The sequence below is a fragment of the Virgibacillus tibetensis genome (assembly GCF_036026595.1).
GTDB classification, from domain to species: domain Bacteria; phylum Bacillota; class Bacilli; order Bacillales; family Amphibacillaceae; genus Virgibacillus_P; species Virgibacillus_P tibetensis.
This window is the reverse complement of the sequence record NZ_JARZFX010000004.1, coordinates 230,685-288,355: the sequence shown is the minus strand read 5'-3', so window position 1 is coordinate 288,355 and position 57,671 is coordinate 230,685. Positions and strand designations below refer to the sequence as shown.

General features: G+C 39.9%; 51 protein-coding genes and 1 riboswitch (2 of these 52 cut by a window edge). Of the genes, 11 read left to right on the top strand and 40 right to left on the bottom strand.

Translation table 11 applies throughout. The annotated features are described in order from the left end of the window. Positions 1 to 297 carry the 5' end (the start) of a ribonucleoside-diphosphate reductase subunit alpha gene (locus QGM71_RS11335; protein ID WP_327607659.1) on the bottom strand. It extends 1,938 nt beyond the left edge of the window, so the window shows 297 of its 2,235 coding nt (coding positions 1-297); the start codon lies at positions 295 to 297; its stop codon lies beyond the left edge, outside the window. A gap of 142 nt (positions 298 to 439) precedes the next feature. After that, positions 440 to 635: riboswitch (cobalamin riboswitch) on the bottom strand. A gap of 103 nt (positions 636 to 738) precedes the next feature. After that, positions 739 to 1,644 (bottom strand): LysR family transcriptional regulator, encoded by a 906-nt coding sequence (locus QGM71_RS11330; protein ID WP_327607658.1) that lies wholly within the window; start codon positions 1,642 to 1,644, stop codon positions 739 to 741. 159 nt (positions 1,645 to 1,803) lie between these two features. Between QGM71_RS11330 and gdhA the strand changes: the two genes are divergently transcribed. After that, positions 1,804 to 3,189, top strand: a complete 1,386-nt coding sequence (gdhA, locus tag QGM71_RS11325; protein ID WP_327607657.1) for an NADP-specific glutamate dehydrogenase — start codon at positions 1,804 to 1,806, stop codon at positions 3,187 to 3,189. Between the two features lie 312 nt (positions 3,190 to 3,501). On the opposite strand, the gene QGM71_RS11320 is transcribed toward gdhA, so the two are convergent. The 18 genes from QGM71_RS11320 to paaA all read right to left on the bottom strand — a co-directional run bounded on the left by QGM71_RS11320 (position 3,502) and on the right by paaA (position 20,851). Further along, positions 3,502 to 4,296: an ABC transporter ATP-binding protein gene (locus tag QGM71_RS11320; protein WP_327607656.1), complete on the bottom strand. Its 795-nt coding sequence runs from the start codon at positions 4,294 to 4,296 to the stop codon at positions 3,502 to 3,504. A 1-nt stretch (position 4,297) separates the two neighbouring features. Beyond that, positions 4,298 to 5,284 (bottom strand): ABC transporter permease, encoded by a 987-nt coding sequence (locus QGM71_RS11315; protein ID WP_327607655.1) that lies wholly within the window; start codon positions 5,282 to 5,284, stop codon positions 4,298 to 4,300. Between the two features lie 310 nt (positions 5,285 to 5,594). Further along, on the bottom strand, positions 5,595 to 6,581 hold the full coding sequence (locus QGM71_RS11310; RefSeq protein ID WP_327607654.1) for an ABC transporter substrate-binding protein: 987 nt from the start codon (positions 6,579 to 6,581) through the stop codon (positions 5,595 to 5,597). Positions 6,582 to 6,780: 199 nt separating this feature from the next. Then, positions 6,781 to 8,202, bottom strand: a complete 1,422-nt coding sequence (gene lpdA / locus QGM71_RS11305; RefSeq protein ID WP_327607653.1) for a dihydrolipoyl dehydrogenase — start codon at positions 8,200 to 8,202, stop codon at positions 6,781 to 6,783. Continuing rightward, positions 8,203 to 9,459, bottom strand: a complete 1,257-nt coding sequence (locus tag QGM71_RS11300) for a dihydrolipoamide acetyltransferase family protein (RefSeq protein WP_327607652.1) — start codon at positions 9,457 to 9,459, stop codon at positions 8,203 to 8,205. Positions 9,460 to 9,483: 24 nt separating this feature from the next. Further along, complete coding sequence (locus QGM71_RS11295) at positions 9,484 to 10,503, bottom strand: alpha-ketoacid dehydrogenase subunit beta (protein WP_327607651.1); 1,020 nt, start codon at positions 10,501 to 10,503, stop codon at positions 9,484 to 9,486. Positions 10,504 to 10,508: 5 nt separating this feature from the next. Then, positions 10,509 to 11,561: a pyruvate dehydrogenase (acetyl-transferring) E1 component subunit alpha gene (pdhA, locus tag QGM71_RS11290; RefSeq protein WP_327607650.1), complete on the bottom strand. Its 1,053-nt coding sequence runs from the start codon at positions 11,559 to 11,561 to the stop codon at positions 10,509 to 10,511. 18 nt (positions 11,562 to 11,579) lie between these two features. Further along, complete coding sequence (locus tag QGM71_RS11285) at positions 11,580 to 12,722, bottom strand: Leu/Phe/Val dehydrogenase (protein WP_407703019.1); 1,143 nt, start codon at positions 12,720 to 12,722, stop codon at positions 11,580 to 11,582. Between the two features lie 87 nt (positions 12,723 to 12,809). Continuing rightward, positions 12,810 to 13,199, bottom strand: a complete 390-nt coding sequence (locus QGM71_RS11280; protein ID WP_327607648.1) for a thioesterase family protein — start codon at positions 13,197 to 13,199, stop codon at positions 12,810 to 12,812. Positions 13,200 to 13,433: 234 nt separating this feature from the next. Beyond that, on the bottom strand, positions 13,434 to 14,396 hold the full coding sequence (locus QGM71_RS11275) for an NAD(P)H-dependent flavin oxidoreductase (RefSeq protein ID WP_327607647.1): 963 nt from the start codon (positions 14,394 to 14,396) through the stop codon (positions 13,434 to 13,436). Positions 14,397 to 14,730: 334 nt separating this feature from the next. Beyond that, positions 14,731 to 16,254 (bottom strand): aldehyde dehydrogenase family protein, encoded by a 1,524-nt coding sequence (locus QGM71_RS11270; protein ID WP_327607646.1) that lies wholly within the window; start codon positions 16,252 to 16,254, stop codon positions 14,731 to 14,733. A gap of 16 nt (positions 16,255 to 16,270) precedes the next feature. Next, a complete protein-coding gene (locus QGM71_RS11265; protein WP_327607645.1) occupies positions 16,271 to 17,053 on the bottom strand; it encodes an enoyl-CoA hydratase/isomerase family protein in 783 nt (260 codons plus the stop codon). A gap of 3 nt (positions 17,054 to 17,056) precedes the next feature. Then, positions 17,057 to 17,830, bottom strand: coding sequence for an enoyl-CoA hydratase-related protein (locus QGM71_RS11260; RefSeq protein WP_327607644.1), 774 nt, complete (start codon positions 17,828 to 17,830; stop codon positions 17,057 to 17,059). Next, entirely contained in the window at positions 17,820 to 18,128 is a 309-nt protein-coding gene (locus QGM71_RS11255) for an EthD family reductase (protein WP_327607643.1), read from the bottom strand. The genes QGM71_RS11260 and QGM71_RS11255 overlap by 11 nt, the downstream gene beginning before the upstream one ends. A gap of 65 nt (positions 18,129 to 18,193) precedes the next feature. Further along, positions 18,194 to 18,727, bottom strand: coding sequence for a 1,2-phenylacetyl-CoA epoxidase subunit PaaD (gene paaD, locus QGM71_RS11250; protein ID WP_327607642.1), 534 nt, complete (start codon positions 18,725 to 18,727; stop codon positions 18,194 to 18,196). A 26-nt stretch (positions 18,728 to 18,753) separates the two neighbouring features. Continuing rightward, a complete protein-coding gene (paaC, locus tag QGM71_RS11245; protein ID WP_327607641.1) occupies positions 18,754 to 19,563 on the bottom strand; it encodes a 1,2-phenylacetyl-CoA epoxidase subunit PaaC in 810 nt (269 codons plus the stop codon). Further along, positions 19,560 to 19,919, bottom strand: coding sequence for a 1,2-phenylacetyl-CoA epoxidase subunit PaaB (gene paaB, locus QGM71_RS11240; protein ID WP_327607640.1), 360 nt, complete (start codon positions 19,917 to 19,919; stop codon positions 19,560 to 19,562). The genes paaC and paaB overlap by 4 nt, the downstream gene beginning before the upstream one ends. A 20-nt stretch (positions 19,920 to 19,939) precedes the next feature. Further along, the gene (gene paaA / locus QGM71_RS11235) at positions 19,940 to 20,851 is read right to left on the bottom strand and encodes a 1,2-phenylacetyl-CoA epoxidase subunit PaaA (RefSeq protein ID WP_327607693.1); all 912 of its coding nucleotides are present in this window, start codon (positions 20,849 to 20,851) and stop codon (positions 19,940 to 19,942) included. A 292-nt stretch (positions 20,852 to 21,143) separates the two neighbouring features. Here paaA and paaX point away from each other — a divergent pair, with 292 nt between their 5' ends. After that, complete coding sequence (gene paaX, locus QGM71_RS11230; protein WP_327607639.1) at positions 21,144 to 21,965, top strand: phenylacetic acid degradation operon negative regulatory protein PaaX; 822 nt, start codon at positions 21,144 to 21,146, stop codon at positions 21,963 to 21,965. A gap of 353 nt (positions 21,966 to 22,318) precedes the next feature. On the opposite strand, the gene QGM71_RS11225 is transcribed toward paaX, so the two are convergent. Then, complete coding sequence (locus QGM71_RS11225; RefSeq protein WP_327607638.1) at positions 22,319 to 22,849, bottom strand: gamma carbonic anhydrase family protein; 531 nt, start codon at positions 22,847 to 22,849, stop codon at positions 22,319 to 22,321. 219 nt (positions 22,850 to 23,068) lie between these two features. Between QGM71_RS11225 and QGM71_RS11220 the strand changes: the two genes are divergently transcribed. Together QGM71_RS11220 and QGM71_RS11215 are read left to right on the top strand one after the other, a co-directional pair. Next, the gene (locus QGM71_RS11220; protein WP_327607637.1) at positions 23,069 to 24,067 is read left to right on the top strand and encodes an NAD(P)/FAD-dependent oxidoreductase; all 999 of its coding nucleotides are present in this window, start codon (positions 23,069 to 23,071) and stop codon (positions 24,065 to 24,067) included. Positions 24,068 to 24,224: 157 nt separating this feature from the next. Beyond that, positions 24,225 to 25,826 carry a BCCT family transporter gene (locus QGM71_RS11215; RefSeq protein WP_327607636.1) on the top strand — a complete coding sequence of 534 codons (1,602 nt, stop codon included), beginning with the start codon at positions 24,225 to 24,227 and terminating at the stop codon, positions 25,824 to 25,826. 184 nt (positions 25,827 to 26,010) lie between these two features. On the opposite strand, the gene asnB is transcribed toward QGM71_RS11215, so the two are convergent. Genes asnB through QGM71_RS11200 form a run of 3 tightly spaced genes read right to left on the bottom strand, consistent with a single transcriptional unit; the run spans position 26,011 to position 29,228 of the window. After that, positions 26,011 to 27,909 (bottom strand): asparagine synthase (glutamine-hydrolyzing), encoded by a 1,899-nt coding sequence (asnB, locus tag QGM71_RS11210; protein ID WP_327607635.1) that lies wholly within the window; start codon positions 27,907 to 27,909, stop codon positions 26,011 to 26,013. Between the two features lie 16 nt (positions 27,910 to 27,925). Next, positions 27,926 to 28,702 carry a hypothetical protein gene (locus QGM71_RS11205; RefSeq protein WP_327607634.1) on the bottom strand — a complete coding sequence of 259 codons (777 nt, stop codon included), beginning with the start codon at positions 28,700 to 28,702 and terminating at the stop codon, positions 27,926 to 27,928. Continuing rightward, positions 28,689 to 29,228, bottom strand: a complete 540-nt coding sequence (locus QGM71_RS11200) for an RNA polymerase sigma factor (protein ID WP_327607633.1) — start codon at positions 29,226 to 29,228, stop codon at positions 28,689 to 28,691. Before QGM71_RS11200 ends, QGM71_RS11205 begins: the two co-directional genes overlap by 14 nt. 335 nt (positions 29,229 to 29,563) lie before the next feature. Between QGM71_RS11200 and QGM71_RS11195 the strand changes: the two genes are divergently transcribed. The 3 genes from QGM71_RS11195 to fdhD all read left to right on the top strand — a co-directional run bounded on the left by QGM71_RS11195 (position 29,564) and on the right by fdhD (position 34,083). After that, positions 29,564 to 30,844, top strand: coding sequence for an L-lactate MFS transporter (locus QGM71_RS11195; protein ID WP_327607632.1), 1,281 nt, complete (start codon positions 29,564 to 29,566; stop codon positions 30,842 to 30,844). 77 nt (positions 30,845 to 30,921) lie between these two features. Continuing rightward, positions 30,922 to 33,273, top strand: a complete 2,352-nt coding sequence (locus tag QGM71_RS11190; RefSeq protein WP_327607631.1) for an FdhF/YdeP family oxidoreductase — start codon at positions 30,922 to 30,924, stop codon at positions 33,271 to 33,273. 12 nt (positions 33,274 to 33,285) lie between these two features. Beyond that, on the top strand, positions 33,286 to 34,083 hold the full coding sequence (gene fdhD, locus QGM71_RS11185; RefSeq protein ID WP_327607630.1) for a formate dehydrogenase accessory sulfurtransferase FdhD: 798 nt from the start codon (positions 33,286 to 33,288) through the stop codon (positions 34,081 to 34,083). 120 nt (positions 34,084 to 34,203) lie between these two features. On the opposite strand, the gene QGM71_RS11180 is transcribed toward fdhD, so the two are convergent. Beyond that, on the bottom strand, positions 34,204 to 34,734 hold the full coding sequence (locus QGM71_RS11180) for a hypothetical protein (protein ID WP_327607629.1): 531 nt from the start codon (positions 34,732 to 34,734) through the stop codon (positions 34,204 to 34,206). A gap of 9 nt (positions 34,735 to 34,743) precedes the next feature. After that, positions 34,744 to 35,919 (bottom strand): ParM/StbA family protein, encoded by a 1,176-nt coding sequence (locus tag QGM71_RS11175; RefSeq protein ID WP_327607628.1) that lies wholly within the window; start codon positions 35,917 to 35,919, stop codon positions 34,744 to 34,746. Between the two features lie 335 nt (positions 35,920 to 36,254). Here QGM71_RS11175 and QGM71_RS11170 point away from each other — a divergent pair, with 335 nt between their 5' ends. The 4 genes from QGM71_RS11170 to QGM71_RS11155 all read left to right on the top strand — a co-directional run bounded on the left by QGM71_RS11170 (position 36,255) and on the right by QGM71_RS11155 (position 40,790). Further along, complete coding sequence (locus QGM71_RS11170) at positions 36,255 to 37,661, top strand: alanine/glycine:cation symporter family protein (protein WP_327607627.1); 1,407 nt, start codon at positions 36,255 to 36,257, stop codon at positions 37,659 to 37,661. Between the two features lie 487 nt (positions 37,662 to 38,148). Then, the gene (locus tag QGM71_RS11165) at positions 38,149 to 39,408 is read left to right on the top strand and encodes a GGDEF domain-containing protein (RefSeq protein WP_327607626.1); all 1,260 of its coding nucleotides are present in this window, start codon (positions 38,149 to 38,151) and stop codon (positions 39,406 to 39,408) included. A 17-nt stretch (positions 39,409 to 39,425) separates the two neighbouring features. After that, entirely contained in the window at positions 39,426 to 39,800 is a 375-nt protein-coding gene (locus QGM71_RS11160; RefSeq protein WP_327607625.1) for a VOC family protein, read from the top strand. Positions 39,801 to 39,872: 72 nt separating this feature from the next. Then, positions 39,873 to 40,790: an EamA family transporter gene (locus QGM71_RS11155; RefSeq protein ID WP_327607624.1), complete on the top strand. Its 918-nt coding sequence runs from the start codon at positions 39,873 to 39,875 to the stop codon at positions 40,788 to 40,790. A gap of 19 nt (positions 40,791 to 40,809) precedes the next feature. Here QGM71_RS11155 and rlmN read toward each other — a convergent pair whose 3' ends face one another. From rlmN to QGM71_RS11085, 14 genes are all read right to left on the bottom strand, one after another. Continuing rightward, the gene (gene rlmN / locus QGM71_RS11150) at positions 40,810 to 41,880 is read right to left on the bottom strand and encodes a 23S rRNA (adenine(2503)-C(2))-methyltransferase RlmN (RefSeq protein ID WP_327607623.1); all 1,071 of its coding nucleotides are present in this window, start codon (positions 41,878 to 41,880) and stop codon (positions 40,810 to 40,812) included. A gap of 198 nt (positions 41,881 to 42,078) precedes the next feature. Further along, positions 42,079 to 42,456 (bottom strand): PilZ domain-containing protein, encoded by a 378-nt coding sequence (locus QGM71_RS11145; RefSeq protein ID WP_327607622.1) that lies wholly within the window; start codon positions 42,454 to 42,456, stop codon positions 42,079 to 42,081. 112 nt (positions 42,457 to 42,568) lie between these two features. After that, the gene (locus QGM71_RS11140; RefSeq protein ID WP_327607621.1) at positions 42,569 to 44,056 is read right to left on the bottom strand and encodes a glutamate synthase subunit beta; all 1,488 of its coding nucleotides are present in this window, start codon (positions 44,054 to 44,056) and stop codon (positions 42,569 to 42,571) included. A gap of 24 nt (positions 44,057 to 44,080) precedes the next feature. Beyond that, positions 44,081 to 48,682 carry a glutamate synthase large subunit gene (gene gltB / locus QGM71_RS11135; RefSeq protein ID WP_327607620.1) on the bottom strand — a complete coding sequence of 1,534 codons (4,602 nt, stop codon included), beginning with the start codon at positions 48,680 to 48,682 and terminating at the stop codon, positions 44,081 to 44,083. A 334-nt stretch (positions 48,683 to 49,016) separates the two neighbouring features. Beyond that, a complete protein-coding gene (locus QGM71_RS11130; RefSeq protein ID WP_327607619.1) occupies positions 49,017 to 50,000 on the bottom strand; it encodes a metallophosphoesterase in 984 nt (327 codons plus the stop codon). Between the two features lie 20 nt (positions 50,001 to 50,020). Beyond that, a complete protein-coding gene (locus QGM71_RS11125) occupies positions 50,021 to 51,817 on the bottom strand; it encodes an ABC transporter ATP-binding protein (protein ID WP_327607618.1) in 1,797 nt (598 codons plus the stop codon). A 12-nt stretch (positions 51,818 to 51,829) separates the two neighbouring features. Then, entirely contained in the window at positions 51,830 to 53,005 is a 1,176-nt protein-coding gene (locus QGM71_RS11120) for a nucleotidyltransferase domain-containing protein (RefSeq protein WP_327607617.1), read from the bottom strand. Then, entirely contained in the window at positions 52,998 to 53,462 is a 465-nt protein-coding gene (locus tag QGM71_RS11115; RefSeq protein WP_327607616.1) for a lasso peptide biosynthesis B2 protein, read from the bottom strand. Before QGM71_RS11115 ends, QGM71_RS11120 begins: the two co-directional genes overlap by 8 nt. 39 nt (positions 53,463 to 53,501) lie before the next feature. Next, a complete protein-coding gene (locus QGM71_RS11110) occupies positions 53,502 to 53,792 on the bottom strand; it encodes a lasso peptide biosynthesis PqqD family chaperone (RefSeq protein ID WP_327607615.1) in 291 nt (96 codons plus the stop codon). Then, positions 53,789 to 54,718: an aldolase gene (locus QGM71_RS11105; RefSeq protein WP_327607614.1), complete on the bottom strand. Its 930-nt coding sequence runs from the start codon at positions 54,716 to 54,718 to the stop codon at positions 53,789 to 53,791. The genes QGM71_RS11110 and QGM71_RS11105 overlap by 4 nt, the downstream gene beginning before the upstream one ends. 83 nt (positions 54,719 to 54,801) lie before the next feature. Then, positions 54,802 to 54,963: a paeninodin family lasso peptide gene (locus QGM71_RS11100; protein WP_327607613.1), complete on the bottom strand. Its 162-nt coding sequence runs from the start codon at positions 54,961 to 54,963 to the stop codon at positions 54,802 to 54,804. A gap of 19 nt (positions 54,964 to 54,982) precedes the next feature. Further along, a complete protein-coding gene (locus QGM71_RS11095) occupies positions 54,983 to 56,920 on the bottom strand; it encodes an asparagine synthase-related protein (protein WP_327607612.1) in 1,938 nt (645 codons plus the stop codon). A 255-nt stretch (positions 56,921 to 57,175) separates the two neighbouring features. Beyond that, a complete protein-coding gene (locus tag QGM71_RS11090; RefSeq protein ID WP_327607611.1) occupies positions 57,176 to 57,316 on the bottom strand; it encodes a paeninodin family lasso peptide in 141 nt (46 codons plus the stop codon). Positions 57,317 to 57,322: 6 nt separating this feature from the next. Further along, a protein-coding gene (locus QGM71_RS11085; RefSeq protein WP_327607610.1) for a lasso peptide isopeptide bond-forming cyclase crosses the window boundary here: on the bottom strand, positions 57,323 to 57,671 show its end. Its footprint extends 1,583 nt past the window's final position; only the last 349 of its 1,932 coding nucleotides appear in the window; its start codon lies beyond the right edge, outside the window; the stop codon is at positions 57,323 to 57,325.

Sequence of the window (57,671 nt, the reverse complement as noted above, 5' to 3'; positions counted from 1 at the left end):
GTCATAAAAATTGCCATAACGTGCCGCAGGATCATAGTCACGGTTTTCTGCTGCTTTTCGATATAGATCCTGTAAATATATTCTGCTTGCCAGAAAAGTCCATTCGGTATTTGCCTCATCAATATTTTCCAATGCATTTTTCACCAATACATCCGTAATTCGCTCCAGCGATGCGTCCGGTTGAATTGTTTTTAAAGCTTTTTCCTTATATTTTTCTGTATCGATGACTAAATCAACTGCTGCATTGTCAATAATTTGAATAAGATCCTCTTTATTCGTTGTAATCGTTGTAAGCATGATAGAACCTCCTTTAATATAAACCACGGTAAAATGGGGGTTAAACGTAAAAAAACCGCTCTTCCCCCTGGGTGAACGGTCATAAAACGACAGAATTCATCTATCTGGAACTCTATCGCTTCATCTTCTCTCACCCCGGAGAAATGAAACTACAAGTTTTGGCAGGTCTCCTGACTCGTGCTTCCAACCTACTAAAGCCCTTCCCGTAACGATGCCGCTAAGCACTCGATACAGTGGAATACTCGTTCGTCCACACTTACAGTTGCGGGGGCAGTTCCAGCATTTCACTGGATTCCCTTTTAAGACAGATAATTGTCACCTAACTTGTAACACTATATATAGTACTTGATTAGTATTAATTACCAATATATTGTATGTAAAGCCTATCATATTAAATAATAGAATGCAATCAAGAAACAATATTTTTATACATTTACACCATTAATTTTGAAAACTTTCCAACCGTTTGAAGAACTCTTGTAGAAATTCATAGAAAAGTTTCTCTGTTGGTAAAAGTTTACGATCTGCCGGTACGATAACTCCAACCGTTCGAGTAATACTCGGATCAGTAATAGGTATACTAACTGTTGCACGGGGCAAACTATCCACTAATGTAATTTCCGGGATTAGCGATACACCCAGCCCTGCGGAAACGAGCCCCTTAATTGCATCAATATCCTGGCCTTCAAACACGATTTCCGGCTCGAAGCCTTGTTGTTTACAGGTATCTGTAATCAGATCACGTAAAACATATCCTGAAGGAAACATAACAAATGGCTGCTTCCGCAATTGATTAAGCTTAACCGTCTTCTGGTCAGCAAGGGGATGGCTTACTGGTATAAGCCCTACAATATTTTCTGTAAATAGAATTGTTGCTCTCAATTTCTTTTTATTATCGGGAATAGGGCCTAGTATCGCCATATTAATATCCCCTTTTATAACGCCTTTTTCCAACTCATAATAAGAATCCTGCTTTAATTTAAATTTCACATGTGGATACCGATCTCTGAAAACCGAAATGGCTGTAGGTAAAATGTAAGTGGCTAGGCTTCCTGGAAAACCAATGTGGATGGTTCCTTTTTCTGGGTCCGTATATTCTTCTACAACTTGTCTGGCATCGTCAATTACATTGATTGCCTGCTCCATATGATCTAAAAAAACACGTCCTATTGGTGTTAGCCTTACATTACGTCCTTCTCGTACAAATAGGTCCACACCAAGCTCTGCCTCTAGATTAAAAACTTGGCGACTTACTGCAGACTGTGCTACATGTAAAGAATCAGCAGCTTCTGTAACATGCTCTCGCTTAGCAACTTCAATAAAATACTTAATTTGTCTTAATTCCAAGAACATCACCTCTATCTCTATTATCTCATATCAGCATTGATTATATCTACAATTCATATTGTTTAGATTGATTCCTTGCTGTAGAATTGTAACGGAATATTCTATAATTTACGTTTTATAGTGATACCTAATATATAAGAGGAGGTCCAAGTTGCCATTATGAATTTATTAAAAAATAAACAAGACGCAAATGACCTAACAGACGCACAAACGTATATGAATCAAGTTTATGAGTCGGTTGAAATACGTAATCCTAACGAAAAGGAATTTCTGCAAGCTGTCCGTTCCATCTTCAAATCCCTACTCCCTGTCTTCACTAAAAACCCTACATATATGGAAAAAGGTATATTAGAGCAACTCGTTGAACCAGAACGTGTAATAACCTTTCGTGTTCCATGGGTAGATGACAATGGTATGGTAAAAGTAAACCGTGGTTTTCGAGTGCAATACAATAGTGCACTTGGTCCCTATAAGGGTGGATTACGCTTTCATCCGTCCGTTAATTTAAGTATTGTAAAATTCCTGGGGCTACAGCAGACGCTTAAAAACTCGCTTACAGGGCAACCTATCGGCGGCGGAAAAGGTGGAGCTGACTTTGACCCAAAAGGGAAATCTGATAATGAGATCATGCGCTTTTGTCAAAGCTTCATGACTGAACTTGCAAAGTACATCGGTCCAGATACTGATATTCCAGCAGGTGACATTGGTGTTGGTGCTAAAGAGGTTGGATATATGTTTGGTCAGTATAAAAAGATCCGTGGCAGCTTTGAGGCAGGGGTTTTAACAGGAAAAGGCCTCGGTTATGGTGGCAGTCTCGCACGAAAAGAAGCAACCGGTTATGGTGCAATATACTTTGTTGAAGAGATGCTAAAGCAAAAAGGGTTGTCCCTCAATGGGAGCACGCTAGTTGTTTCTGGATCAGGAAATGTATCGATCTACGCTATGGAGAAGGCAATACAACTAGGTGCAAAGGTAGTTGCCTGCAGTGATTCTGATGGGTATATATTCGATGAGAATGGTATTGATATAAATACAATTAAACAAATTAAAGAAGAGGATAGCAACAGAATCAATGAATATTTATATACTCATCCTCAAGCCCAGTATTTCGATGGCTGTTCAGGCATCTGGTCCATTGCCTGTGATGTTGCGTTACCTTGTGCTACACAAAATGAAATTGATGAAAATGCTGCCACTCAGCTAGTGGCAAACGGCGTTAAAGCAATTGCTGAGGGAGCTAATATGCCTAATACGTCAGAAGCGATTGACGTGTTTCTGGATAACGGCATTTTAGTGGGACCATCTAAAGCTGTAAATGCTGGTGGTGTAGCGGTTTCCTCTCTGGAAATGGCACAAAACAGCATGCGAATGTCCTGGAGCTTTGAAGAAGTAGATGCACAGTTGCAGGGGATTATGAAAACCATTTATCAAAACTGCATCATTGCTGCAAAAGAATTTGATCAAGAGGGTAATCTTATAGCAGGTGCTAACATTGCAGGATTTCAAAAAGTAGCTGATGCAATGATGGAACAAGGTGTTGTTTAATTAAAAAATACGGTTGAGTGTATAAGTTCGCTCCGGCAGAATACTCCATCTTCCATGACACATGCTGTTTTGACGTACATTTCGTTCTAGTGTCGGCGTTGGTCATAGGTCTCGCAGACAGCCCGCTAGAATGCGAAGGGTATTTTCGTATCGGAGTCGCCAGTTTCGAATTACGTCGCAGTTTATATCAACAAATACTTTAGAAAACAGGATTAGCATGCGGTTATTTTATTTCGCATGTTTTTTCTGCTGTCTAAAAGTAAAAAACACAGGAACAAATATATGCTCCTGCACTCATATAACCTATAAGCCTTAACCTAATACTGCACGATCACTCTCAAACTGTTTTCCTCTTATTCGCTTAAATTCCTGAAGCAAGTCTTCAATAGTTAGATTGCGCTTTTCTTCCCCTTGCACGTCAAAAATGATTTGTCCTTTATCCATCATAATTAATCGGCTGCCTAAATCCAGTGCCTGTTGCATATTATGTGTCACCATTAGTGTGGTTAAGCCGAATTTACTTACGACATCTCTTGTAAGTTTTGTAATTAACTCTGCCCTGGATGGATCCAATGCAGCAGTGTGCTCATCCAGCAGCAAAATGTTTGGTTCAGTGAAAGTAGCCATTAATAGTGAAAGCGCCTGTCGTTCCCCACCAGAAAGAAAACCAACCTTGGCTGATAAGCGATCTTCCAACCCTAAATTCAATGTGGTCAAGTATTCTCTAAACAAATCTTTACGCTTTTTGGTCACTCCTGGTTTTAGCTTTCTTTTTTTATTTCGAGCATAAGCCATTGCTAAATTTTCTTCAATTGTCATTGACGGCGCTGTCCCTGCCATTGGGTCTTGAAATACGCGGCCTATAAAGGCAGAGCGCTTATATTCAGGCAGGTATACAACTTGCTTGTCATTAATAAATACATCACCAACGTCGGGTGCCTGGTTTCCGGATACCACGTTCATCAACGTTGACTTCCCGGCTCCATTACTTCCGATAACTGTAACGAATTCGCCTTTTTTCAATTCCAGATTAATGTCCTGTAATGCTTTCTTTTCATCTGGTGTACCTTCATTAAAAGTGGTTGAAATGTCCTTAATTTTAAGCATGCTATACCCCCTCTGCTTTTTGACGAGTTAGCATGGCACGTTTTTCCATTCGTCGCTTTTTTTCTTTCCGTGCCTGAAGTACTTTTGGTGCAACCAATGCTCCAATAACGAGTAAAGCCGTGATCAGCTTCATATCCCCTGTATCCAGGAAATCCACACGAAGTGCCAGGGTTACTACAACTCGGTAAATAATAGCCCCACCGATGACTGCTATTGTAGCTATTGCAATTGTTTTCGTACCAAACAGTGCCTCACCTATAATAACAGAGGCAAGACCGATAATGATCATTCCGATACCCATACCCACGTCAGCAAATCCCCCATGTTGTGCAATTAAAGCTCCTGACAATGCGACTAGTGCATTGGAAATCCCAATACCAGCTATAATCAGTGAATCGGTGTTAGCTGAAAGACTTCGGATCATTTTCTTATTATCTCCTGTAGCCCGAAGCGCCAGACCAACTTCTGTCTTTAAGTAGTAGTCTGTCAGCAATTTAATAAGAATTGTGATTATTATCATAACCAGCACAATTGACCATGTACCCGGTACCCGTTCCATACCCATTGATGTTAATAACCCATTTAAAAATGAGTCTATCCCAGTACCTTCCCAAGCAGATCGTAATTGTTTAAAAACAGTAGATTCATTTAAAAGAGATAACGTAGGTTGACCCATTATTCGTAAGTTAATAGAATAAAGAGCAATCATCATGAGAATCCCTGATAACAGAGCGTTAATTTTCCCTTTTGTGTGAAGCACCCCTGTTATGCAACCTGCCAGAAAACCAGCGAGTGCCGCCAGTAATGTAGCTATAACAGGAGGTACTCCATTCATAATTGAGATGGCAGCCACAGCAGCCCCCGTAACAAAACTTCCATCCACCGTTAAATCAGGAAAATCTAAAACGCGGAAGGACAAGTAAACTCCTAAAGCCATAATTGCATAAATTACTCCTGATTCTACCGCGCCAAATAGTGCAATAAACATGATGCTGTCCCCCTTCTCGCTCATTTTCCGAATAAAGAGGTTGGGACAAAAGAAGAATTATTCAGGAAAATCCGAACATTAATGCCTGAGCAAATGTACCGCTTCGGCAAAATACTCCGCTTTCCGTGGGCACGGCTTCAGCTAACTGTGTGAAGAAGAGCACTTCACACAGTGGATCTTCAGCTCGTGCTGTTCCCACAGGAGTCTGCGTATTTTGCCTACGCTAAGTTCCAATTGTTCGGATTCTCATTCTTCCCATTTAGTTATGTCCCAGCCTCTTTACTTAATCATTTCTCGTATAGTCTGTTCTTTATTCTGTCTCTATAAATTGTGCATCGTTATCCCATGCATCATTCCAGTCGATGCCCTGTTCTTCAGCTGCTTGCTTATTAATAAATAACTGAATCTCAGGTGGGTACTCTACAGGGAAATCCTTCGTTGTCTTATCACCTTTTAATATTTCCGCTGCCATTTCTCCTGTACGGTAACCAATTGTATGGTAATCAATTCCATAAGTAGCAAAACCGCCTTTAGCTAATGAATCGGGCTCTCCAACGATTAAAGGAATATCTTGTTCGTTAGCAACACCGACCACACTGTCCAAAGCGGATACAACCGTGTTATCTGTTACCACATAAATAACATCCGCTTCTCCAACTAATGTGGTTGCAGCCTGTTGTACTTCAGCGGAGTTAGCTACTGTTCGCTCTGTAAGATTCAGACTGGTCCCTTCAACTGCCGCCTGTACAGCTTCAATCTGTGTAACAGAGTTTTGTTCACCTGCATTATAAATTAGTCCTACCGTAGATCCTTCAAAATACGTGTCAATAAAAGTAACCGTTTCTTTAATTGCATCAGGATGAAGATCCACTACACCGGTAATATTATCACCAGGTTCATCCATCGCGTCCACCAGTCCTGCATCCACTGCATCTGTAACAGATGTAAAGACTATCGGGATATCACTAGTCGCCTGTAAAGCTCCTAGTGCACTTGGAGTAGAATTGGCAAATATCAAATCTACATTATCTGCTACAAAGTTATCAGCAATAGGCTTCACATTATTTTGATCCCCTTGGGCACTTTGCAGATCATACTCCACATTTAAACCTGCATCCGCCAACGCTTCCTTAAAACCTTCGTAGGCCGCATCAAGTGAAGGGTGCTCAACGATCTGGGTCGCCCCTATTTTGTATGTTTCCCCGTCCGACTCTGATGAGGCATCATCCGAGCCACATGCAGCCAACACTATTCCACTAACTGCCAACAACATTAATAATTGTAGCCATTTTCTCATTTTATTTTCCCCCTTTTTTTATATAAAAATTAAGAAAATTATAACACAGTGAGTGATTTAATCAAGTAGTAATTTTGTACTAGCCAGAATCGTGAGAGCTAAGCATTAGCAACGATGATTGGAAATCTGTTGGCATTACACTATGAATGCGTTTTTAGGTCTTCTAAGCTCACTTAAAAGAAAAATCCTCACGAATTAGTTATTGCTTCTGCGGTGTAATGTGTATTGCATGTCCGATTAACGATTCTACTGCCTCCATTAAGCCTTCATTCATACTAGGATGAGCATAGTTTGGGAATATAACATCCTCTTCCTTACCTGCCATTTCAAGTAACTGAACAAACACAGCTGACAATTCTACAGCCCCTTCACCTATCATGTGAACCCCTAGGATAAGATCATTACGCGTGTCAGTAATTACTTTTATAAAGCCATCACGCTGATTGGATATCATTGCATATCCATTACTACCGATAGGGAATTGGCTGATGCGGGCAACTAGACCATGGTCGTGCACCTCCTTTTCAGTCAGTCCCACCGATGCTATTGGTGGAATTGTATGAGCAACAACAGGCAGAAAGGTTAAATCTACTTCCGGATTGCCACCAGCAATAGATTCAACTGCCGCTTTACCTTGTTTGATCGCTTTTACTGCGAGCAATGGACCTTCTGTAACATCACCAATGGCGTAAATCGAAGGAAGTGAAGTTTGCATCCTGTGATTTATCACAATTGACCCTTTATCTGTTTGCTTCATACCAAGCCTGCCTATTCCCAATTCATTTACATTTGGCTTTTTCTCGCCAATTGCAACTAAATGTGTACCCTCTACCGTTTGTTTCGTTTGTTTATCATCAGCGAAGGTAATCCTAATATCTTTTTCTGTTTCTTCAACTGCCTGAATAACCACTTGCTTTTTCACCTGAATTTTTTTCCGTTTAAGGAGACGTTTCAGTTCTTTATTAATAGATTTATCAAATAGAAAATCTTCATCCTCCCTCATAAGAATAGTTACCTTAGAGCCAAAAGATGCATAGCTTGAAGCTATTTCAAGTGAAATATAATCGCTGCCATAAATAATTAAGTGTTCAGGCAAATGCGGAAGCTCAAAGATTTCATAGGAAAGGAATATACGGCTGCTGTTTCCTGATAACTCGGCAGGGTATTTTGTTGTACTCCCTGTTGCTATAATGGCCTGTTTAAACACATATACATCAAATTGATGTCCATTTTCCACACCAATACGATCTTCTGTAAGGAAGGATGCCTTCCCTTCAATAAGTTCAATTTTATTTGCTTTACAAAGGGCTTCCACACCACTTCGCAGCTGATCTGTCACCTTTGTTTTATATGCCATTAATTTCTTTATATCAAAACTGGTATTACCTGTGTGAATTCCAAGTTCTTTTAAATGTACGAGCTCTGCATTCTTTTTAGCAGCGTGCGTCCACACTTTGGATGGGATACAACCCTTATTTAAACAAACGCCACCCATATCTTCTGTTTCAATAAGGGTAACTTCTAATCCCAGCTGTGCGGCTCTAATTGCAGCATTGTAGCCCCCAGGACCTCCTCCAATAATGACAAGATCCCTTTCCTGACTAATTTCACCTACAACCATTTATATCATCTCCAGCATCAGGTTATTAGGACGCTCAATTAACTTGGAAAAGCGATTTGTAAAAGCTACAGCGCTCGCTCCATCGGCAACCCGGTGATCGAACGCCATCGATAGAGTCATTATCTGCCGGATGACAATTTCATCCTTCTCATTAACAACAGGCATTTTTTTGGTTTTATGAAAAGCGATCAACGCTGTTTCAGGATAGTTAATAATTGGTGTTGCACCAGTGCTCCCAAGAGGACCAACATTACTAACAGTAAATGTACTATTTTTTAGATCACCAGGATTGAGTTGGCCGGTTTTTGCTTTTTCAGTTAATTGTTTCATGTTTCCGTGAATATCTGCAATCGATTTTTTATCGGCGTTATGTACTACAGGAACAATCAAACCTTCTGACGTGTCTGTTGCCATCCCAATATGATATTCTTTTTTCAAAATGATTCTTTCGTTCTCTTCATCGAGTTCTGCATTAAATACCGGAAAGTCCTTCAACGCAATCACCAGTGCTTTTACAAGAAATGCTGGAACGGAAATGGCAATACCTTGTTCTTTCAACTCCTGGCGCAGTTCAAATAATCTCGTCATGTCCACTTCGTCAAAGTGTGTAACATGAGGAATGGTAAATAGGGATTTTGTCATTTTCCTGGCAATCTGCTTGCGAATACCACGAAAGGGGATTTCATCCGGTGCTGACTCAACAATTAATGTTGTGCTTTCTTCTATAGAAGGCTTTGAATTATTTGATTCTGCTTGTTCGGTATTTTTACCTGGTATCTGCTGACTCTTTATAAATTTGTAAATATCTTCTTCCGTAACTCTTCCAGATGGATCTGCGGCTTTCACTTCTTCAATATTAATGTGATTATCTCGTGCGATTTTACGTGTGTAAGGTGTGGCTAGTATGCGATTAAACGTGGAGGTCGGTGTTTTCTTAGTTTCCTTCATATCGGAAACAGCGACTGTTTGGGTGGGTTTTATTGTTTGAGTTGGCTGTTGCCCTTGGTCTGTATGCTGTGTATGTGCTGCTTCAATTAATAAAAGTGTTGTTCCGACTCTAACCGTTTCCCCGGTTTGTATAACTATTTCTTTAATAGTTCCGACTCCAGGTGAAGGTAATTCTGCCACCATCTTGTCCGTTTGCACCTCAACAAGAGGCTGATCTGTTGTCACCTGATCTCCTTCTTTTACAAGATAGTGAACAATTTCCCCTTCTGTCATTCCTTCTCCAATATCATGCAATTTTACTTCCAGCAATACGTTCACCCCCAAGATTGTTTTTTAAAATTTTACAGTCTTTTCAATACCTGCAAGAACACGCTTTGGTGTAGGGAGATAATGTTCCTCCAAAGCAAAGAATGGAACCGGAACATCAAATCCTGTTACACGCTCAATCGGCGCTTTCAAATACAGGAAGGACGTATCGTTAATGACTGATACAATATCATTTCCAAGTCCACTAGTTGCATGTGCTTCATGTATTACAACAGCTCTACCTGTTTTTTTCACTGATTCAGCAATGATATCGCGATCCATCGGGTATAACGTTCTCAGGTCAATTACATCACAACTTATTCCCTTTTCCTCTGCCTGATCTGCCGCTTTTTCCGCAACTGGAATCATTGCACCCCATGCGATGATGGTTACATCTTCCCCTTGCCGCAGTTTCATCCCATTACCAATTTTAATAGTATATTTTTCAACAGGGATCTCTTGCCTGGATGAACGGTAATTTCTCATTGGCTCCAAAAATAAGACCGGGTCTGGATCTTCTATTGCAGCAATAAGAAGCCCCTTTGCATCATATGGATTGGAGGGGCATACTACTTTAATTCCTGGCATATGAGTAAAAAGAGCCTCTGCACTATCTGAATGCACTTCTGGTGCTCGAATACCCGCACCATAAGGTGCCCTGATAACCATTGGCACAGAAAAACGTCCCATTGTTTTCATTCGTATACGAGAAACATGTGTCATAATTTGGTCGTAGGCTGGATAAATAAACCCCATAAACTGCATCTCCGCAATGGGCTTAAATCCATTTATCGCAAGGCCGACAGAGGTTCCAATAATACCTGATTCTGATAAAGGCGTATCCACTACTCTATCTTCCCCGAATTGCGCCTGCAGTCCTTCCGTTGCTCGAAAGACCCCACCATTTCTACCAATGTCTTCACCAAGTATAATTGTGGTTTCATCTGACTCAAGCATAGTTTTCATCCCATCATTAATTGCTTGAACCATCGTCAATAATGCAGTTTCATTCTTTTTATGAGGTGTTTCCTTGAGTTTCATTGTCATATTACTCACTCCTTTAGAAGTTCAAGATATGATTCTTTTTGTTCAACTAATTGTGCAGGAAGCTCAGCAAATACATGATCAAACATATCTTCTGCTCTTGCTTCTGAAAATTGCTCCATTGCAGTTACAGCTGCTTCTATTTCTTCATTCAATTCTGCTTCCATCTTTGAATTGGCTTCTTTATCCCAATAGCCATTGTTCTTCATAAACCTTTCTAATCGCAGAAGTGGGTCAACAATATCCTTCCCTTGTTCGCCAGGTCGATATTTCGAAGGGTCATCAGCTGTCGTGTGGGCACCTGCCCGCCATGTAACAGACTCAATCAATGTAGGCCCTTTACCGCTGCGTGCTGCATCTATCGCTTTCTTCGTTTCAAAATAAACAGCAAAACAATCGTTTCCATCAATCCGGACTCCAGGTATACTATAAGCTACTGCCTTTTGGGCTATGGTTTTTGAATTCATTTGCTTTTCGATGGGAACAGATATTGCATAGCCGTTGTTTTGATTAAAGAATACGGTGGGAGTTTTAAAGACACTGGCAAAGTTCAGACCTTCGTGAAAATCACCCTCTGACGTTGCACCGTCACCAAAATAAGCAATTGCAATATTAGTCGTCTTTTTTCTCTTTTCTGCCCAGGAAGCTCCAACCGCATGAGGAATTTGGGTAGCAATTGGAACTGCAGGTGGAAAAATATTCTTCCCATCCGGAGGTACACATCCCTCTACTCGACCATTCCAATATAGAAACATCCTTGTCATATCTGCACCATATGTTAATGTTGCGCCATGATCACGGTAGGTTGGGAAAATCCAATCATCGGAACCAAGTGCAAGGGCACTGCCCACCTGGGAAGCCTCCTGCCCCTCAAATGGAGGATATGTTCCAATTCTCCCTTGACGCTGTAAGCTAATAGCCTTTCTATCAAATGCCCTAATTCTGCACATATGAAAGTAGAGATGCCGGGCTAATTTTGCATCTATAAGATCAGTATAAGAAGTGTCGATGAAGTTTCCTTGATCATCAATAATTTGCTTCACTGGATAACTTGCTTCCATTTAATTACCCCCGTATGTTTAGTTTCTAATATTCCACTTTGGCTTTAATGAAGCACTATAGAAGCTATTTCTTTTTGCCCTGTTCATCATTGTTTTTTCACAAATTCTGTCTGCTGCTTCCACTGTAGTAATTCGATGGCGTTCTGCTTCCTGGTAAACTTGCAGAATGATATTATAAATTTCCTTTGTTTTTAGGAGCACTCTTTCTTTATTTGCTCCATATAGTTCATCAGCGACCTGGATAAGTCCCCCTGAATTAATAATATAATCAGGAGCATACAGTATGCCTTTCTCGGCTAGCACCCTGCCATGCTTCCCTGCTAATAATTGATTGTTTGCGGATCCTGCAATTGCTTTTACTTTAAATTGACTGATTGTGTCGTCATTTATGACACCACCAAACGCACATGGAACGAATACATCAGCCTCTTGAGAATAAATTTCGTTGCTCGCCACTACCTTTACCGACCCGGCTGCAGATTCTGCTCTAAGTTCTATCTGCTGCAATCTATCCTCATTAATATCCGTTACATAGAGATCGGCTCCTTCTTCCAGAAGCCCTTCTGCTACTTTATAACCAACTTTCCCAAGCCCTTGTATAGCATAAGTAACTCCGTGAAGCTGCGTTCTGCCGAACAGCATCTTATTTGTTGCTTTCAGACCATTCAGTACTCCTATTGCCGTAGGTACAGATGAATCTCCTCCTCCGCCATACGCTTCTGGAACACCTACTATATTGTTCGTTTCACGCATCGCATGAATAAAATCCTCCATATCCGTACCCATGTCTGTACCTGTATAAAATCGGCCACCGAGAGAGTCAACAAATTGGCCAAATGAACGGAATAATTCTGGTGTTTTATCTGTGAGGGGGTCTCCGATAATGACTGCTTTACCACCACCGAAATCTACATCTGCTGCTGCACACTTATAGCTCATACCTTTTGATAAACGCAATACATCAATAAGTGCTTCATCAAAACTGTTGTAAGGTTGCATTCTGCAGCCCCCAAGTGCTGGGCCAAGTGTTGTGTTATGTATAGCGATTATCGCTTTTAAACCACTGGAAGGATCATTGCAAAACACTACTTGTTCATGTTCCGACATTCGGTCAAGAAGAAGAAAGTCATTATTAACAGGTGTTTCTTTCATTAAGCTCATCATTCATCCCCCATTGTAAGTAAATCCCCGTGAATTCCTCAGCTGAGCAGTCGTCAAAACGGCTATATACGTTCTATCTCCATAATGCTATATGATTGATAATTTTTTACGAATGAGTTCCTTAGGTAATATAACTTGCTTCACTTCTCCTTTTCCTATCAAACCATGTTCATTGAAAGCCTCTACTTTTGTAATAACCTGTTCCTTCTTGTGTTCAATTAGAGTAGCCGTTAGGGACACGAATGAATGTAGAGGGGAGGGGCTGATATGTTTTAGTTCAACTGCTGCTCCCATACCTTCCTCATGTTCCTCTAAAAATGGGAGGATTATTTTTCTGGAAACCCATTCCATATGATAGACCATTGCAACCGTTGAATACACGGGATGTACAACCGTACCTTCAAAACTGGCAAACATCTCTTCTGTTACTTCGATTTTAATGGTTTCCTGCCTGCCAATCGCCATGCCTGGTTTCATATCATCACTCCTGTGCGTCATTAAACGAATTACTTCTTATATTCACTATGTATATGCTGTTAAATCACTTCATAGTATTACAGCAAACCTCTCCTTATATAAAGCGCTTACATTTTTACTGTTATTTACTTGTATAACGTTATTTATACGTTATTTTAACATTACGTAATATAGTAGTCAATATATATTTTGAAAACTCATTATTTTGAAAGAACTTACTTTAGAAGATTTTTATTAATGAATATATCCGTCAAATAGTCGTGCTGTTTGGTTTATTTGTTTCTTAGCTTCTTCCATCATTTCATCCAGCAATTCCTTAACAGTTGGTATGTTATTGATTAACCCTGTCACTTGTCCGCTGTTCAGAAACCCATTTTTCAAATCTCCTTCAAGTGCTCCTTTGGCATGTAGTACCTCAGAAGTTAAGACACGATATTCGTCTGGCGTTATTCCCTCTTTTTCCTGGTTAAGTATTCTTTCAGCATAAGGTGTCTTTAATATTCGCCTTACTTGTCCAACCGTTCTTCCCACAATAATTGTTTCCGTCCCTTCTGCTTTGACTAGACGATTCTTATAACTATCATGAAACGGAGCTTCCTTCGTAGCAATGAAACGAGTCCCTAATTGAACACCACTTGCACCCAGCACAAAGGCAGCAGCTAACCCCTTGCCATTACCAACCCCGCCTGCAGCTAAAACAGGAATTGAAACATGCTGAACAATTTGTGGAATTAAAGTAAAGGTTGTCAGCTCTAAGTCAGAATTAATCCCTGCAGCTTCAAAACCTTCCGCTACTAGCACATCCGCCCCTGCATCTTCGGCTTTTAAAGCATGCTTAACTGATGCAACGAGTACAATAACTTTGATACCCTTTTCGCGAAGTATTGGAATATAGGGTGATGGGTTGCCAGCGGAAAGAGATACGATTGGTATGTTATGTTTCACTACCAATTGGACTAACTTATCAGGATGAGGTGATACACTAAGGGCAATGTTCACCGCAAAAGGCTTGTCTGTAAGAATCTTTGTGGCTAGAATAATCTCTTCTACCTCACTAGCTGTCATTGTTCCACAACCTATCGTTCCAAGACCTCCAGCTTCGGAAACAGCACTTGTAAGCTTTGCATTGCTAATGTTTCCCATCCCTCCTTGAATGATAGGGTATTTAATATCGAGCAAATCAAACACATGGGTCATCGTATACCCTCCTCCTGTTTTATTTCCTAATAAATTATGGGGCTCTCTTTTTACGGAATGCATTCAATGCCTCTCGACGTTCTTCTGTAAGGTCGTAATTAGCTGTTGCTTTTCCTGCATGAGTCGACTGCCTGCAGGGAAACGTAACCATCCAAAAGCACTCTGAACCGTGGTCTTCAAACTGTTCCGACGACGTCTTAGTATCAGCATTGGTCATAGGATCTGTCCGAAGACCCCGGAAGAAGTGCTGTTGCTTTTTCGAGGAGGCTTTGAGCCGTGCCCATGAAAAGAGAAGTATTCTCCCGGAGCAAATCTAGCACATTAATGAACTGGACTAGACTCCAAACGGATTTAGAGGTTTCGAACCGTAATAGGATAGAACACTTTTATCTTCCATATAAAGGTCTAACGTTTCTACAGTAAGTTCCCTGCCAAACCCGGATTGCTTATATCCTCCAAATGGTGTCCCTGGAAAGGCAGAGAATGGGCTGTTGACCATTACAATTCCAGCTTGGATTTGATGAGCTACTCGTGTTGCTCTTCCTTGGTTTGTTGTCCATATTGCTGAACCCAGCCCATATTTCGTGTCATTCGCACGGCGTATAACATCCTTTTCATCTGTGAACTTTTCTACAACAACTACAGGACCAAAGATCTCTTCCTTTACAGCCTTCATCTCTGGTGTTACGTCAGTAATAACCGTCGGCTCATACCAGTGTCCGTTTTCAAATCCTTCAATTTCCGCTACTTTCCCGCCAGTGGCAATTGTTGCTCCATCTTCTTTTGCCGACTGGACATACCCGTCGATAATTTCCAATTGTTCCTTGCTGATAATGGAACCAAGGTGTGTTCCCTTATCAAATGGATCGCCTACTTGCAGCTTTTCCGTTTTAGCAATGAATTGTTCCATAAATTCATCATAAATCGATTCATGCACAAACATTCGTGACCGTGCCTCACAAGACTGCCCCGTGTTAAAGAAAATACCGAAGAGAGATCCAGGTACCGCTGCGTCTAAATCAGCATCCTCGAAAACAATATTGGGTGATTTCCCGCCCAGTTCAAGCGTAAGTCGTTTTAATGTTTGCGATGCCTTTTCCATAATGTCTTTTCCAGTTGGTGTCGAGCCTGTAAAAGCAACCTTATTGACGTCTTCATGCTTTACGAGATAGTCACCAATGACAGCACCTGAACCTGGAATGGTATTAACAACGCCTTCTGGAACCCCTGCTTCATGACAGATTTCATTAAGAATAATTGCAGTAATTGGTGTCAGACTTGCTGGTTTTAAAACAACAGAACAGCCTGCTGCAATGGCAGGTGCTATCTTCCAGGCTGCCATCATCATTGGATAGTTCCATGGAATGATTTGCGCACAAACGCCAACTGGTTCTTTATGTGTATAGTTAAAAAATCCATACGGCATATTATTTACTACTCCTCGATGCCCAACAATTGCACCAGCATAAAACTCAAAATCCTCGATAGACTGATTGATTTGAACCTGAGCTGCACCTACAGACTTCCCGCTGTTCAAGACCTCTATTTCGACAAGTTCCTTAAACCGTTCACGCATTAATGCCGCAATTTTATTCAGTACACGCGAGCGCTTTCCAACCGGATACTTGCGCCATTTTCCATTATCAAAAGCATTTCTGGCGGCCTGTACAGCTCTTTCAGCATCTTCCTCACTAGCTTTTGCTACAGTTGCCAGTACTTCGCCCTTTGCCGGATCGTAAGTTTTAAATACTTCCTTCGTATTGCCTTCCACACGTTCTCCATTTATTATCATCGAATAATGCTCACGCCTCATTGTTCCAACTTCTGTTATTGCTTCTTTTGTAACTGTATTTTCCATTTCATCACTCCTCCTGTTAATTTCCGGTAAACTTCGGTTGGCGTTTTTCCTTAAAAGCCTGCATTCCCTCGTGATGATCACTGCTCATGCCTGCAATACGCTGTGCCTGCGCCTCTCTTTCCAACACTTCATCAAATGGAAGATGCATGCCATCCATTGTATAGCGTTTGATTAAAGAAAAAGTTTTCGTTGGCATTGCTGCTAAATTTCCAGCAAATCGCGCTACCCCTTCGTCCCACTCCTCTGTTTCAATCATTTCCGTCGCCAGTCCGTATTGGACTGCCTCTTCTCCTGAAATCGGCTTACCAAGGACAGCGACTTCCAGTGCCTTTGCGTATCCAATCATTCGAGGAAGAACATATAAGAAACCGGAATCTGGCAGTAAACCTATACTCATGAAAGCACTAATGAATTTAGTTTTTGGTTGAACTATGCGAAAATCAGCTGCCAAAGCCAAGCTCATCCCTGCGCCTGCTGCTGTACCATTGATTGCAGCTACAATCGGCTTGGGTGTCTGTTTCATGACTTTCATCATGGGGTGGTAACGGCTTCGAAGAAATTCTGCATGATCGGTATCCTCATCTACATCAGATAAATCCTGACCAGCACAGAAGGCCTTCCCTTCCCCAGTTAAAACAATACATCTGACCGAATCATCTTTACTTGCTGCCTTTAACGCTCGAATAATCTCTTGGTTCATTTTTACCGTAAAGGCATTATAGGATGACGGTCTATTTAATGTTATCGTTGCAACTCCAAAACCTATCGAATATTTAATTGTTTGATAGTCTTTGTCCATTTTCTACACCCCTTTAAAAGAAGGTGAACGCTTTTCTTTAAATGCATGCATGCCCTCTTTTTGGTCCTGTGAGGCGAATGATAGATAGAAGTTTTTGCGTTCCAGCTTGAACCCCTCCATTAAGGTTGTATCACCAGCAGCGTTAACTGCTTCTTTGATCAGACGAAGGGATATAGGTGCCTGATCAGCTAGCTGACTCGCAAGTCTCATAGCCTCTTCTGTAACCAGCGCGTCTGCAACCACTCGATTAATAACGCCACAACGCAATGCCTCTTCAGCGCTCATAGACTTACCCAGCCAAATCCATTCAAGCGCTTTTGCCCGCCCCATCAATCTTGTTAATAATTGGGTTCCTCCCGCACCTGGCATTACCCCAAGTGTTACCTCAGGAAATCCAAATTCAGCGTTCTCTCCTGCCAGTATAAGATCACAGTGAAGTGCCAGCTCAAATCCCCCACCTAATGCAAATCCGTTCACGGCTGCAATCGTTGGCTTTTTAATTAATGTCATACGATCCCAGTCAGCAAATGGGTCTGCGAGTTCCAAGGACAATGGTGTTTCGTCCATCATTTCCTCTATGTCTGCTCCAGCTGCAAATGCTTTCTTATTTCCTTTTAATAAAATGATGCGAATAGTTTCGTCACGGTCAAATGCCTCCATTTGTTCAACAATTTCCTTGACCATATGTCTGTTTAATGCATTTGCAACTTCCGGGCGATTTAACTGAATTACTCCAATCTTCCCCTCCGTAAAAACGTGAATATGTTTAGTCGTCATTTAATTCCTCACCAATCATTAATGTAACGATGTCGCCCGCAAACTTCATTACGTCCCTGCCAGAGGCCTTTCCTTCATCTGTTTTCATTGCATTTTGCAGTGATTCATGGTCATCATAAAACATTTCACAAAGTAAGTAATAGTCGCTCCTTCCCATTGGCGAACCTACAATTTTCGTTACTTTCATTTCTCTTAATCCAGGTATTTTTTTAGTAATGGGTGTGTGTGTATTAAAATAATGCTCATCGAATTTCTCTTTATTTTCCGGTTGTTTATACAAAGCTATTAGTTTAACCATTTTAAAACTCCTCCCAAATTTTCTTTACTAGATTGTTATTCAAAAAGTCCGGTAAAAATGATTTATCAAGGTTCTTCGCTCACTTCTGGTCCCTTGTAAATGAAATTCGTATAACTAACTACTGGTTTCATTGCCTCAAACGGATTTTTACAAGAATTGCAATATAAAATACTCCTACAGGCTGTTGGACCAAATACATTTTCCATCGAGGTATAATCAGATTCACAAAACGGGCAATCAACAGTCCACGCTTCCCCATGCCGATAATTTTCAGGTGGCGGAGAAATACCATGTTTTTTTAATTGCTCTTTCCCTCTACTGGTTATAGCATCCGTAGACCATTGATGCTGAAATGAAAAATGAACCTCACACTCCTCCACCCAATTGAGTTGTTCTACAGCTTTTTTCACATTTAATTCAATAAAATCCAGGGCTGGACACCCAGCAAAAGTAGGTACCATTGTGATAAAGATCCTTCCCTTATCTGTTGAAATCTTATGAACCATTCCAAGATCTAAAACGCTGACTGAAGGGAGCTCTGGATCATCAACTGTTTTCAGTACAGCCAGAACCTCCTCTTGACCTTGTTCATAACCCATGTTCAACCCCCCCTTATCTAAATGACTTACCATACTGCTTCGGTATCGCTGTTGTATACCTCAGCAAAGGTTTCAAGAGCATGCTTTAAATCCGCTGTATGCTCCCCGTTCCTTCCACAACCCAGCTTTTTACTGATTGTACGGGATGGCGGATTGTTCAGTGTTGCTGTAACCTCCTTCAGCCACTTCGCTTTCAGATCTCCAGCAATTAACTCAAACTCTTTCATTCTCTTCTTTTCTGGTCCCAGTTCAAACGCATCTCCAAATTCATTCCATGCCTGTTCTATACGTGCCTGAATTCTTGTTTGTGCATCTTCAGTAGAATCCTGCAGTTGTTTCAGCCACATTTTCCAATGTGCCAGATGATAGGGTTGTTCCATTAATACCTTTTGAGCTATATTAGCCAACGGTTGATAGGAAGATAATGCAACCGCTTCCAATTTAACCTTCTTAAATACTTCATAAAAGTAATTTCGAACCACCGTAAGTGCCCAATCATAGTAAGGTTCATCCAAGTAGGAACCTTCCCCATTTCTTTTCTCAAGATAAATTGAGTTCCGCCTCTCCTCAGGAGAGCGCTCGTGTGCAAGTGCATCGGCATCTCCTGCTCCAAGTTCTTCCAAAAGATTGTAATACATAACCGCGTGTCCCATCGTGTTTTGTGTAATAGAAGAGTAGGCAACATCTGCTTCAATATGCGGTGCCAGCCCTAACCATTCTGACCCCCGGAATGAAACGATGAAATCATCATCTGCTAATTGGTAAAGAAGTTCAGTCAACGCTTTTAAATAAGAGGTGTCTTTCATAGCTTGTTCTGCCGTTTCAATGACTGTCATGTTCCTTTCACCTCTTTCCAGGACATGATTTCTTTCTCATCCAGCATACCCTGTTCTTTTTCACGCCACTTCTTCCTTAAATAGCCATAGCCTTTCGTTGTGCGGTAATCTTTATTATTTAACCGCTTTGTCCATTGCTCACGCTCTTGACTGTTCATGGAACGAATATTAGTACGTTTTACAACCCACACATCGATTACATCTTCTCGGCGCATAAAGTTTTCCTGAGCCATACTAAGTGCCATTTCTTCATTAGGAGCAAGCAAACTGAACTGGTGCTGAATTGGTGACTTGACACTTCTCTTACTGAATACTTCATACTCTTGATAGAATCCGGACTCCTCATTTTTCCCCAATATTATCGCTCCTTCCCCAATTAGTGAGTCGCTGGCTGCGGTGCAAGTGCCTTCCTAACCCAGCTGTTATTTTCATATGCGATCTCCCTCAAACGTAATCGCTCCTTGGACCGCGGCCCTTTATTCCTAATAATTTGTTTAAATTCCTGCCAATCCGGCTGTTGGTAAGCCCATTTCCCTGTGTCTTCATCGTATCTAACAGATTTATCCGGGACAGTTAATCCTAACGAGAAAACGCGAGGTAAATATTTATCCAGGAAAGCTAAACGTAATTCTTCATTCGTGCTTTTGCGAATGCCATATTTTATCATGACATCTTGCTTAGAAGATCCCGTTGTTGCTGCTGTGCTCGGCCCAAAGAACATTAATAAAGAGGGCCACCAGCGATTAAGCGATTCCTGTAATATTTCCCGTTGATATGGCGTACCTTCAGCCAATGCCATTATAATTGCTTCCCCGTGCTGAGCGTGAAAGACTTCCTCTGCACAAATTCTCTGAAGTGCCCTTTGATAGGGACCGTATGAAGCATCGAGCATATTCGTTTGTGAAATGATTGCCGCACCATCTACCAGCCAACCGACCATGCCGGCATCAGCCCATGTCTTTGTAGGCATATGGAATACATTATGAAACTTTAAATCCCCATTTAATAAATCTTGAATAAGATCCTCTCTGTTCTTTCCATAAGGCTTCATTAAATCTTCTGTTACTCTTAAAAGAAGCTGTCCATGCCCCATCTCATCCTGGACCTTAGCCATAATTCCCAGTTTTCTTTTTAAAGTAGGCGCTTTAGGTACCCACTCCTTTTCTGGCAATGCCCCCATAATCTCACTAATACCGTGCATGGAAATAAGTTTAATAAGTGCTTGACGGTACTCTTCAGGCATCCAATCATCTGCTTCTATTTTCTCCCCTGCTTCAATTCGGTTCATAAATGCATTGTATTTATTTGTATCTTTTTCTACATAAGCAGTCGTTTTCGAGTCTCCGTCTTCAACGTAGTTATACATCGCACCATCTCCTTATCACGTTTATATAACGTTATCATAACAAAATGTTATACCATTTTCAAGAAATAATATAAATTTTCTAAATTTTACGCCCTATAGCATTATGAAATGGAAGAGTGAATATTTTCTTAATTTGTAGTACACTATTCTTCAAGTCATTATTGAATATCACCATTATCCGCTAACTAGGTCTGGGATAAAGAAGGGAAAGTCGATGGAAAAGCAATTTAACACAAGATCAATGATTTTCACATTATATGGGGACTACATTAGACACCATGGGAATGTTATCTGGATTGGCAGTTTAATAAAGCTTCTGAAGGAATTTGGTCATAACGAACAGTCTGTTCGTGCAGCCATTTCCCGGATGAGTAAGCAAGGCTGGGTACAATCAGAGAAACGGGGAAATAAAAGTTATTATTCATTAACTGAGCCCGGTCAGGCACGTATGGAGGAAGCATCTAAGCGAATATATAAACAGGACTCCCCTTCATGGGACGGAGAATGGCGTCTGCTCGTGTATACAATTCCTGAGGAAAAGCGTCACCTAAGAGATGAATTAAGAAAAGAGTTAGTATGGAGCGGCTTTGGACTTCTTTCAAATAGTTGCTGGATTACCCCTAACCCATTAGAGAAACAAGTCAACCGTTTGATTGATAAATACGACATCAGTTCCTATGTCACTTTCTTTAAGGCGTCATACGAGGGTATGACAACACATGAGCATCTGGTGGAGAAATGCTGGGATCTGGAAGATATTAATGAACGCTACTCTCAATTTATTCAAGAATACAGTCAAAAATACATCATCGACAAAAACAATCTTGCAAAAGATGATATGAGCGATGGCAGCTGCTTTGTCAAATGTGCATTACTAGTACATCAATACCGAAAATTTCTGTTTATTGACCCCAGTCTTCCCCAGGAGCTATTACCTGAAAAATGGCTGGGCGACTCGGCCGCAACACTCTTTACTGATTATTATCAAATGCTAGCAAAACCTGCCAACCGCTTTTTTGAATCCGTCTTTGAATAGAATTGAATATATTAACTAGAAAGAGGTTGGGACAAAAGAGGGATTATTCAGGGAAATCCGAACATTAACGCCTGAGCAAATGTATCGCTTCGGCAAAAACTTCGCTTTGCGTGGGCACGGCTTCAGTTAACTGTGTGAAAAAGAGCACTTCACACAGTTAACTGAAGCTCGTGCTGTTCCCACAGGAGTCTGCGTGTTTTGCCTACGCTAAGTTCCGATTGTTCGGATTCTCATTCTTCCCATCTAGTTATGTCCCAGCCTCATCTTATAAAAAGAAAACTTGAAGTACTTGACTTTATATAACCTTATAGCCAATTAGCTACGTCCAGCACGGGCGCCCAGCGCCTTTGTTCTTACTCAGATATCTTTTCAAAAATTTCCTTTTGCTGAAACTCCTGCCCATTGCGTATATAGGTCTTAGATGTTTCTTCAATCATTGCTATATCGCTATCCGTAAGTGTTCTCACTACTTTACCAGGTGAACCCAAAACTAATGAGCGTGGAGGGATAACCTTTCCAGACGGAACAAGGCTGTTAGCGCCAATAATGGAATATTCCCCGATCTCAGCCCCATCAAGGACTGTAGCACCCATTCCTACCAGTACACCCTTTCTCAGGGTACAGCCATGAATTATAGCGTTATGGCCTACAGACACCTCATCTTCCAGAACTAAAGGGAACTTCTCATACAGGTGACACATAGTGTTTTCCTGAATATTACAGCGTTTGCCAATTTGGATGGGTCCCTCATCTCCTCGTAACACTACGTTAAACCATATACTGGACTCCTCCCCGATCTCCACGTTTCCAATTACTCTCGCACCATCAGCAATAAAGGCAGTTTCATGGATGCGGGGTGTATGTTCCTTATACCGGTAAATCATATGACATCCTCCTTTTCATTACTTCTTTTAAACTTCAATATAACATAATTTTCACGCAATGATTAATTGTGTCTTGTATTTAGGGAAGATATTATTATTATTTTTTATTTATATTGACAATGATTATTTATTTTCTTATCCTTTATGTAACAAAAAATATATTAACGTAATTAATTCGTTATATAAAATAAATTAAATTTCGTAAGGGAGTTGTAGATAATGAAGAATGAGAAAATGAAGGATATTACAGTTATTGGGGCAGGACCGGTTGGACTTTTCACCGCTTTTTATGCTGGTATGAGGCAGGCATCAGTCAAAATAATTGATAGCATGCCTCAAGTTGGTGGGCAATTAGCTGCTTTGTATCCCGATAAATTCATCTATGATATTGCGGGGTTTCCAAAAATAAAAGCACAGAAATTAGTAAATCAATTGTACAAGCAAGCTAAAACCTTTTCCCCAGAAATTTGCCTAAATGAATCCGTGCTGCAGGTCGAGCGTCTGGAAGATGGAACATTTGAACTGATTACACCATCGAAGTCCCATTATTCCAGAAGTATTATAATTACTGCTGGAGCCGGAGCCTTTCAGCCCAGAAAGCTAAAAGTGGACGAAGCAGGACGATATGAAGATAAATCCGTGCATTACTTCATTAAAGATTTGAATGTATTTAAGAACCGCCGTGTTATGGTCTGTGGAGGCGGTGATTCTGCAGTAGATTGGGCATTGGCCTTAGAATCCATTGCAGAAACAGTCACATTGATTCACCGACGCTCGGCATTTCGTGCACATGAGCATAGTCTTTCTTTATTAAAACAGTCTACTGTCCATATAAAAACACCTTTTGAGGTTAAAAGCTTACTAGGAGATGAGTCGATTGAACAGGTACAAATACAAGAGGTAAAAGGAGAAAATACAGAATTGCTTCCTATCGACGATCTTGTGGTTAACTATGGCTTCGTTACATCATTAGGTCCCTTGAAAACCTGGGGCATTAAAACACAAAAAAATGCTATCACCGTTAACTCCAAAATGGAAACAAACATACCTGGAATATATGCTGCAGGAGATATCTGTATATATGACGGAAAACCCAAGTTAATTGCTACAGGCTTTGGTGAGGCTCCTATAGCTGTCAATCATGCCAAAACAAGAATTGATCCTGATGCAAAGATTCATGCCCACAGCACCCATATCTTTACGGCATCAGGCTCATAAAGCAGCCTCATCAGCATGCAATAAGCTTTTTAAGTTTATAATTATTCCTTTCAATTTACTTCTCCGCACCTTACAATTGTCCGTCTTATTCAGTATGAATCCTGTCTAATTGGTACATATTAAGAACAATATTTTCATCTAGAGAGGATTGTTCTGCTTGAAATCTAATTTAATTGATTGGCAAACTTTTATTGGATCGTTAATCGTTCTATTATGTGTTACTGTTCCGTTAATATTTTTTCCGGAAGCAGGGGCAGAAATAATAAATATGGCTAATAGCTTCATGACTGGTAATTTTGGTGTTCTCTATTTAATACTTGGTTTAGTGTCATTTGCTTTTTTATTATTTGTAGCATTTAGTAAAAACGGCCAAATCAAACTGGGAAACAAAGACGAAGAAAGAGAATTTGGTACATTTTCCTGGGCTGCTATGCTATTTGCGGCTGGTATTGGATCAAGTATATTATACTGGGCTATGATTGAATGGGCATATTATTATCAAGGACCACCTTTTGGAATAACCCCCGAATCAGAAGAAGCAATTTCCTGGGCTGCTTCTTACGGAATTTTTCATTGGGGCCCTATAGCCTGGGCAATATATACATTGCCGGCCTTACCGATTGCCTATTTCTACTATGTTCGCAAAACACCTGTACTCAAAATCAGTGAAGCAGTAAGGCCTGTGTTAGGCAAGCTTGTAGATGGCCCGCTCGGTGTTATCGTTGATGTTCTGTTTATATTCGGTTTAATGGGTGGAGCCGGCACAACACTTGCACTAGGCACCCCTATGATCGCAGAAGGTATCCATGATTTAACAGGAATACCAGTAACACTGGGACTTAAAGCTGCCGTTATGCTATTATGCACACTCATATTTGCAGTTAGTGCCTACTCCGGTTTACGGAGAGGAATTAAGGTATTAAGTGATATTAATCTATGGCTGGCAATTCTCCTACTATTATTCATCTTTATTGTTGGACCAACCGTTTTTATTAGTAAAACCACATTTACAAGTATAGGTATTATTGCCGATAATTTTTTTCAAATGGCAACATGGCTTGAGCCATTCGGAAATATGGTTGGATTTACAAAAACAGGTTTCCCAGAATCATGGACTGTATTCTACTGGGCCTGGTGGGTAGTCTATGCTCCATTTGTCGGCCTTTTTGTTGCCCGTATTTCCCGCGGGAGGACGATCCGTGAAATGATTCTTGGAACAATGATTTATGGCACAATTGGCTGTTTGCTGTTTTTTGGGATTTTGGGTAATTTTGGACTCTTCCTTCAGCTGTCAGGCACATTTGATGTAATTGGCTATATGGATGAGTTTGACGCACCCGCGACAATAATTGCTATATTAAATCAATTGCCTTTATCAAAAGTGATGGTTGGCCTATTCACTGTTCTTGCCATTATCTTCTTGGCGACGACATTTGATTCTTCCTCCTTTATTCTTGCCTCTGTGGTACAAAAACAAGTGCGATCCGAGCCGATGCGCTGGAATCGCCTGTTCTGGGCATTTACCCTATGCTTATTGCCACTTGTACTAATGTTTATTGGGGGTTTAGAAACATTACAAACTGCAAGCATCGTTGCAGGCTTCCCCGTCATGTTTATAATGCTGCTGCTCGCCTGGTCATTTATGAAAGCCTCCAGTCATGATATAAAGCAATCAAAAAATTATGATTCACCAACCATTCATATTAACCGTCGCGAGATCTTGGAGAAAATACGTTTGGAGAAAGAGAAAAAACAGTAAAATGGGTGTCCGTAGTGGAACACCCATTTATCTTACTCACCCTACTGCAAATGTTTTGGAGGGATTTTTGTATACAATAACTATTGCCTTCCATATCAAGTCTAACTCCATACTATCCTACCCCGTTTCTGAGCCCGCGTTTCATGCTTAGTTTGACTATTTTGGAAAATAGTATTCAAATCAATTACGAACTCTTACTCCATACCTCTGATTCACTCAGATAAGTAAATGAATATACTTTCTCAACATGAATTTGATGCCAAAGCATGAACATAAGCACCGTCCAAATTTTTCTGGAGTAGTCTGCTTTATAATGTGCATGGTTTTCGAGCAATTTCAGTACCACATCTTTATTGAGAATGTGATCTGTCTGGCTGACTTGGATCAGCGTTTTCGCCCATGTATATAATTCTTTACGCAGCCAATGTTTAATTGGCACGGGAAATCCCAGCTTTCTACGCCCGACAATATGATCAGGAACGATTCCTTTCGCTGCTTTTCTTAAAACGGATTTTGTTGTTCCATCGGATATTTTATGCTCCACCGCAATTTTACTGGCTGCATGAAATACTTCTTTATCTAAAAATGGAACTCGCAGCTCCAATTCATTTGCCATTGTCATCCGATCTGCCTTTAGCAAAATGTCTCCTGTTAACCATGTATGCATATCAATATATTGCATTTGGTTAACAGAGTGGCAGCCCTCTACTTGCTGATATAAACTGGATGTCAAAGATTGATAGGTTGTCTCTGGACAGTAATTTTTCATTAACAGCTGCTTCTCTTTTTCTTCAAACATCTTCGCATTACCAATATATCTATCCTTTAATGGGGTGGTGCCACGTTCTAAGAAACTCTTTCCCTTCATACCCTCTGGCAAGACTGCTGCAACTCGTTTGATTGCCTGGAGAAATCCCGGAGAAAGGTGTTGAAAGTGCTTTAATGATGCTGGCTCACGGTAGATATTATACCCTCCAAATAACTCATCGGCTCCTTCTCCAGAAAGAACAACCTTTACATATTTACGAGCTTCCTGTGCAACAAAATATAGCGGGACACATGCTGGGTCAGCCAGCGGATCATCCATATGCCATATAATTTCAGGCAGCTTTTCAACATACTCCTCTGGTGTGATGATTCGCGCAATATTCTCTACACCTAATACGGCAGCACTATGTTTTGCGATGTCTATTTCTGAAAACCCTTCTAGTTTAAAACCAACAGAGAATGTTTTGATGTCTGGCTTGAATTGCTTGGCAAAGGCAACAATCAAGGTAGAATCTATCCCACCTGACAGAAATGAGCCAACAGGTACATCACTTTGCATATGTAGCTTTACAGATTCATAAAGGACCTCCTGAATTCGGTTAACAATCTGATTTTCATTTGCTTTGACCGGTTGGAATGCCGCATGAAAATAACGGTGTTTCTGTACAGGATTATTCCATTCTTTAATAAGATAATGTCCTGCCTCCAGCTTTTGAATACCCTCGGTTAATGTGCTTGGATCGGGAACATATTGAAAAGAAAAGTAATGTTGTAATGCTTCTAAATTTACCGTTTCCTGTTGATTAAGCCAGGTAATACATTTTTGTTCCGATGCAAATATCATATCGTTTTCGTTCTCTGCATAATAAAATGGTTTAATGCCAAATGGATCCCGCGCTCCGTAGATTATTTTTTCCTCCGTATCCCAAATTAAAACAGCAAACATTCCCCGGAGATCAGCAAATGCCTCAACACCTTTATCAAGGAATAACATGGCTAAAACTTCTGTATCAGAATTTGTACAGAAATCGTATCCTTTTTCCTGTAGTTGTTCGCGCAGCAGTACATAATTGTAAATCTCTCCGTTAAATACCAAGCAATATCGCTTGTCACCAAAATAAAACGGCTGTTTCCCGCCTTCGATATCGATTATACTCAAACGACGAAAGGCCAATGCTATATGTGAATCGTTATAGTAACCTTCATCGTCTGGTCCACGGTGCTTTATTAGATAATTTGCTGTTTTAATGTCATCTAAATGTTCTTCACTAAACTGTACCTCACTATTTAATAGTACTCCCACAAATCCACACATAGATTATTGCCTCCCCTTATTTAACTACTTCAAAGCTTTCCAGCATATAGTCAAATCGAGCACCATGACCTTCTGCCGCTTCTAAAAAGTAAGCTTGTTTAATTATAAAAACCTGCCCCTCTTCTGTATCTGTTACATAATACTTATGAACTTTTGTATCCCATTGATGACCCGTTTTGCCGAATTCATTTTCATATTCTTCTCCCATGCCTTGAATCAGCTCAGCATCTATCGGTGTACTGGCACGTTCCTCTCTCGTTACTTCCATCCCCTCATTGACAATAGATTCTTTAATACCAGCAATTACTGCTTCGGTTGTTGTATGTTCTTTTCTTGTTATTTCCATATATACTTCAGGATATTTATCACCTAAAGGTTCGATTGTTTCAATGCGATCCCCATCTTCACCTTCAACCACCCTGTAACGTTCTTCATCGACATAAATGATATAGCGCAGCTCTTCATTCGTTTGTAAATTAACATCTCTTTGTTCCTTATGGCCTTCAATCTCAATTTCTTCCTGTTTCTCTTCTACAAACATATCCTTCAAACTCTGAATCATAGCCTGGCCTGTATCTGTCATGAAACCGAAGATTAGTATGGCAATTACTGCTGCAGTACTTAGTCCTGTTGTAATTCTCCTTCTACGTTTGGACGTATGCTTATAGATTTTGGTCACGAAAAGCTCATTATTTATTTGGTTCCATGTTCTTTCTTTTAACTCCTGATCTATTTCAGTTTGTTCAGTCAGGCGTCTTTTCAGCTCTTTATCAAATTTATTATTGTCCACCATCCGCTGCACCTCCCATGATTGCCTTTAGCTGTTGCCTGGCTTTATAAAGCCTCGATTTCACCGTGTTCACATTAGCATCCAGTACCTCAGCAATTTCCTTATCTGTAAAACCATTTAAATACTTTAGAATGAGAACTGTCCGGTGACTCTCCTGCAATTGTTCCATAGTTAATCCTAAGTCATCATAATTAATTTCCTCTACTGTATGCTGATGCAGGTAATCAAGAAGTTCATCGGACTCAATGCTAATCGTCTGTTTGTTCCTCTTTTTAACGTAACGGCGGGCTTCATTTATGAGTATTTGATAAAACCAGGCCTTAAATGGTTTAGTCATATCAAAGGTTTCTATATTTCGGTAAACCTTAATAAACGTTTCTTGAACGATATCTGATGCATCCGCTTTATTTTTTGTTATGCCATACGCTGTTCGCAGCGAATAGTCTGCATAGCTGTCGTACAACTTTTTAAAAGCTTGTTGATTCCCTTTTTTAATTTTCCTGATTAGCTTTGTGTCTTTATCAATCAACAGCTTCTCTCCTCCTTCAAATCACTCTTACTCTATATACCTTTGAAAACCGCAAAAAGTTTTTAATTCATTAACAAATAGGCTAAATTCTTAGCTTTTTCCATGAACTACAGTAATTTTTAATACTAAAACAGAAAATTCATTGTTTTACAAAATTCGACATGATACAATCATCAATAATAAATAAATGAATGTTCCAAAGAAATCTAGATCTCGGTAATACTTACACATCTCAGACCTTAGCATAATTAATTTTGGAGTAAGCCTTCCTGTATTAATAAGCATAAACAGGGAAGGTTTTTCTATAGAATCATTAATTAACTAGGAGGATGTATATGGAAAAGGTAAAAAATCGTTGGTTAATTGCAGCTTCTGCAGTAGGTATTCACATTTCCATAGGTTCAGCGTATGCTTGGAGTGTCTATACAAATCCCTTAGCTGACCAATTTGGCTGGGGTACAACTGAAATATCGCTTGCGTTTAGTATTGCCATATTTATGTTAGGGTTTTCAGCGGCTTTCATGGGTAAATTTGTAGAAAAGCATGGGCCGCGAAAATCAGGCATGCTGGCAGCTATATTCTTCGGTATTGGGGTAGCGGGTTCTGGATTAGCAACTGCCGCAGGATCCCTGTATATGTTATATTTATTTTATGGAGTTATTGGTGGCATTGGCCTTGGGATTGGATACATAGCTCCTGTATCAACCTTAGTCAAATGGTTCCCTGATCGCCGTGGATTGGCTACTGGATTGGCTATTATGGGATTTGGCTTTGCTGCACTAATAAGTGGTCCTGCGGCAGCAGCTTTAATAAATTCAATTGGTATCACTACCACCTTTTTTGTAATGGGCGCTATTTATTTCATTGTGATGATGCTTGCATCACAATATCTTGCCCCGCCTCCAAAAGGATGGGTCCCTGAAGGTTATATTGAAAAAGAACAAAACGGTGGGAAGATCAAGGCGGATCTTTCGCAGCTTACTGCCAATGAAGCTATTAAAACGCGTCGCTTCTGGATGCTTTGGATGATGCTGTTTCTAAATGTAACCTGTGGTATTGCCGTTATTGCAGTTGCCTCACCAATGGCACAGGGTATTACCGGCATGACTCCAATTGCTGCAGCTGCAATGGTAGGTGTGATGGGATTATTCAATGGTGCAGGAAGAATTGGATGGGCGAGTTTATCTGACTATATTGGACGACCTAATGTATATACAGCATTTTTCATTATTCAAATTGCCGCGTTTTTCCTTCTTCCGATCACAAGCAATGTAATCTTGTTTCAAATTCTATTATTCGCTATTTTAACTTGTTATGGTGGAGGTTTCGCTTCCATTCCAGCATATATAGGAGACCTGTTTGGCACAAAGCAACTTGGTGCAATTCACGGCTATATCTTAACAGCCTGGGCAGTAGCTGGTGTAGTTGGCCCTGTCCTGCTATCATTAATCTACGATACTACGAATAGTTATAATTTAACAATGACTATCTTTGGTATACTATTCATCGTAGCTCTTGCAATCTCTCTATGGATAAGGGTAGATATAAATCGGTTACGAGAAAAACAATCGGAGTCCCTTAAAAACCTTACAGGTGCTACAGGTGAAGTTCAATAGACTTTCAGATTGATGATGAAATTCAGTTTTTTTAGTTTACTAATACACACAGCAAAAATTATTTAGGAGGGTGTACTTTGGGGAAAACGAAACACACAGGTCCTATCAAATTATCCAAAAAACCCGATCCAAATTTATGGGTTAGCAAGGTTCCTTTTGGTTTAGGGAAAATAAAACCACATCATATACGTGATACGATGAAGGTTGCATGGGAAAATAAAGACAATCTGCCCTATGCTACCCGTATTCTTACACAGGGTGTCTGTGACGGTTGTGCACTGGGGGTATCCGGACTTAAAGATCAGACGCTGACAGGTCCTCATATATGTACTACCAGATTAAATGTTTTACGTTTAAATACAATGTCCGCAATTAACGAAGATATTATCCATGCTGATATAGATGATCTGCGTAAGATGAGCAGTACAGAGCTGCGTAAGTTAGGAAGAATTCCATACCCACTTATCCGTAAGCCTGGAGACCGGAACTTTCAGCGTATTTCCTGGGATGACGCATTGGATAAAATAGCTGATAAAATGAAAACGCTTAACCCAAAACAGTATGCTTTTTATTCAACATCTCGAGGAATAACAAATGAATCTTATTATACACTCGGAAAGGTAGCACGTTATCTGGGGACGAACAACGTGGACAATGCATCACGTATTTGTCATTCACCTTCTAAAACAGCTCTAACCCGTTCCGTTGGGGTTGGGGCCTCCACGTGTAATTATAAAGATTGGATAGGTACCGACGTTCTTGTCTTTTGGGGTTCCGTAGCAGCAAATAATCAGCCTGTCTCCACTAAATATATGTATGCAGCGAAGAAAAAGGGTACAAAAATAATTATCATTAATCCATACCGTGAGCCTGCAATGGATGAATACTGGATTCCTTCTGTCGCAGAATCTGCTTTATTCGGCACTAAAATTGCAGACGATGTATACCAGGTAAACATCGGTGGCGACATAGCTTTCATGCACGGAATTATGAAGCATTGGTTTGAAATGGAGGAAGCCGAACATGGTTCAGCCATCGACCACGCGTTTGTTAATAAGCATGTGCACGGATTAGAGGATTTAAGAGAAAAATCAACCTCCTATGAGTGGGAACAGCTGGTAGAATCCTCGGGTATTTCAAAAGAAGAGATGATTGAATTAGCCGAGTTACTCGCTAATTCTAAATCTGCTGTCTTTGTTTGGTCCATGGGACTTACACAACACCGATTCGGGACGGATAATATTTCTCAGGTGGCTAATCTAGCGTTACTACGCGGATTTTTAGGTAGAGAACATTGCGGTCTTATGCCAATCCGAGGTCACTCCGGAGTACAAGGATCTGGTGAAATGGGGGCCGATCCTTTCGTACTACCAGGCGGCGGTATGGATGATGAGAATCGCGAACGTGTGAGCAGCCTTTGGGGCTTCCCTGTTCCGGATTGGCAGGGAGATATTGTTGGAGTATCTCTGGAAAATGCACTTTTACCGGAAGATCATGAACGGAAACTGAACCTATACTATATGTCCGGAGGTAACTTTTTAGAAACAATGCCTGACCCCGAATTTGTGGAAAAGACACTATCAAATGTGGATATACGTGTACATCAGGATATTATTCTCAATACTTCTACATTTGTTGATGCGAGAGAAGCGGTTATTGTATTACCTGCTATGACCAGGTATGAACAGCCTGGTGGCGGAACTTCTACGTCTACAGAAAGAATGGTTTATTTTTCACCTGAAATTAAAGGGCCACGTATTGAGGAAGCACGTGCTGAATGGGAAATCTACATGGACTTGGCAAAACGAGTGAAGCCAGAAGGACAACATCTTATTCACTTTAAAGATCTTTATGAAGTCCGCGATGAAATTGCTAAAGCTGCTCCGAATTATGATGGTATTCAACATCTTAAAGAAAAGGGCGATTTCTTCCAGTGGGGCGGTGCCTGGCTTTGTGAAGACGGTGTATGCCCTACGCCTGATGGCAAAGGAAATCTTGTTACTGCAGAGCTTCCGGAGCTCCGAAAGCCGGAAGGACACTTCTATGTAACTACTCGTCGGGGCAAGCAGTTTAATTCCATGATTTACAGTGAAAAAGATCCATTCAATGATGCAGATCGATATGATGTATTGATGAATAAAGACGATGGGCAACTACATGATATTGCTGAAGGTGATGCAATTGTTGTATTTAATCAACATGGGTCATTTAATGGACGTGCGAAATTTGTACCGGTAAAGGCTGGCAACATTGAACTTCACTGGCCTGAGGGAAATACATTAATACCAAAAGGTGTTTATGAGGAATTTGCTGGTATACCAGAATATAATACAGCTGTTATTATAGAAAAGGCAGAAACCTATTTTGCTCATAAAGATACACGCTATGTAGAAAAACGTGTGGAAGAGCTTGAAATGGACACTAACTAGAAGGTGAATATAATGAAGGACACAACACTTAACGGCTGGAAAATTACCAGGTTCGAGGGCAACTCACAAAGGAAAGAGGAAGTTGAGATTGCTACAGAATTTCCACTGACGATTATGTTAAACGGCGAAGAATTTGCGACAATGGTGTGCTCTCCATCCAACTTTCATGAGCTGATTGTTGGCTTCCTTGCTTCAGAAGGTGTAATTCGTTTTTATGATCAAATCACATCCGTTCAAATCGATGAAGTACGTGGTTTTGCTTATATCGAAGTTAACAAACCACAAGACATGCACAAACACGATCACTCCAAACGTTTTATCGGCTCCTGTTGCGGAAAGAGCAGACAATTCTACTTTAAAAGCGATGTGAAAACATCCAAAACCATTGTTAGCAGGCTGAGCATATCTGTACAACAGTGCTTTAAGCTAATGGATGATCTGCAGAGCCAATCTGAACAATTCAAAATAACGGGTGGCGTTCATAATGCCGCACTATGTACTGTAAATGAAATCCTTCATACAAGAACTGATGTAGGCAGGCATAATGCGCTGGACAAAATTTATGGCCGGATTCTAGAGGATAAACTCCCCTTGTCTGATAAATTAATTATATTCAGTGGACGGATTTCTTCCGAGGTACTATTAAAAATATCAAAAATCGGTGTAGGTATTATTATTTCCAAATCAGCACCAACCGATTTGGCACTAAGATTAGCAGATGACTTGGGAATCACCGCAATCGGCTTCGCCAGAGGGAATAAGCTGAATGTTTATACCCATCCTGAGCGTATTATTGAACTTAACGAATAGAATTTCAGGCGGTCTATAAATCTTCGGAATCGCCCGCCTTTATACGTTATGCTGGTTTATTCTCACACAATAAAAGGCTGTTTCGTCAAAGTGACCACACCTCAGACGAAACAGCCTTTCTTATTTATTCATACTTGAGAAGAAGTCCTCCAATGGATCCTCTTCCTCTTGTTCTTCCTGCTCGACATATGGATCGATCTCCAACCCATCTATATCCACATCATTTAAATCTTCATCGCTTAACATGGCGGTATTAGTATTCTTTTCATCCTTAACATCGGCTTCCTGAAGATACAAAGCCTCGTTAATATTTGTGGAATTACTGGTTAGGGATGCCAAAAGTGTTGTTGCACGCATTGGATCGTTCAACAGCTGGTAAAGAATTGTGCCGATCAGTGCTTCAGAATGTTCATGTTTTAACCAGCTCTTTTGCTCTTTTGTCAGTTGTTTCGGAAGCGGAACCGTTATTGTCTCCCGCTCTTTAGTAAAGGTTTCGTTGACACCTTTTAAAACATACTGAGCAATTTCACTGGAAAAGTTACGGCGTTCTGTCTCCTTAAGCTTCTGTAATTGTTTCAAAAGATAATCAGGTGTATCAGATGGGACACGAAAGGTAATCGATTGTCCTCGCTCTATACTTTTCTTAGACATTATCTCACCCTATTTTTCTTTCGTAGTTGCTACTTCTTCTTTCGTGTTTTCAGCAGTTGTCTTCCTTACAAAATCTGTAATCAACTTATAATACGCATTAGCCATCATCCAGATACTTTCATTCTCGTCTTCAAAAAACTCAATATTATACCCATCCAGTTTGTTATTCAGTGCCTTAATATAATCTTTTAATACCGCTGAGCCACCGCCAACGAAATAACAGATTTCAGCCTGTGAGTTTTTTGACCACATATTTCTTAAAAACCGATATTCTTTCTTAGCAAGTTCTAAGAGGATATGATCTGTGATGTCATGCACATTCGTTCTGCTTCCTTTAACCATAATATGGTGCCGATCATTCTTTCTTGTTATGATATCGACAACATCACGGCGGCTATCAAGCTCAACACCATGTTTAGAACGTATTTCTTCACGGATCTCCTCCAGTGACTCCGAAACACCAAGATTGAAGCCCTGAGCTTTATCATCGTCAACATTACGGTTGCGAATAACCGCGATATCCGTTGATAAACCGCCAATGTCCTGTATTAAAATTTGCTTATCAATCAGTTCCTTATTAATTACTTTTAAGTCATTATCCATAATTAAGTTAACATATGCGGCAAATCCCTCTGGATATACTTTTACTTCATCAAATTTAATATTTACTTTCTTTCCTTGATGCTTTGGTGTAACAAGGAATTCTACCTGGTGTACAGAACCTAGTAGTTGTGATCTGTAACCAACATCCTTCCCTTCTTTCACTTCACGTAATGGCAGTCCGGTTCCAAGTGTGTAATTTGCATCAACCACATTATCTTTGGAAACCTTAAAATCTCTACTTTCAACTGCATCCAGCGCTATAGAAGCAAACAGCATAATAAGTGTTTGGTCCTCTTCTGACTTACTGCTGCCAGGATCCAGTTCTGTTGAATTGTTCGTTTTTGTTGCCAGATTTCCAACACGATAGACCAAATTGTTCTCTTTCAAAGCAGGAGAGTGTACACGAATATGAATGTTATCAAGCACATCCTTTTCGTCCAGTTCTTCAATCCCTATAACTGGTCGATCTTCCATGTCCTGCGCTATTACATTTGTTATGTAAAGCTCGTTTTCAAGCTTTCCAAAGTTCCCCTTTAATGCATCGTTACCTACATCTACTGCTGCGATTCTTGATTTTGTCATGATAGTATAAAACTCCTCTCGATAGTCAGGTACTGTACTAGGTTAATAGTTTTCCGGGAAATAATCAATCGGACTTTTTACGCATTCTTTTCCGTATACATGTACACATTTTGAAAACACCTACACACCAGCATGCAAACATAGTTGTATACTTGTATACATTTTTGTATTCTTTTTGTATTCATATTGTTTACATGTATACTTTTTTGTATATATCGTTTTTTCACAAACTTCCACCCTCTCTCCTTTCCAAAAAAACATTCAACGTTTAACAGAAAAGAAATCGGGAAGTTATTACTAATCAAAAAAGATATAGGATTTGGAGATGAACAGGTATGGCGTTAGTTGAATCAGTAATTGCCCACGCATCAGACTTCTTGTGGACATACATTTTATCTGTCATGTTAATAACAACGGGTGTTCTTTACACAGTAAGATTAAAGTTTTTCCAATTTACTCTGTTTGGCCATATACTTAAAAACACAATAGGCCAAGTCTTCAAGAGGAATAATGAAAAGGGAACGATTACTCCATTCCAAGCATTCACCTCTGCCCTCGCATCAACTGCTGGTGCAACAAATATAGTAGGTGTGCCTGTGGCGATCGCACTTGGAGGGCCTGGAGCTCTATTCTGGATGTGGGCTGTAGCGTTAATAGGAATGGCTACTAAGTACGGAGAGATTGTTCTGGGTATGAAGTATCGAGAGAAAAACGAAAATGGAGTTTGGGTAGGTGGACCGCAGTATTATATTAAAAAGGCATTAGGCTGGAATGTAGTGGCAACATTATTTGCAGTATTCCTGATGGTGGAGATCATTCCAAGCGTAATGGTACAATCCAATTCCATTACTACCCAGCTTCAAGGTGCCTTTAATTGGCCAGTAGAGTTAACTGGGTTACTAATAGCTGTAGCAATAGGGATCATTGTTTTTGGCGGAATTCAGCGTATAGCCAAAGTGACTGACAAGCTTGTTCCCTTTATGGTAATAAGTTATCTTCTGCTTGCCTTAATAGTTATAGCAGTAAATATAGACCAGGTACCACATGTGTTTAAGCTTATATTCACTCATGCATTTGCCCCGATTTCAGCAGCTGGTGGGTTTGCTGGCGCAGGGATTGCACAGGCAATTCGCTGGGGAGTAGCAAGAGGATTATACTCAAATGAAGCTGGAATGGGAACAGGTACAATTGCGCACGCGGCAGCACAAACAGATCATCCTTCCAAACAAGCATTTTGGGGAGTGTTCAGTGTGTTTGTTGACACAATTCTTATTTGTACTGTCTCCGGATTATTAGTTCTCGTTACCGGTGCATGGCAGGATGTTGAAGCAGCACAAGCATCAAGCATGATAAACATCGCGTTTGCAAATCTATATGGTGAGACATTCGGTGGAGCCTTCGTAGCAGTGTTTTTACTATTCTTTGTTGTCACTACCATAGGAATACTTATCTTTTTTGGGGAAAAACAAGCAGAGTATTTAGTCGGATTAAAGACAGCAAAGGGCATGCGTTTCGTTTATTTAGCAGCTATCTATATTGGTGCCATTGGTGGACTACAGCTTGTTTGGCAATTTCTGGATTTAATTCTAGCTTTTGTTGTGATCTGTAATGTTATCCCATTGATGTTTTTAAATAGAGAGGTTAAAGAAATTACAGAAGACTATAAATATCGAATTTATAAAGGTAATGGTGGCGAGCCTACTATTGAATTATTTGCAGAAAGTGAAACAACTAAGAAATAGATTGTAACGTTAGTATGTAAATAACAATCGGCCTATACTAAATGATAGTCACCCTATATCCTTGAAAACAAACTAAATTCGAATACCGTCTCAAAAAGAGCTTTCAGAACAATATCATCCAAAGGAGCTGCAACCTAATACAGTCGCAGTGGAGTACACGTTAACGCGGTATTCCCTGGTCATTCATAGACATGTTCCTTTCTTTAGGTACTTATTCTTAAATTCACCCAAAAAGAACTTTCAATGAGTACGTTTTTGTTTGTTAATACGTTCACTTAACCTTTAACCTATAATAATTTTAAATCAACCAGCCGCTGTTTCCCTCCGTATATGGCAGGGTTTCAGCAAATAATTAAGAAATCTTTCTCTTTATTTTTTAAAAATTAAAATTCTTCCTGCCTGTATACATTTTTTATGATATGATTATATAAAATTAGGGAAAAATGCCTATATGCATTTCAGATATGTGGGAAGGAGAACACTATTAATGCTTCGACTTAAGATCTTTATTATTTCTATATTTCTGATCTCTGTAATTGTCGCTGTCGCTTCCGGACCCATAATGGTAGATTTACCAGTATACATAAAAGCTCTACTCTTATTCTGGTTGTTCTCCACCTTATATACTCACTTAAACATTGTTGTTAAAAAAGGGAAAATAAAAATGGATTATGGCATTTCATATGGACTGGCTATGGGATTATTCGCCGGTCCTTTGGGATTATTACTCTTTGAAATAGTACAGCGCTTTATTGTTTATTTTAATCGGAAAATGACAAAAACAGCTGATCCCGATGAATTCTTACACGTATTCTACAACATTGGCGCCTTCACACTAAATAACTCTATCGCCTATTATGTATTTACAGCTTTATATCCTACTTTCTCACAGATCCCCTTTGGTTTCTGGTTTTTAATCGTGTTACTCATTATTATCGTATCCCTTTTATCCGACACCTATCTTATAATTATATTGTCCATTACTGGTGACATTAAGAACAGGAAGGATGCTATTGATTTCGTCAAGAGCAGAAGTGTTCTGGATATGGGAAAAACAGCATTTTCCAATGGCTTATTATTTATATTTCTATTGGAGCAACGCTGGGAAATGCTGCTCGGATTATTCATATTAAACTATATTGTAAGCCGCTCATTCCTTGAAAAATCACAAAGTATTCAAAACAAAATTGAAAGGGACAAATTTAAACAAATGGCATATACCGACTTTCTAACTGAGGTTTACAATAGAGCATTTATGGATAAAAAGATGAGTGAACTGAATCATTCTGGAGAACAAATTGGTATTATCGTTGCTGATATTGATACATTTAAGAAGATTAATGATAACTATAATCACGCTGTAGGAGACAGGGTTATCCAACACTTTGCGTCTATTTTACAAAGTTTTTTAAGTGAGGATGACTGTTTATTCCGAAGTGGAGGAGAAGAATTCACTATTTTTCTGAGGAATAGAGATTTTAAAGCGTGTGTAGACTTGGTAGATACAATTCAAAAAGGGGTAGAAAACAGTCCAGCTAGTGCAGAGTATAAAAACGAGGCTATCAGTATCCCGTATACGTCTTCATTTGGACTATATTTCTATAAAACCAACGAACATCTTGAAATTAAAAAAGCTTATGTCTATGCAGACGATTTATTGCTGCAATCCAAGGATCAGGGGAAGAATAGAATCTCTGTTAAAAATGGCCTGGCAGACTTGCCATTATCTATTCGATATACAAATTAATTGGAGGATGTTAAAAAATGAACATTCAAAAGATCGGACAAATTGGAGTTCCTGTAAAGGATGTTGAACGTGCTATTCACTTTTACCGAGACTTATTGGGATTAAAGTTACTTTTTAATACGGATAATATGGCGTTTTTCCAATGTAATGATATACGCCTTCTACTCAGCTTGCCCGAAAAAGAGGAATTTGCCAAAACCAGTTCTGTGATCTATTTTCAGGTAGATAATATAGAGGAAAGCTATGATGACCTGAATCAAAAAGGAGTTCCTTTTACAGGTGAACCGCACAGGATAGCTAAAATAAAAGAGACCGAAACGTGGATGGCCTTTTTTAAGGACTCTGAGGACAACACACTTGCACTAATGAGTGAAGTCACAGATCAAGATTAAATGGCGTGTTTTACGCCATGGTTCATAACAGATATGATATGATTGTCTTGTTTTGATTGAGGAGGCAATGATATGGGCAAACACAAAGGAATTCTATTTGTTTTAATTGGAGCGGCCAGCTTTGGCTTTACTCCGATTTTCGCGAAGCTGGGGTTCAGTCACGGATACTCACTTGGGCAATTAAATATTGTCCAGATGATTATATCCTGCTTTTTTTTGTGGGGAATCACCCTCTCCAAACGTACTAGCTTCAAGGGTTTAACTCAAAAGAATGTTATTCAGATTTTGATAACAGGGACAATGGTTGGTCTGACAAGTATATTTTATTATGGATCTATCCAGTATTTACCTGCTTCACTTGCAATTATTTTGTTATTCCAATTTGTGTGGATTGGCATCATTTTTGAATGGTTATTCAGCAAGGTAAAGCCTACCATTGTAACATTGGTTGTAATTGTAATTATATTAACAGGCGTATTTTTTGCATCCAATATTATCGGTGGAACAATTAGGGACCTGCCTTTAGTTGGATTTGTGTTTGGAGTACTTGCTGCTTTTACGTATGCTTGTTTTATTTTTTTCAGTGGTAAAGTGGCGACTACTGTTAATCCATGGGTACGAAGCTCCCTTATGGTATCAGGGTCAGTTGTACTGGTATTTTTGATCTTCATAAAAGATGTTCCATCCGTCATAACCACATTTGATGGAAAGCTTTGGCTTATAGCGGCAGGCGTAGGATTGTTTGGGGCAGTGCTTCCACCATTATTCTTCGCACTCGGAGCGTACCTTATCTCAGGTGGACTAGCTAATATACTAAGCTCCATAGAACTGCCAATAGCTATTATTTCTGCTAGTATAATCCTTTCTGAAACCATCACACCACTGCAATGGTTAGGGACAATCCTAATTATTTTAGCGATTATCCTTAATGAACTAGGCAGTATTCAGCTAAAGAGGAAATACGACAGTAAAAAGCCGCACCAGGTATAGCCTGATGCGGCTTCACTATTTATACTGCACTTTTCTTTTTCTTTATTTGTTTACTGCGGAGCTGGCCACAGGCAGCATCAATATCTGCTCCATTTTCCCAACGTACACCACAATTAATACCTTTTCCCTTCAGTGTTTCAAAAAAAGCCTGGATATCTTCAGATTCACTGCGTTGATATTGATTGTGTTCATCCACGGAATTATATGGAATTAAATTCACATAGGCTAAGTGACGATGATCCTTCAAAAGATCCGCAAGCTTGAGCGCCTCTTCCTTATGATCGTTTACATCGCGCAGCATAATATACTCGTACGTAATTCTGCGATTGGTTTTTTCTAAATAATAATCGACCGAATCCATCAGTTTTTCGATAGGAAAAGCTTTATTAATTTTCATTATACGTGTTCGGAGTTCATTTGTTGGTGCATGAATGGATATGGCCAAGTTCACCTGAATACCTGTATCTGCAAATTCTTTAATCTTATGAGCAAGCCCACTTGTAGAAACAGTAATATGCCTTGCTCCAATATTAAGGCCTTTATCATCGTTTACCACATATAAGAAATCCATAAGATTTGTAAAGTTATCAAACGGTTCGCCAATTCCCATTACAACAATATGACTTACTCGTTCATCTTTTCCTAGTTGGTCAAGGTGCTTTTGAACATTCATGATCTGCTCTACAATTTCACCGCTGGTTAGGTCGCGACTCTTTTTCAATAAACCACTCGCACAAAATGTGCAGCCAATATTACAACCGACCTGTGTAGTAACACAAACAGATAAACCATAATTAAAACGCATTAACACCGTCTCGATCAGGTTTCCATCATCTAATTTGAAAAGATATTTAATCGTACCATCCTTGGATTCCTGTTTTATTTCTTCGTCCAGTGTATGAAGTACAAAGTTTTCCTCCAATAAAGCAATTGTCTGCTTGTTTACGTTTTTCATCTCTGAAAACAATGAAATACGTTTTTTATACAGCCAGTTCCACACTTGATCTACACGAAAACGCTGCTGCCCATGGTCCATGAGCCAGTCTGTTAATTGGTCATATGTCAGTCCATAAATGGATTTTTTATTCATTGTGAGTACCCTCATTTCTAAAAACGCTGTTTAAAGCGTTCATTTAGGCCAAAGCCCTATTTTTATGCTAGTGCAATTAATTATCTTACTATACTACTGAAAATTTAGCAATGTAGCAAATGGTTTATTTTGGAGTTGGCTGCTTTGAGGTTATGGCAAATGGTTTTCTTTGAAGATTGGTGTTTATACGGTAACTAATCATTTATTATCATTTTCGATATGCATTGCATTTTTAGTATAAAGCTTTAACTGTTCTATTAATTGTTTTTCGTCAATATCTTCCGTGAAAAAATCAATCCCATATTCATTCTTATAATTTTTCCAGACGATTCCTCCAGCCTGAATCAATTCTTTATCACTTAATTCAAAGCGCAATACAATATCCACAGTATTTTCCTTTGTGAATGGTATGTTTAAGTCTGTATGTATCCTGGCACCACTTGGGCTGATATCTATAATTACTGCTTCCCCTTCAGCTGTGGAAACACCTCTTCCTCCTATATTAGATATCCTGAAGTACGCAGGCACAGGCTGTCCGAATGTATAGCGAAACGGTTCTTCTCTATTATACCTCATGAAAAACTCCCCCTATCCATACCGATAGTTTAACTCTACCTGAATTATAGCATTTTAGTTACTTGAATGCAGTAGAACCTATGGCTCATAACTGAGCCATAGGTTCTTCCTTTTAAGGCAGAAACGTTTCTCCCATCAAATAACGATCACATTCACGGGCAACCTCCCTTCCTTCGTTAATTGCCCAGACGATTAAACTTTGCCCCCTACGCATGTCTCCTGCTGCAAATATACCGGCTGCATTAGTAGTATATTTTCCGTAGGTAGCTTTTACAGTGGAATCATGATTTGTTTCCACCTTGAGCTGATTGATAAGTTCTTGCTCTGGACCATTGAAACCAATGGCGATCAGCACAAGGTCAGCAGGCCATATTTTTTCTGTTCCTGGGATTTCGTCTCTTACCTTGTTCCCATCTTCATCAAATCGCAATTTTACATTAACCGTATGCACTTCTTTAACATTCCCGTTGGCATCACCTGTAAATTTTTTGGTCATAACTGCATAGGCACGCGGATCTTCTCCCAATCGGCTGGCTGCCTCTTTATGCCCATACTCCACACGGTGAATCGTCGGATACTGTGGCCATGGATTTGTATCCACATCGCGCACCAGCCCTTTTTTATCATAAATATCAAATTGAGTCAGACTCTTGCAGTTATGGCGAACAGCTGTGGCAAGGCAGTCTGTTCCTGTATCCCCACCACCGATAACAACTACATTCTTGTCCTTCGCCGAGATAAAATTGCCGTCTTCCAGGTTGGAATCCAGTAAACTCTTTGTATTCAAATGTAGGAAGTCCATGGCACGGTGAACACCTTTTAATTTACTACCTTCTACTTGAATATTACGATGAACAGTCGCCCCACCACATAATACAGTTGCATCGAATTCATCTTTTAGTTGAGAAACAGTTACATCTTTTCCAACCTCTGTGTCCGTCAAAAATGTAATTCCCTCTTGTTTTAAAATAGCCACACGTCGTTCAACGACTTCATAAGATAATTTCATTTCAGGAATACCATATGTCAACAAGCCGCCCACACGATCGTTTTTTTCAAACACAGTAACTGTATGGCCAGCTTTATTCAATTGAGCAGCTGCTGCAAGCCCAGCTGGTCCTGAACCGACAATTGCCACACTTTTCCCTGTACGTTTTTCAGGTGGAGCGGGGACTACCCAGCCTTCCTCAAATCCCTTTTCTATGATTGCTCGCTCTATAGTACGAATCGCTACGGGGGGCTCATTAATACCAAGTACACATGCACCTTCACAAGGTGCCGGGCAAGCGATTCCAGTGAACTCAGGAAAATTATTCATCTCCTGTTCCCGGTATAGAGCCTCTTTCCATTTCCCTTCGTATACAAGCTGGTTCCATTCTGGGATTAGATGATAAACAGGGCAACCAGTCGTTACTCCATTGATTTCCATACCTGAGTGACAGGTCGGGACACCACAATCCATGCAGCGTGCACCTTGTGTTTGGATTTCTTCTTCAGTCAAAGGTTTCGTATAGTCGTTCCAGTCTTTTATTCTAGCTGCCGGATCCCGTTCTCGCTGTGATTGACGTTTATATTCCATAAATCCAGTCTGTTTTTCCATCAAAGGCCCCCTTATTCAAAGTTACTACTGTAAAATACTTACTTCTTCGTTTTTGGTTTTATTCTTGCTCTCTTCGAACGCTATCATTTCAGCATCAAATTTGCTTAAGCCACTCTCTTTAAGAAATTGAATGCGATCCTGAATTTTGATATAAGCGATTGGTATTACGCGAACAATTTGATCCGCATACTTACCCCAGTATGTTAATATCCGTTCGGCATGTGTGCTATTTGTATAGTGAATATGCTTTTGAATTAATTTATATACGTTATCTAATTCTGCCTGGTTCGTTACTCTATCTACATGCACGAGTTCTTTATTTACGTTTTTCCTGAACTTACTATCTTCATCGAACACATAGGCGGTACCCCCGGACATACCTGCAGCAAAGTTTCGGCCAGTTTCTCCCAAGACCACTACTGTTCCGCCTGTCATATATTCACATGCGTGATCGCCAACTCCTTCTACTACAATTGTTGCCCCACTGTTTCTGACGGCAAATCGCTCTCCTGCTAATCCGCGAATGTATGCTTCTCCCCTAGTCGCTCCATAAAAAGCAACGTTTCCTATAATCGTATTTTTCTCAGGCTGGAAGGTTACAATTGGATCAGGGTGAACAATAATTTTCCCTCCTGATAATCCCTTGCCAACAAAATCATTCGCATCACCAATTAGGCGAAGCGTCATACCCGGTGGGATAAAGGCACCAAAACTCTGACCGGCTGACCCGTGAAAAGTTAGTTCAATTGTATCTTCAGGTAATCCTTTTTCCCCGTACCGTTTAGTAATTTCACTTCCGAGCAACGTGCCTGTTACACGATTTATATTTCGAATAGCGGTCGTAAACGTAACAGGTTCTTGTTCATCAAGCGCACGCTGGCAAATCGGTATAAGCTCTTGGTAATCCAGGGTTTTTTCTATGCCATGCTCTTGTTTTCTGGATGCATAGCGCCCTGTTTCAGCAGGCACATCAGGCTGATGCAGTAATGAAGATAAGTCAATTCCTTTTACTTTCCAGTGGTCAATTGCTTTATTTGTCTCCAATACATCTGTCCTGCCAATCATTTCTTTTATGGTTCGAAAACCTAATTCTGCCATCAATTCGCGTGCTTCCTGAGCAATAAAGCGCATGAAGTTCGCAACATGCTCTGCATCCCCGTTGAATTTTTTGCGTAATTCAGGGTTTTGCGTAGCGATACCTACCGGACACGTATCCAGATGGCAAACACGCATCATTACACAACCCAGAACAACAAGTGGGGCCGTTGAGAAACCATACTCCTCGGCTCCGAGCAATGCCGCCTGTACGACATCTCTTCCGGACATCATCTTTCCATCCGTTTCCACAATTATACGATCACGTAATCCATTTAAAAGAAGCGTTTGATGTGTTTCTGCAAGTCCAATCTCCCATGGCAAGCCTGTATGTTTCAGGCTTGTTCGTGGTGCAGCCCCAGTTCCACCGTCATAACCGCTTATTAACACGAGATCCGCCCGACCTTTCGCAACCCCTGCTGCAATCGTACCTACACCAACAGCAGATACGAGCTTAACACTAATACGAGCCCTGGGATTCGTGTTCTTCAAGTTATAAATCAATTCAGCCAGATCTTCAATAGAGTAAATATCATGATGAGGAGGCGGTGAAATTAACTCAACACCTGGGGTAGAACCCCGAACTTCAGCAACCCACGGATAAACCTTCTTTCCAGGTAAGTGGCCACCTTCCCCTGGCTTTGCTCCTTGAGCAATTTTAATCTGTATTTCGTCTGCGTTTACAAGATAGTCACTTGTTACACCAAATCGCCCGGATGCAACCTGCTTGATCGCACTGCGCCTTGAATCCCCGTTTTCGTCGGGAGTATAACGTTCGGATGACTCTCCACCCTCTCCAGTATTGCTTTGTCCACCAATACGGTTCATGGCAATGGCCAGTGCCTCATGGGCCTCCTGACTGATCGAACCAAAGGACATGGCCCCCGTTTTAAATCGGGAACATATTTCCTCAATTGACTCGACCTCTTCGAGTGGAACAGGCTCTCGCTTTTTAAAGGACAGGAGTCCCCGCAATGATTGGAGATTGTTTTTTTCATCAGTTAATAAGCTGGTATATTGTTTGAATAGATGATAATCATTTGTTCTGCAAGCGTGCTGTAACGTATAAATTGTTTTAGGGTTATACTGATGATCCTCCCCATTTTCCCGGTACTGGAATTCATCCCCGGTCTCAAGTGTATTATTGCCTCCCCTGTTTTCCGCAAAGGCACGTTGATGGCGCAATAATACCTCTTTTTGGATCATATCAATTCCTATTCCACCTAACCGGGAAGCTGTTCCGGTAAAATACTTGTCAATGACATCTGCGTGGATGCCGACCGCCTCAAATATCTGTGCTCCCAGATAACTCTGTATTGTTGATATTCCCATTTTCGATAAAATCTTAATGATCCCATCCGTGACTGATTGAACATATTGATCAATTGCCTGTTCAACTGTACAGCCTTGTATTTCCGTGCTTTCAACCAAATCAGTTACTGTATCAAAAGCCAAGTATGGATTGATTCCTTGTGCACCATAGCCTAACAGACTGGCAAAATGGTGTACTTCTCTTGGCTCGCCTGATTCAATCAAAAGACTAACCTGTGTACGAACACCTTTTCGAATCAAGTGATGATGCAGCCCTGCTACAGCCAGCAGAGCAGGAAGAGCAGCTCGATCTTTCGTCACCCCACGATCCGATAAGATCAATAAGGCTGCACCGTTCTTCATCGCCTTATCTGCTTTATCGAAAATTTCTTCAAGAGCAGATTCCATATGGTTTCCCTCTTCTCCTGCATTAAATAACGTGGAAAGAGTTACCGCTGTAAAGCCGTCCAGGGTCTGTAAGCGAACCTTTTCCAACTCCGCATTCGTTACTATAGGAGTCTCAAGCCGGATGTGTCTGCAACTTAACGGCGTCGGTTGCACTAAGTTTCCTTCTTTTCCAATAGTGGTGCTCGCCATCGTTACTATCTGCTCACGTATTGCATCAATCGGCGGGTTCGTCACCTGCGCAAAAAGCTGCTTAAAGTAATTATAGAGAAGCTGTGGTTTTTTCGATAACACAGCTAACGGCGAGTCATAACCCATGGAGCCAATTGGATCTTTTCTATCCGTAATAAGTGGTTTAATAATTTTATTGAGTTCTTCTCTCGTATATCCAAAGGCAAGCTGTTGATTCAGCAAATTCATTCCTTTTAGATTTTCCACCGTCAATGGGACATCAGGCAATTCGTCAACCTTTATCAGATTGGTAAGCCACTTTTTATAGGGCTCCTCTGCTGCAATTTGAAGTTTAATAGCTTCATCCGGAATGATAATGCCCTTGTCCAGATCAACAAGAAGCATCTTACCTGGCTTCAAACGATCTTTGTAAATAATATCATCTGCAAAGATGTCTAGAGCACCGACCTCTGAACCAAGCACGATCATGCCATCCTTCGTAACATAATATCTCGCTGGTCTGAGACCATTGCGATCGAGACATGCCCCGATTTGTCTTCCATCAGTGAACACTAGCGCAGCAGGTCCATCCCACGGCTCCATTAACGTACTGTGGTATTCATAGAAGTCCCGTTTCTCATCCTTTATCGTTGCATCGTTAGCCCACGGTTCAGGAATCATCATCATTGCAGTGTGTGCCAATGATCTACCGGAAAGATGCAGAAATTCAAAGGTATTGTCAAATATAGAAGAATCGCTTCCATCATCATCCATAATCGGAAGTAACTTTTCTAATTCACTTTCATCAAAGTAATCAGAGGAACACATTTTTTCGCGGGCTTTCATCCAATTTACATTACCACGCAATGTATTAAACTCCCCATTGTGAATCGTATAGCGATTAGGATGCGATCGCTTCCAGCTTGGAAATGTATTTGTACTAAAGCGCGAATGTACGAGAGCAAGTGCAGATTTAAAATCTGGATGATTCAAGTCGATGTAGAAAGAATCCAGTTGTTCAGGAACCAGCATTCCCTTATAAACAATGGTGCGGGTGGACAAGCTGCTGATATAAACATCATCATATTCAGCTTTATTGCCTATTACTTTTTCTATGCGCTTTCGGATAACATACAGTTTCCGTTCAAATGCCATCTGATCGTTAAGGTCAGCTGACTTCTGAATAAAAACCTGTCGAATCACTGGCTTGCTCACTGCTGCAACTTTCCCAATAAATGAATCATTAATTGGTACAGGGCGCCACCCAAGAAAAGTCTGCCCTTCTTCTTCAATAATTGTTTCAAAAATACGTTTGCTTGTTAAACGTGTCTGGTGATCTTGGGAAAGAAACACCATACCAACACCATACTCTCCTTCACGTGGGAGTTGAATATTTTCCTTTGCACATTGCTTTTGGAAAAAACGATCCGGAATCTGAGTCAAGATCCCAGCACCATCTCCGGTACTAGTATCTGCTGACTGACCTCCACGATGTTCCATGTTACACAGAATATTCACCGCATTTTGTACAATATTATGTGTTTTCCTGCCATTAATGTTTGCAATCATCCCAATCCCACATGCTTCATGTTCGTAATCGGGACGATATAATCCCTGTGCTACAGGGTACCCGTTTCTTTTCATCACAACAGCTCCTTATTAAATTAAATTTTTAAAAAATTCTTTTACATATGCCACACGATTAATACTTAAAAAAGTGTAGTAGAAATATTATATCATAATATTCCGTTTAACATAAAATTCAGATAAATAATTTGCAACTATTCAATGAAAAATAAGTGGAATGAAAACGGTGTCATTCGTTGTTTATACAAACAGGCTGATACAGCGTCAGGAAAGGATATACAAGGGATTTTCCGGGGATTTTATTGCTTTGTTTAAAAAAATATAAATTTTTTATATAAATCAGGGGAAATTGGTCTTCATATGAGATCATTTTCCACATTTCGAGCTTCTTTTATTTCCTGATTAATTTCAAAACATTTATCTCGGGTGGGTTAAACAGGCGAAACTTAAGCAAGGGGATAGCATCACTACTTCCTAAACCAGCACTTACATACTGTTGCGTATCCTTGTATTCCCACAATCCTTTCACACGGTCAGTTGGTGGAAAGAAGCTGTTTGGTTCATACCAGGCTTCAGGAACAAATAGCGCCCCCAGGAAAGGAATACGAAATTGCCCGCCATGGTAATGCCCTGCCATAATCAGGTCATAGTCCCGCCATACTCTATTTGGATCCTTCATTATAAACTCGATTCGATTATCCACTATAGGATAATGATTTAGCGCAATTACTATATCGGAATTGTTAAATTCATTTAGCACCGTGAGTTCTTCCCATAACTGCTGCTGGTACTTTCGATAACTGGCATCAGATGAGTATGGTGGCTTAACTATTCCAGTATTTTTCCCTACAAATTTCTCGTCCTTTGCGATGGATAATTCAAAGTCAACAAAATGAAGATTCGCACTGTCTATACTGACTGTCTCAATTGATTCAAGGAAGGTTACCCCCCTATCTTCCAAACCATTAATAAACTCACTTTTTCCAAAAACTGGTTCTGTGTTGTAACTATAAGGATCCGCATTACCTGGAACATACAATATATGCTCTTTATTATCTATTCCGTCAAGTACCGAATAAAAAGAAGTGAAATTTGAGCTTTGCGTGTCATCCAGCATATCCCCGGTAAAAACCAGTACGTCATATTCAATAGCATTGATGGCTTTCACTAGTTTTCTTTGATCTTTGCCAAATTGTTTTTCATGTAAATCTGTAACTTGGAGAATTTGAAACTCTTCAAATTGTTGCGGGAGGTCTTCGATGGCTATGTCCTGCTCCACTATTTTTATCCGATTATTATCCCAAAACGTATAGACGACTATTACAACCAGTATGATAAGTAATCCAGACAGAATCCTGCCCCCTTTTATTCTCATTGTTAACCGCTCTCCAATCCTTATAGTGTTGCTTCCAATTGGTTTTTTAATAGATGACTAAACGTACTTCTTTTTTCTTTAGCCAATTGAGAAAAACCACCTTTTTGAATAACCTCCCCTTCATCCAACACGACAACCTGATCAGCATTGCGAATCGTGGATAGGCGGTGCGCAATAACAATGATAGTCATTTTCCCTTTTAAACTATCTAATGCTTCTTGAATTTTTGTCTCATTTTCTGTATCCAGTGCACTTGTTGCTTCATCCAATACGAGAACGGAAGGTTTTCTTAAAATAGCCCTCGCCAAAACCAAGCGTTGCCTTTCTCCCCCAGATAACTTTATCCCTCTGTCCCCAATTAGCGAATCAAGCCCTTCAGTGAGCTTAGTTACAAATTCTGCGGCTGAAGAGAACGTTAATGCTTCCCACATTTCCTGTTCACTCGCATTCGGTTTTACTAATAACAGGTTTTCTCTAATACTCGCATTAAATAAGAAGGGGTCCTGTGGAACATAACTAATCGAGTGTCTCCATGCGAGTAGGTTTTCATCCGATAAAGGTATTCCATCAATCAATACCTCACCTTTTTCCGGTTGATTCAGACCCATAATTAAATCTATCAATGTGCTTTTACCAGCTCCGGACCTCCCTACAAACGCTGTCATCTGGTCAGAAGGTATTACCAGATTAATAGCCTGCAGGGCATAGTTTGGTTCACTTTTATTATATCGAAAGGAAACATGATCACAGCTAATATTATCTGTAACACCAAGCGGAGATACCTCCTGATTCAATCCCATTTCAAGTTCCCTGGCAACGCTGCATTCATGCTGTAGAGCCTTCACCGATTTAAAGGCGGGAATTGTCGCTGCAATTTGCTCCATGGATGCTTGGATTCCAGCTACTCTCGGCCATAGTCTCGAAAAGATTATTATTACTAACATCAGCTGAGCTGCTTGTGCATTAAACATAGTCACAGCGATATAAATAAACGCTGCAATAAGTACCGCAGATGCAACTTTATAATATAACTGAGATGTTGATTTCAATCTTGTGTATTCTACTTGTTCATTTTGCATTTGATTGGTTATCGATTCATACCATTCCAATCTGGTAGATTCCAGTGTATTACTCTTTATATCCTTGATCCCATTAACCTGGTCGGTAATCCCGGCCATATAGCTCCTGCCTAATTCATAATTTCGTTGGCCCAACGATAGCGATCTCTTAAGGAATTTGCGATTAAAATAGATTAGTATTAAACCGCATAACAGCACAAAGATCGTTATACTGGGGGATAACCAAAAAGCAAGACCAATTTGTATAAATGTAAAAACAAGCGAGGCAGCAAATTGCAGAAACGAATGGGTACCCGCACTAGCTCTTGCTATTTCAGCTGTTAAAATATTTATAAGATCTGATTTCCGCTGCTTGATAAAGAAATCCCAGTTTGCATAAAGTAAGGAACCATACGTCTCTAAACGCATATGTCTTAAAAAGCCATGCTGAATGACGGCATTCTTAACCGTCAGTTGCCGATTAACAATATTTTGTCCAACAACCACCATAACAAATAGTCCTAAGATCAACGGCAGACCCATCGATAACGGAATATTATCAAGGAATCCAAAAACACTTAAAAGTGGTATTTCCTCCACTCCCATATCAACAATCCCGCTCATACTAATTAAAGGTATTAATAATACAATTCCGATTCCTTCCATTAATCCAATGGCAATCATAGCAAAAAGGTTAATATAGAGAATCTTTCCGGAATATGCATGGATTTGCTTTAAGAAATAAAAAATGTGCTTCATTCTTCTATCCTCCTATTGTAAAGCATGCTTTCTCGTCTTTCTCCATGCCCATAAAAAAGGGCGTAGTGGAAAATATAAAAAATGGATTCGGTTGGGCAGTGGTAATGCTTCCTTGTCCTCTGGATATGGATGCAGAAAGCTAATTATGAAGAAAAACTTTTGCTCTAATGACATTAATGAAAATAAATGGCGCTTATGATAGCGAGCTACTTCTTCTGGCACTGGATCTGTATGTAAATTAACCATACGCTCAAGGTAAAATACTGCCTGTTGAGCAAGTTGATTGATAGATTTATTAGACGTTAAATACGCTATTTCATTCGCAGAACCCGAGTCTACTAGTTGTGATGCCAAAATAATCGCCTGACCACCTGCTCGATGGTAACGATATTTACCTAAGGTTTTCATGGTCAGTGCCCAATCAACATCTTTCTTTATCAATTGGCCTATATCCATCAGCCAGCGAAGACGTGACCAACCATGACGGGAGCCATGAGAGACGAGAAACAAAAACAGATCTTCCTTGCTGAGTATGTAAATAGAAGTGCCTGTCAACTTGCTTTTACGCTTTCTTTTCCATAGCTCGTCAAATCCCGGTTCCCTGGCAGGACCTGGATTAAGTCTCCAATGGATTTCCAGCTTAATTCGTTTCTGAGGATGAAAAAAGGTAATATGATGATGTCTCCACTTCCAATCATTCAACACTGTTTGAATGTAATCATCTTTTACATACCCCTCCTCTACAAGAAGCTCCTCCGCTTTTTCGAGTTTATCTATTGGAATTAATATATCCAAATCACTGGAAGTCCGGAGAGAAATATCCCCATATAGATCATGAGCAAGTGCTGGTCCTTTTAAAAATAGAAGTGGCAATTGTTTCGCAGAAAATATTTTAGCAACCTTTTCCATTTCTCCACTTAAATAAAGCATTTGAAATGTATTCTTTTTATACTGCTGGGAGATAAATTCAATAACATAAGGGGGGATCATATCTGAGTTGGTCACTTTTAACTTAGAAAAAAGTAATGGGAAAATACGATGGTGCATGCTTAATTCCATAAAGAGATTCCAATCGACAGCAGTAAACAGTTTCGAGTGGAGATCAACTACGGTATCGTAATCGCTTCTAAGTAATTCAAGTAGTAGCTTTAATTCTTTAGGTACATCCTCTAAATTAAGATTATCCATCACTTGCTCCTTTACAACAGATATTTTTAGCAAATTTACTAACAACCGTGAAACGTTCCATACCTTCTGAACCAGTTATATAATAAGGACCACTACGCAGCCAAGCATGCGCAATTAACTGACCTGATTTTTCTTTAGCAGTCCCTAGATAAAGCGTACTTTCAATTTTCCTTCTCTCGAGCATTCTCATTGCAGCAATCGCCTTCACAAGACATTGACTTTCCCACAACGTATAGCTACTGGCTATATGGATTGCTTGCGAAATATCCCTTAACTGCTGCCGATCAGTTAAACTCGGAAACACACTCGTTTCTTCCATTTGCTCTCCAAGAGAAGGCGCAACTCTAACAAACGGGAGACTCTTAAGAATACGCGCATAACCCAAATAATAATAAGATTCGAATAAGAGCATTTTCATTTTCCAAGTTAATTTTAAAAATATACCAAGCTTTATCATAGTCTTCTGCTCCCTTCATAGATACTAGAGTTGCACCTCCTACTCTATTTGCACCAAATCTTCCGCAGCTAAGAGATCTAAAAAGGAAATAACCTGTTCTTGGCATGCAGATTGTTCCACGTCGTACTGCGTGGTTAATTGTCTAACCAGCTCTTCAATAGTAATAGGAGCTTTGACCCGTTCCCATATTTCTCCACCCATATGCCCCAAATTAAAGTACTTCCCATTATGAATACTCAGCATCACTTTCTCCCCATCCATATCACTAACAATATTCCCTTCCTTTTGACTTACCATATGACTGATCGATAACGTGCTTTTTCTGTTCATACCTTCACGTCCTTTTTGATTTTAGTTAAAATTATTTCGGCCAAATCATGAGCTGAAAAACGGAACTCAGGTCTACATAGTTGGTATATTTCCAACTTGTTAACTATTTTTGCAGTAGTATTAAAATGCCAGTCCATTAACCCTGAACGTTCAAGTAGAAAATTGCGGTATGTATGCTGAAATAATGTATGAAATCGTTCTAGTTTTTGGATGCAATTAGCTTTGATTTCTTCATCCTCCTTTTTAATTAGTTCAAACACCCCAGCAAGAGGCAGTGGTTTATCTGCAAACTGATCACTAACTGGAACAGCAAATTTTGTTTCCCGATCAATGATTGGTCTTAGATGCTTGGATTCCATTCCAAACTGATTTAAGCTTTCCATCCATAATTTTTGTTGGGGGTATGCTGGGGTAACAATAGGTGTATGATCTTCAGTTAGAGTAACTGGAATGACATCATCACTGAGTAGATGATACCCTTTCTGTAAGAATACCGAGGCAAGCGTCGATTTCCCGGCACCTGAATCACCTACAATCGCATATGCATTACCATCTATCGCTACCGCGCTGCCATGTAGTGGGAGGGTTTTTCGTTGCATGAGAAGTGCTCCCATACAAGTGCCTAGGATGTAGAGGCGGACTTGGTCTTCGTTAGCCTGATCGTATGGATAGACAGAAATTGTACTCCCTGACTCCACCATGTAAATAGCTACCTCTGGAACTTCAAACATACAAAAGTTTTCTTGGACGCTAAAGTGTCTGTTTGGTTCAGTCATTTCAACCCATAGTTGAAGAAGATCTGCTTTTCGCACCACTATATCGGGCGCTTTAATTCTAGGAAGTTGAGGTAATTCTGGTAAATAAAAGTCGCTTGAAATTGTCAGTCCAAATGCTTTGTAGATCGTATCACCGGCTATGTCTGCCATTTAGTTTCACCTGCTTTTTTTATGGTTGCCCTTACACTTAATCGAAGTATAAGGGCTGATTTTTAAGTAGAAATTAACTATACTTAACTACCATTCAAGCAACTTGCTTGTGACGTTTCAGGATCAAGAATTTTCCCTGGGGCCTCCCCTACATCAAAACAATCTGCATTTGCATTTCCGGGTCCATTCATTGTCATGCTAATATCAAGTACTTCCAAAACTGGTTTTTTCCATTCCATCTTCATTATCATCACCCCCTTATACTTAACTAAAACGTCTGATAAATCGATATACAATTAAACTGCGGGTTAAAACCTTAAATTCATCTGTAAACAGTAATTCAGGTTTCGGGTCATTTCCTAGCTTTGATAAACACTCCTTTATTACGTTAATATTAATAAATTCACTTATATTCTCATCTTCAGCAAGTTCATGTAATTCATTTAAAAAACCACTCCAATCCGAAGTCATGCGATGAACGACGTCTGCACCTTGTATTCCACGACTGCTTTGGTTTAGCCTCACTTTATCGGGAAGGTAATCCTTCATTGCGCGCCTTATTATGGATCTCTCCATACCTCCCGTGACATACTGTTCCTCAGGTATCGCCAGGCAAAAGCGAATTACGTTCAAATCATTCGTAGGATCTCTATCCCACAAAGAATAACGCAGTGACAAGTTAGTTGAAGCAACACCACTTTTATTCCAAACATGCGCCTGATTATAGTAATTCCTTCTATATTTCGTTAGATTTTTGAATACAATGCCATTTTCATCAAGATTATTCTCCCGAAGTTTTGCATATACATTGGTGTTTTGTGCGAAATCCCGATTAATAAATACTGGAAAATTATGTTGTTCCTTCTTGGCAAACGCGTTAGGAATTGCTCTTTTTGCAACGAATGGAAACATTACTGACTTACCAGTATTAAAATTATTACAGTATGAATCCAACTCATTGAAAAGCCGAACCCACTTTAACTTCTTAAATAACTCTGCGTAATAGTTGTATGTTAATGTCATAGATCCCCAGGATACAGAGTGATTTCCTCTCGCCCCATTTAACATTATTTTAATATCTTTTTGCTGAGCAGCCTCATTTATCCCTTTTAGCCAAAACGTGTTTTCAAAGAATTTATAGGGCATCTCCATGATGTCTAAGAAATCATCTACTTCAGACAAGGAACTTCTTCCATTAAAGCTTAAATAATTATCTGATATATTACCTATATGCCTCACTGTTTCCTTAATGTAAGGTCTTTCATCGGCTTCATAATAATGTGGAGTCCAATCTGTATAAGTGTCTTCTGGTATGTAACTATACGTATGTAACCGTTTGTTCTCTTTCCTAAGATTAGTTGCAGCAAAACTTACGACTGAACCTGAATCCAATCCACCACTTAAGTGAGAACCCACTTCTCCGTGAGTACGGGTTCTAGCTGTTACAGCGTTCTGAAACACATGCCGAAATGCTTCTTCATACTCAGCATTAGACTTAAGTTTTATCTCCTCATTAACATCTATTGCGTTATACCTTGAAACAGAAACCCTACCATCTACAACCGTTATAGTATGTGAAGGAGGGACTTGGTGAACAGATTTATAAACTGTTGAAGACATATCAACTGCTTCAACCATGGTTGGGATCGCCAGAAATTCAGCAAGCCACTCTTCATTAAGTACCTTATCAAGATATGGTAATGTGAATAACGGTTCGATTGTTGTAGAAAATGCAAACCGGGTTTCATTGCGATAAAAGTAAAGTGTCCGAGATCCCGAGAAATCTCGTGCACCAAACAGCTTCTGATTCCGTTCATCCCATATCATAAAAGCGAAATCACCATGCAAGTGGATGGGAGTAGCTTCACCCCATTTATAATAAGCAAGCAAAATCAACTGACTATCTGGCATTACCTTTCTTCGTCCCCTATCCACTTGTAACCTATCAAACAGGTCATCTCTGTTATCAATGATGGCATCAGCTGTAATTGCTAATTGTCTTTCATAGTCATAGTAAGGCAATTCTTCACCTAGTGACTCTGGAGTAATCCATTGAGCATGGCAGCCGAGGAATATATATTTATTGTTCCATGTTTTTATGTCATCGGAGGGATATTGTTGAAGTGAATTCATCATGAGTTTACTGTGTTCGTGTGAAACGGATTCTTTATTGATATGGAAAATTCCTGTTATTGCACTCATGGAAACCCTCCCTTAGCGTTACTGTTGTTCTTTAAATAGAACGCGGAAAACCAAAAAAAATACCTTCCTTATAATCAAAGTAATTAGATTCGTTTGGTTCTTTATTAAGAACATACTTAATTTATACCATCTAGACCTTTTATTGTCAATCTCTTCTTGATACTTAATTGTTAAATTTTATAACGTCAGTAGAAATGAAAAAAAGCACCTACTTTTAAATAGGTGCAAATTAATATGCTACGCGAAAATGTCTTACTAACTCACCGTTATTTCACTAAAGGGAGTTCCTGCATCAAAAGAGGCATCAGTGTATTCACCCTCTGATCCTAGCATTGTATGATGTACATCTAATACTTCCAGTACTGGTTTAATCCATTCTTTTTTCAATATTCCCACCTCCCTTCAATTATGTTTTTTTAAAAACCTAGAAAGAATTAAACATCGCATTAGCACTTTAAAGTTTGGGTTAATAGCATACTCAGGCTTTATTTCACCTTCAACCTCCTGGAGTAACTTCTTTATTACTTTGCCATCTATAAAATATGTAATTCTGCTATCACTACTAATCTGTTTTAACTCCTCGATAATAATATTCCAATATGGAGTTATTCGTTGAACCCAGTCAACACCTTGAACCCCGCGGTATCGCTGATTTAATCTAATTTCGTCAGGTAAAAAGTTTTTTGTGGAATTTCGCACAAGAGCACGGTCTAACCCCTTTTGGACATATTGATCCTCAGGTATCGATAGA

Bases quoted from the DNA above. Each gene is read 5' to 3' on its own strand.
- paaX (WP_327607639.1), top strand. From the start codon at position 21,144: ATGGAAAAGCAATTTAACACAAGATCAATGATTTTCACATTATATGGG.
- QGM71_RS11130 (WP_327607619.1), bottom strand. From the start codon at position 50,000: ATGAGAATAAAAGGGGGCAGGATTCTGTCTGGATTACTTATCATACTG.
- QGM71_RS11180 (WP_327607629.1), bottom strand. From the start codon at position 34,734: ATGTCTAAGAAAAGTATAGAGCGAGGACAATCGATTACCTTTCGTGTC.
- QGM71_RS11205 (WP_327607634.1), bottom strand. From the start codon at position 28,702: ATGGTGGACAATAATAAATTTGATAAAGAGCTGAAAAGACGCCTGACT.
- QGM71_RS11270 (WP_327607646.1), bottom strand. From the start codon at position 16,254: ATGGAAAATACAGTTACAAAAGAAGCAATAACAGAAGTTGGAACAATG.
- QGM71_RS11255 (WP_327607643.1), bottom strand. From the start codon at position 18,128: ATGGTTAAACTAATAGCTTTGTATAAACAACCGGAAAATAAAGAGAAA.
- gdhA (WP_327607657.1), top strand. From the start codon at position 1,804: ATGAATTTATTAAAAAATAAACAAGACGCAAATGACCTAACAGACGCA.
- QGM71_RS11315 (WP_327607655.1), bottom strand. From the start codon at position 5,284: ATGTTTATTGCACTATTTGGCGCGGTAGAATCAGGAGTAATTTATGCA.
- QGM71_RS11120 (WP_327607617.1), bottom strand. From the start codon at position 53,005: ATGGATAATCTTAATTTAGAGGATGTACCTAAAGAATTAAAGCTACTA.
- paaC (WP_327607641.1), bottom strand. From the start codon at position 19,563: ATGACAGTCATTGAAACGGCAGAACAAGCTATGAAAGACACCTCTTAT.
- QGM71_RS11295 (WP_327607651.1), bottom strand. From the start codon at position 10,503: ATGACAATGAAACTCAAGGAAACACCTCATAAAAAGAATGAAACTGCA.
- QGM71_RS11095 (WP_327607612.1), bottom strand. From the start codon at position 56,920: ATGAGTGCAATAACAGGAATTTTCCATATCAATAAAGAATCCGTTTCA.
- QGM71_RS11320 (WP_327607656.1), bottom strand. From the start codon at position 4,296: ATGCTTAAAATTAAGGACATTTCAACCACTTTTAATGAAGGTACACCA.
- QGM71_RS11265 (WP_327607645.1), bottom strand. From the start codon at position 17,053: ATGGACAAAGACTATCAAACAATTAAATATTCGATAGGTTTTGGAGTT.
- QGM71_RS11160 (WP_327607625.1), top strand. From the start codon at position 39,426: ATGAACATTCAAAAGATCGGACAAATTGGAGTTCCTGTAAAGGATGTT.
- fdhD (WP_327607630.1), top strand. From the start codon at position 33,286: ATGAAGGACACAACACTTAACGGCTGGAAAATTACCAGGTTCGAGGGC.
- QGM71_RS11110 (WP_327607615.1), bottom strand. From the start codon at position 53,792: ATGAACAGAAAAAGCACGTTATCGATCAGTCATATGGTAAGTCAAAAG.
- QGM71_RS11125 (WP_327607618.1), bottom strand. From the start codon at position 51,817: ATGAAGCACATTTTTTATTTCTTAAAGCAAATCCATGCATATTCCGGA.
- QGM71_RS11155 (WP_327607624.1), top strand. From the start codon at position 39,873: ATGGGCAAACACAAAGGAATTCTATTTGTTTTAATTGGAGCGGCCAGC.
- gltB (WP_327607620.1), bottom strand. From the start codon at position 48,682: ATGAAAAGAAACGGGTACCCTGTAGCACAGGGATTATATCGTCCCGAT.
- QGM71_RS11170 (WP_327607627.1), top strand. From the start codon at position 36,255: ATGGCGTTAGTTGAATCAGTAATTGCCCACGCATCAGACTTCTTGTGG.
- QGM71_RS11220 (WP_327607637.1), top strand. From the start codon at position 23,069: ATGAAGAATGAGAAAATGAAGGATATTACAGTTATTGGGGCAGGACCG.
- QGM71_RS11105 (WP_327607614.1), bottom strand. From the start codon at position 54,718: ATGGCAGACATAGCCGGTGATACGATCTACAAAGCATTTGGACTGACA.
- QGM71_RS11275 (WP_327607647.1), bottom strand. From the start codon at position 14,396: ATGACCCATGTGTTTGATTTGCTCGATATTAAATACCCTATCATTCAA.
- QGM71_RS11145 (WP_327607622.1), bottom strand. From the start codon at position 42,456: ATGAGGTATAATAGAGAAGAACCGTTTCGCTATACATTCGGACAGCCT.
- paaA (WP_327607693.1), bottom strand. From the start codon at position 20,851: ATGAACCGAATTGAAGCAGGGGAGAAAATAGAAGCAGATGATTGGATG.
- QGM71_RS11140 (WP_327607621.1), bottom strand. From the start codon at position 44,056: ATGGAAAAACAGACTGGATTTATGGAATATAAACGTCAATCACAGCGA.
- QGM71_RS11225 (WP_327607638.1), bottom strand. From the start codon at position 22,849: ATGATTTACCGGTATAAGGAACATACACCCCGCATCCATGAAACTGCC.
- QGM71_RS11165 (WP_327607626.1), top strand. From the start codon at position 38,149: ATGCTTCGACTTAAGATCTTTATTATTTCTATATTTCTGATCTCTGTA.
- QGM71_RS11310 (WP_327607654.1), bottom strand. From the start codon at position 6,581: ATGAGAAAATGGCTACAATTATTAATGTTGTTGGCAGTTAGTGGAATA.
- QGM71_RS11115 (WP_327607616.1), bottom strand. From the start codon at position 53,462: ATGATAAAGCTTGGTATATTTTTAAAATTAACTTGGAAAATGAAAATG.
- QGM71_RS11100 (WP_327607613.1), bottom strand. From the start codon at position 54,963: ATGAAGATGGAATGGAAAAAACCAGTTTTGGAAGTACTTGATATTAGC.
- paaD (WP_327607642.1), bottom strand. From the start codon at position 18,727: ATGGGTTATGAACAAGGTCAAGAGGAGGTTCTGGCTGTACTGAAAACA.
- QGM71_RS11175 (WP_327607628.1), bottom strand. From the start codon at position 35,919: ATGACAAAATCAAGAATCGCAGCAGTAGATGTAGGTAACGATGCATTA.
- asnB (WP_327607635.1), bottom strand. From the start codon at position 27,909: ATGTGTGGATTTGTGGGAGTACTATTAAATAGTGAGGTACAGTTTAGT.
- QGM71_RS11260 (WP_327607644.1), bottom strand. From the start codon at position 17,830: ATGACGACTAAACATATTCACGTTTTTACGGAGGGGAAGATTGGAGTA.
- lpdA (WP_327607653.1), bottom strand. From the start codon at position 8,202: ATGGTTGTAGGTGAAATTAGTCAGGAAAGGGATCTTGTCATTATTGGA.
- QGM71_RS11195 (WP_327607632.1), top strand. From the start codon at position 29,564: ATGGAAAAGGTAAAAAATCGTTGGTTAATTGCAGCTTCTGCAGTAGGT.
- QGM71_RS11280 (WP_327607648.1), bottom strand. From the start codon at position 13,199: ATGAAACCAGGCATGGCGATTGGCAGGCAGGAAACCATTAAAATCGAA.
- QGM71_RS11285 (WP_407703019.1), bottom strand. From the start codon at position 12,722: ATGAGCTTAATGAAAGAAACACCTGTTAATAATGACTTTCTTCTTCTT.
- rlmN (WP_327607623.1), bottom strand. From the start codon at position 41,880: ATGAATAAAAAATCCATTTATGGACTGACATATGACCAATTAACAGAC.
- pdhA (WP_327607650.1), bottom strand. From the start codon at position 11,561: ATGGAAGCAAGTTATCCAGTGAAGCAAATTATTGATGATCAAGGAAAC.